Here is a 56,657-nt window from a genome sequence, read left to right on the forward strand (position 1 = left end):
CGCCAAAGCGCTCGACAAAGAGCGCGCCTTCGACTGTGCGCCTCACCAGCACGTTTCGCTTGTCCAGCTCGTCGCGGTGGCGCGACACCAGTTTCAGCGCCCCCATCGTATCGAGCGCACGGGTGATCACCGGCTTGGTGACGTTGAGGCGGGCAGCGAGCCCGCGCACCGTGTGTGGCGGCGGATCGAGATAGATGGTGAACAGGATCGCCGTCTGGCGCATGGTAAGGTCGGGCGCGTCGTCGCGCACCTCCGACAGCACCACCTGCTGCCACAGTCGCAAGGCCTGGCTTGGACGCATGATAATCGACATCCGGCCAGCATGACGGAAAATTGTTTCGGTTCCGTTTCAGTCAATACTTTCGTCGGCTATGCCCGAGACATCAGCCGAAGCGGTTCGAAATGACCCGCTCCAGCGCCCTGATGCCTTGCGCCTCGCCACCGGCAAGGCCGTGCGGGCGATCGGACGGGTTCCAGGCGAAGATGTCGAAATGCGCCCAGCCGGCGGTCTTTTCCACGAAGCGCTTCAGGAAAAGCGCCGCGGTGATCGAGCCGGCGAAACCGTCCGATGTGACGTTGTTGATGTCGGCCACCTTCGACGCCAGCTTGGCGTCATAGGGCTTCCACAACGGCATGCGCCACAGCGGATCCTCGACCGCAACGGAGGCGTCCGCCAGCTCGGATGCAAGCGCCTCGTCACCGGTATAGAACGGCGGCAAGTCGGGACCGAGCGCAACACGGGCAGCGCCTGTCAGCGTTGCCATATCGACCAGCATCTGCGGCTCCTCGTCATCGGCCAAGGCCAAGGCATCGGCGAGCACCAGCCGTCCTTCGGCGTCGGTGTTGCCGATTTCGACGGTGATGCCCTTGCGGCTCACCAGCACGTCGCCTGGCCGGAAGGCGTTGCCGGCTATCGAATTCTCGACAGCGGGAATGAGCACGCGCAGGCGGACTTTCAGCCCGGCGGCCATAATCATGGAAGCGAGGCCCAGCACGTTGGCAGCGCCGCCCATGTCCTTCTTCATCAAAAGCATGCCCGAGGACGGCTTGATGTCGAGGCCGCCTGTATCGAAGCAGACGCCCTTGCCCACCAGCGTTATCTTGGGGGCATTGTTCGGCCCCCAAATCATGTCGATCAGGCGAGGCGCGTCGGCAGAAGCCCGACCGACGGCGTGGATCATCGGAAAGTTGGCGGTAAGAAGATCGTCGCCCTTGGTCACCGATATTTCGGCCTTGTGCGTCGCGGCCAAGGTCCGGGCGGCTTTCTCCAACTGCCCGGGACCCATATCGCTGGTCGGCGTGTTAACCAGATCGCGCGCCAGGAAAATGCCATCGGCGAGGCGGCGGATGCGGGCGACGTCGGTGCCAGCCGGCAGCGCGAGGCGCAGCGTCTTGCCTGGCCTCTTGCCGTAGCGGGTGAAGACATAGCCGCCGAGCGCCACGGCGAGTGCCGTAAGCTCCGGCTTGGCGGGTGCCGACGCAAAATGCCAGTCGCCTTCGGGCAAGGCTCTCGCAAGTGCGCCGATGGCCAGTGCGCCCTCGCCATCACCGGTGCCGAACAGGGCTCCGGCAATCGCGCCGTTGTCGCCAGGCACGATCACCGTCCTGCCGGCCTCGCCGGAAAAGCCGTTGGCCTTGGCCCAGGCGACCGAGGATGGCGCAAGGCCCGCCGCCGCCAGAGCATCCTTCGCTACCAGATGAACCGGCAGCGCATTGCTCAATTCTTTCTCGACGAGTTCGACAGGCATTCGCTGGTCTCCGGGCTTCCGAGTCGGCGTTTCTTAACTCTCCGTTAGGGTTAACAGAATATTTCTGCGGGAGGGAAGATGGCCACGCAAATGGTCACGCGATGAACGGAGCCCTGGTGCCGATGCCGACCAACCGCAGGATGAACGCCAGCGCAAATAGGCTGATCACCACGGCGTTGATGATGGTGCTTGCTGCAGGCGTCGCCGGCTGCGGAACCAGCAAATTGACGACTGGCTCGATTTCTCGTCCAAGCGGCAAGCCGCTGGAAACAATGTCGGCGGGCGAACTGCACAACGCTACGATGGCGCTCGGCCAGTCCTATTCGAAAAACCCCACCGACAAGCGGATCGCGACAAACTATGCCGCGGCGCTGCAGATGGACGGCGACGCAGACCAGTCGCTTGCGGTGATGCGCAAGCTGGCGATCGCCTTGCCGAAGGATCGCGACGTGCTCGCCGCCTATGGCAAGGCGCTTGCCGCCAACGGACAGTTCGAGCCGGCTCTCGATGCCGTGCGCCGCGCGCAGACCCCCGAATATCCTGATTGGAAACTGGTATCGGCGGAAGCTGCCATTCTCGACCAGCTCGGCCAAAAGGATGAGGCGCGCCAAGGCTATCGCAAGGCGCTGGACCTCAGGCCGAACGAACCGACGATCCTTTCCAATCTCGGCATGTCGTACGTGCTGGAAGGCGATTTGCGCACGGCCGAAACCTATATGCGCTCGGCCGCCCAGCAGCCGAATGCCGACAGCCGTGTCCGCCAGAACCTGGCGCTGGTCGTCGGTCTGCAAGGCCGTTTCGACGAGGCCGAGAAGATCGCCTCGCAAGAGCTGTCGCCGGATCAGGCGCAGGCGAACGTCGCTTACCTTCGCCAGATGCTGGCACAGCAGAATGCCTGGAGCCAGCTCAAGGAGCAGGACAAGGCAAAGCCCGCCACCAACTGACTGGCTCGAGCGCCGAACCGGCGCGCGAAATTCCGCAACATGTCAAACGCAAAGAGCCGCGCTGCACCGGCAGCGCGGCTCTGAATCATATCAGCTTTGTGGCGACGCGGCTGGCGCTACTCGCTGCTGGATTTCGGCTGGTCGCCAAAGATGCCGCGCTGGCTCACCTGGATGCCGGCGGGACCCAGAATGATGGCGAACAGTACCGGCAGGAAGAACAGGATCATCGGCACGGTGAGCTTCGGCGGCAGCGCGGCCGCCTTCTTCTCGGCGGCATTCATGCGCATGTCGCGGCTCTCACTGGCAAGCACGCGCAACGCATGCGCCACGGGCGTACCGTAGCGCTCAGCCTGAACCAACGCCTGGGACACCGACCTGACGGATTCCAGGCCGGTTCGGCTTGCAAGGTTCTCGTAGGCCTGCTTGCGCTCCTGGAGATAGGAAAGTTCGGCGTTGGTCAGGATGAATTCTTCCGCCAATGCCACCGATTGCGCGCCGATCTCATCGGCGACCTTGCGAAGCGCTGCTTCCACCGACATGCCGGACTCGACGCATATCAGCAACAGGTCGAGCGCGTCCGGCCACGCCATCTGGATCGACTGCTTGCGCTTGGTAGCGCGGTTGTTGACGTAGAGCACCGGTGCGTAGAACCCCGCATAGGCAACCACGATGCACACGAACAGCTTCACGAAAATCGGCTGCTCCGGCAATCCTCCGAGCACGAACAGATACATCGCCGCCAATGCAAAGCCTATGAAGGGCAGGACGAGACGGAAGAAAAGGAAGCGCGTCAGCGGATTTTGCCCGCGAAAACCCGCCACTTTCAATTTCTGCAAGGTACCTTCATCCGCCAGCGCACGCCTGAGATCCAGGCGATCGACAATATTGCGCATGCCGACCGACTGTTCTTCGCGCAGGCCCTTGCGGCGGCGGTCGGCTTCGACTGCCAGTCGCGCGCGCTGCTTGGCGCGCAGCTCATCGCGCTCCAGCGCTACGGATTTCATGCGCGCCTTGAGCTGGTTCCCGCCAAAGGCGGGCAGCAGCGTGAAGACGGTCGCAAACACCGCGATGCCGACCAGCAGTGCGATCAGCAGGGACGGGTCGGTGAGAGTTCTGATGACGTGATCGGTCATACGCGAGTCCTAGACTTCGAAGTTCATCATCTTGCGCATTACCAGGACGCCCATCGACATCCAGATGCCGGAACAACCGAGGATCAGATGGCCGGTGCTGGTGACGAAGAGGGGCATGATGTAGTTCGGGCTCGTCAAATAGACGAGAAAGGCGACGACGAAAGGCAACGCGCCGATGATCACGGCGGATGCCTTGGCTTCCATGGACAACGCCTGGACCTTGGCTTTCATTTTCTTGCGGTCGCGAAGTACACGCGAAAGATTGCCCAGCGCTTCGGAAAGATTGCCGCCGGCCTGAGACTGGATCTGGATGACGATGCCGAAGAAGCTCGCCTCGGTGCACGGCATCGTTTCGGGCATGCGCATGGCCGCGTCGGGGATCGACAAACCCATTTGCTGCGAATCGACTATGCGGCGGAACTCGGTCTTGACCGGTTCGGGGGATTCGTTGGCGATCAGGCGCACGGCATCGTTCAGCGGCAGGCCGGATTTTACCGCACGCACGATGATATCGAGCGCGTTCGGAAATTCGTTGAGGAACGCCTTGACGCGGTGCGCGCGGCGAAACGAGACGAACCAGCGGGGGAGACCCAAAACGCCGACCAGCAGCGCAGCCGGCAAGACCAGCAACGGTGCGCCGATGAAATAGACAAGAGCCGTCAAGACGATGCCGCAGACCGCCGAGTAGACATAGAAGCGCTCAAGCGAGATCTTCATGCCGGCCTGACGGATTTGGATCTTCAGCGGTGGTTTCTTGACCAGGCTCTGATTGGACTTTTGCTTTTGATCGAGATCCTTCAGCGAATCCTGGACGGACTTGCGACGCTTGGCCGCTTCCGCCACGCGATCGCGCGAAGCCTTGACGACGGAACGATCCGTCTCGGCGGTCTTGATCGATTCAAGCCGCTTGCCGACCTGCTTCTCGGTGCTGATCCGGTTGAACAGGAAAGCATAGGCCACAGCGCCGGCGCTGAAGCCGGCGAGCACGACGAATGCCAATGCGGTGCCGTCAATTCCGAACATCGACCCTGGCCCCCAGGCTTCCAGACGGATCAGTCAGCGCGTTTCTCCATTGCCTCTAGCGCAACGGCGAGGCGCTGCTCCTCGCCGTAATAGCGGGCGCGCTCCCAGAAATGCGGACGGCCGATGCCAGTCGACACGTGCTCGCCCAGCAGCCTGCCGTTCGCGTCCTCGCCCTTGATGTTATAGAGAACGATGTCCTGGGTGATGATGACGTCACCCTCCATGCCGATCACCTCGGTGATGTGGGTGATGCGCCGCGATCCGTCGCGCAGGCGTGCAGCCTGTATGATCACGTCGACGGAGCCGACGACGATTTCGCGCACGGTTTTTTGCGGCAGCGTGTAGCCGCCCATGGCGATCATCGACTCTATACGGTTGAGGCATTCGCGCGGGCTGTTCGAGTGGATCGTTCCCATCGAGCCGTCATGGCCGGTGTTCATCGCCTGCAGCAGGTCGAACACTTCGGGTCCGCGCACTTCGCCGACGATAATACGTTCGGGGCGCATGCGCAGACAGTTCTTGACCAGGTCGCGCATGGTCACTTCGCCCTCGCCTTCGAGGTTGGGCGGACGGGTTTCGAGACGCACCACATGTGGCTGCTGCAATTGCAGCTCAGCTGAGTCCTCGCAGGTGATGACGCGTTCCTCGCGGTCGATATAGTTGGTCAGACAATTGAGCAGCGTCGTCTTGCCTGAGCCGGTACCGCCCGAGATGACAATGTTGCAGCGGACACGGCCGATGATCTTGAGAATCTCGGCCCCTTGCGGCGAAATCGAGCCGAACTTGACCAGCTGGTCGAGCGTCAGCTTGTCCTTCTTGAACTTGCGGATGGTAAGTGCGGTGCCGTCGATAGCCAGGGGCGGTGCGATGACGTTGACACGGGAGCCATCAGGAAGACGCGCATCGCAGATCGGGCTTGATTCATCGACGCGGCGGCCGACTTGGCTGACGATACGCTGGCAGATGTTGAGGAGCTGCTGGTTGTCGCGGAAACGGATGCCGGTCTGCTCGACCTTGCCGTTGACTTCGATGTAGACGTTCTTGGAGCCATTGACCATGATGTCGGCAATATCGTCGCGAGCAAGCAGTGGCTCCAGCGGCCCGTAGCCCAAAACGTCGTTGCAGATATCCTCGAGAAGCTCTTCCTGCTCAGCGATGGACATCGCGAAATTCTTGATCGCGATGATGTCGTTGACAATGTCGCGGATTTCCTCGCGCGCGCTTTCGGGATCGAGCTTGGCGAGCTGCGACAGATCGATCGTATCGATGAGTGCGGCGAAGACCTGGCTTTTGGTGTCGTAGTAGGTTTCGCTCTTTTGGCGCTGGATAGTTTTCGGCTCCGGGGCCAATGGCGGCGGCTCGACCGCACGGCGAACCGCCGGCGCGGCAGGCGCGCCGGATGGCGGCAGCGCCGCCGGCCTGGCAGTGACAGCAGCTTCCACAGGGTTCGCGGCCGCCGGCGCAGCAGGTGCGGGTGCTGGCTGACGGAATTCCGGAATGGTCCGGTTGCCGTCGTCGCTGCCTCTTTTACCAAACATGATCGCTTACCAATTCCACCGCTGAGGCATCACTTCTTGTTGCGCGAAAGCTTGCCGATCAGGTTGCCGAGCCCAGCCTTTTTCTTCACCTTGATTTCGCTGCGCCCTGTCAGCACATGGGCGATCTCGTTGATCATGGCGACGACCGGACTCTTGGCATCCATTTCACCGAGCATACGTCCATTGTTGGCAGCATTTCCGAACAAAAGCGGCTCGAACGGGATGATCGACATCGGCGAAAGGCCGAGCGATTCGGAGAAGTCGGACGGCGTAATCTCGGGACGTTTCGGCACACCGGCCTGGTTGATTACAAGCTTTGGCGCAGGATCGTTCGGACGAAGCCGCTTCAGCATGTCGACCAGGTTCTTTGTGTTTCGCAGATTGGCCAGTTCGGGCGTCGCCGTGATGACGATCTCGTCGGCCTTGACCAGCGTGTTCTTGGTCCAGCCGGCCCACACGTGGGGAACATCGAGCACGAGGAGCGGCGCGCTACGCTGGGCTATGTCGATAAGCTGGGTGAAGGCGTCAGGATCGAAATCGTAGACCCGCTCCAGGGTCGAAGGTGCCGCAAGCAGCGACAGGTGCTCGGCGCATTGGGCGAGCAGCCGGTCGAGATAGACCTCGTCGACGCGTTCCGGCGAGAAGACCGCCTCGGCAATGCCTTGCGCCGGATCCTGGTCGAAATTGATATTGGCCGTTCCGAAAGCGAGGTCGAGATCGGCGACAACCACTTCGGATTTGAAAAGGGACGACATGGCCCAGGCCACATTATGGGCAATGGTCGAGGAGCCGACGCCGCCCTTGGCGCCGATGAAGGCAATCGAGCGGCCGATCGGCTCAGCTTCCGGATCGACGAAGATCGAAGACACCACGCTGACGATGTCGGCCATCGATACGGGCGCGATGACATATTCGGAAATGCCCGAACGGATGAGTTCGCGGTACAGGCCGACATCGTTGTAGTGGCCGACAACCACCACCTTGGAGGTCGGATCACAATGCTCGGAAAGCTGGGCGAGTTGTTCCAGCAACAGCTTCGGCTCGCTGCGCGATTCAAGCAGGATCAGGTTCGGTGTCGGCGCAGACTGATAGAATTCGATGGCGGTGGGGATGCCCCCCATATGCACCTTCAAATGTGCCTTGGCCATGCGGCGATCCTCGCCGGCGCGCTCGACCGGATTGGCTACGCCTTCGGTCTCGCAAAATGCCTGGATCGAAATGCGCGGGATCGGCCGCAACGCCTGCATCGCGGCAATATCCTGCTCCGAGGTTTCGCCGCCCGGTACCTCTGTGTCATAGGCAAGATTGCTCATTGTCATCACTTTCCGTGACTTGCGCGGCTTAGGGTTTGTTGAGCCTCAACACTCGTTAATATTCGACTTCCGAATTGCCGAGGAATTCGTCCGAAATACCTCTGTCACGATAGACGTCGATCACCGCGCCGCGATTTTCCGCGTCGATCGGCGTCGGCTTGCGTGGCCCGATCAGATCGGCCGGATTGGCCATCTGGGCAGCCAGGTTGTTCTGATACGAACAGCCGAAATCGGCATAGTGCTTGTTTTCCGAAGTCTGCAGCAGGTCTTCGGGCCAGCGCCCGCATCTATCCGTCTGAGCCTTAACCGAGACGTAGGCAACACGGACCGGTGCGGACGCTTCGGCCGAAACAGACTGATAGGATCGCATGGCGATCCGCTTCCGGCTGATGCCGCTCGCTATGGCTAGCCTGGCGAAATCGCGGCCGGCCGCGGCCGCTGCGATTTCGTTGGCCGAGCCACTCGGAATCTCGATCGTCAGTACCGGAGCTGCGCTCCTGTCGTACCCGTCCAGAAAGCCCAGGAGCGTGTCGCGCTGGGACCTGGTCATGCCGCGGTCGCCGGCGCCGACCGGAAGGTCGATCTTCTGGATCTTCTCGGCGATGACGATCGGATGGGTGGTGCGATAATCGTCAGGTATGGCACCCACCGTGACGCTGTCGCGATTGGCGCAGCCGGCCAGCAATGCCGCCACCGCGATCGCCATGATGGGAACGGCCGGCCGCCAGATTCGCGAATGGACGGACTGTATCGCGGTGACCGCCCTTGCCTTCGATACTGACTGAGACATGTCCACTTCCCCGCTTACTTGTAGATGAAGCCGACAACGCCGTGATAGCGGCCGTTGGGCTTGTCGGTCTGCATGGTGCCGTAGACACGGTTGACGCGGCCAAGGAAAATGCCGGCGCCATCGCTGGCGGCGTTGAAATTGTCATCCGGCTTGGCAAGATCGTTGCGCGCCACCGGCTTCACCAGATAGGGCGTAATGATGATGACGAGCTCGGTCTCGTTGCGGACGAAATCCCTGCTGCGGAACAGCGCGCCAAGCACTGGAATCTTTGTCAGACCAGGCAAGCCGTTGACGGCTTGCCTGAGATCGTCGCGGACAAGGCCGGCAATCATCATCGAGCCGCCCGAAGGCAGTTCCACTGTTGTGTCGGCCAAGCGCTTGCGGAGCGACAGGGCATTCATGCCCGGGCTTGTTACGCCTTCGGACAAAGACACAGACCCCTCCGTTGTCGGCTCGGAGACCGAGGTTCTGACTTTCAGGCTGATGCGGCCGGGAGACAGCACCACCGGCTGGAATTCCAGGCCAATGCCGTATTCGATCTTCTCGACCGAATACGTCTTCAGACCGGTCTGGTTATCGTTGGATACGGCTTGGGAAACGCTGGTCACCATGTTGTATTCGCCGCCAACCTTGAAGGTCGCCTTCTCGCCAGATACGGCCGTCAATGTTGGTTCGGCGAGGGTTTTCATGACGCCGGACTGTTCCATGGCATTGATGTAGGCCTGCAGCGTCGAGCTGCCGATAGAGAGGCCCGAGTTCGACAGCGACTTGCCCAAACCAGTGAAATTGTCGCTTACCGCGCCCCAACTAATGCCGTTGCTGCTGCCGTTGCCGACCATGTTGACGCCGAGCTGCTTCATCACCGAGCGGCTGACTTCCGCGACCGTCACCTTCAGCGTCACCTGGTCGTCGCCGATAATCTGCAGCAGGTTGACGATCTTGCTGACGCGGCGCTCGGCATCCGGGTTATCGATCGCGACGCCGGCTTCAGCCGAACCGCCGGCAGCGGTCTGCGAATATTGACCCGTGGTCGCCTCGCCGCCGGACACGAAAATGGTTGCCAGATCGGCCGCGCGCTTGGCGTCCAGAGGAGTGTCCACGGTTCCGGTCAGAACGACGTTGTCGTTCAGCAACTCGACCTTGACCTCCGATGACGGGATGAAGCGCTTGATATAATCCTCCAGCCCGGCGACATCACGTTCGACCGCCAGGTCGAGGCTGACGATCTGCTCGCCATTCGGGCCAAAGACGAAGATGTTGGTCTCGCCGACCGCCTTTCCGAACAGATAGATACGCCGGGCGGTGCGGGTCACCGCGTCGGCTACAGCGGGGTTGGCGACGAGAATATCATAGGCATCGCTCGGCAGGTCGATGACCACCGATTTGTTGAGCCCGAGCTTGACCCGCTGGGTGGCAGTCGAAGCCGTGACCCTGGCATTGTTCGCCGCACTGGCATCGAGGATGCCATATGCATTCGTTCCAAGGAGAAACAGGCCGATCGCCGCAGCCAGCGTGAGCGGCAGTTTGGTTTTTAGACTCATTTCCTTGCCCCCACTTCGGAAACTTCGCCCGACTTGATCAACCGCACCGTTCCGCGCCGGCCATTGCCGGAAACCAGGTAGTCGGCTTCGCCCACATTCTTGTCCTGACTGTCCTTGATCGAGCGCAGCGCCAGAGTCAGGCGATCCGCCATCTGCTGTGCGACGGTGATGATCTCGGACTGCTGCGGCGTCAGTTCCAGGGTGGCGGTCTGGCCAACCCTGGTCTTCTTGCCTTCCTCGTCCTCCTGAATGGTCTGGTCGATCGCCAGGACGCGAATGTTCTTCAGGATAGTTTCGGTCGTGAAGCCCGGACCACCGCCATTGGCGGGATCGGCTCTGCGGGTCATGATGACGTCGACGAAATCGTTGGGAAGAATAAAGCCGCCGGCCGAGGTGTCCGCCGAGATGCTTGTGGCGACGGCCCGCATGCCGGAGGGCAGGATCGACGACATGAAGCTTTGCCCTTCACCGATCAGCTTCGAGCGCCGCAGCGGCTCGCCGGCGTACAGCGCCACGCGGGCGACGGCGCCCTTCAGCTTGTCCAGCGCTTCAGGCTCGGCGGCGCGGGTGATGAAATTTGCGTTGATGCCGGCGGACGGCCATGACTCCCAGGAAATGTTGTTTTCAAGCGGACTGCCCATCGGAACGTCGCCGGAAAGGACCAGCACATCCTGCAGCGCGATCGCCGGCGCCTGAGGACCGGAATCGACAACCGGAGGCGGCGGAGCCACGACCATGTTCTTCGCGACATAGCCTGCACCACCGGCCGCGGCTATCGCCACGCTCAGAATAATCAATCGGGATGCTGGCATCTGTCCGAACCTCGCCTTGGCAAACCACGTAGCCAAGCCGGACTTTGCAGCGGCAATCGTCAAAACAAGGTTAATGTTATACTTACGATCGTGATTAATTTAACGTTTACATAAATTAGAGCGACAGGCCCGGCCCGAAGGAAAACGTGGCCCAACTCGCCTGCTCGGCGCCAACGGCATAAAGCGAAATTCAGCCCGCCAGCCTGGTAAGTGCCCAGGCCATCAACGGCGAGTCGGAATAGGTGAGCAGACCGCCAATGCCAAGCGCGATGCCGTACGGAACGCCGGTCGCCTCATCGGCGAAATGGCGCAGGAACGGATTGTGGCTTGTGACGGCGGCAAGCGGCGATTTTCGATAGGCGAGGATGGCTAGCGTCAGCAGGCCGCCGATGAATGTCGAGGCGACGAGGTACTCGATGAGATGGATGTTCAGTCCCATCCACATGGCAGTGGCGGCCAGAAGCTTGGCGTCGCCGCCGCCCATGCCGCCCAGCGCGAACAGGCCGAACGTCACCGCGAGAACCAGGCCGGCGGCGGCGAAATGCCAGCCATAGGTGGCCCAGTCCATGCCGGTCAAAGGTGCAACCAAGGCGAAGACAACCACAAGCAACACCGGCACGCGATTGGCGATCGTCATCGAAAGCATGTCCGAGATCGCGGCAAAAAGCATGCAGAACGGAAACACGACGAAGATCACGGCTTCAAGCATCAGCGCGCCTATGACCAAATTGCATCTGGCCCCCAGCCTAGTCCTATTCGATTAATGATTGACGAGGCCTAAATTTCAAATCACGCCGGGACTAAATAAGGGCCGCCAGTGCGGCGGCCCTTATTGCGGCCCTTATTTGAGAACAACCGAACCTGTTACGGTCAGCTACCGTTCACCTTAGTGGAGATGGCGGTGAACTTGGCGTTCAGCGAGTTGCCGAGCTGGCCGGCGCCGACCATGATGGCGAGTGCGATAAGAGCGGCGATCAGACCGTATTCGATAGCGGTCGCGCCGGATTCGTCCTTCACAAAACGTGCGATGAGGTTAGACATTCGAGCTCCTACTCCAATTGTTACAGCACTTCCGTCAACTTCTCTTGGTGGTTGATCGGATGCTGCAAATCTAAGGAGAAGCTGTTTCAATCGGCTTAATAAACAGGCTTACCGATTCCTTTCCCGCTTCGACGACATTGCGTGGTTAACCCAGAACTAAAATACCCGCCGCTGGGCCCACGGGCTGACAAAAGGGCGCAAAAGGCGCAATTCGGCAAAGACGTTCCAGCCGTGCCGGCTGAGCCCAAATACCGGTTCCGGCTTAATCCTGAACTCCAGCCGCTTAACGGTTGGTTCACCAATCTCGTTCATGTTCTGTTGAACAGTTTGCCAGGGGAGCGCCTCAATGGCCGGGCCGAGATCATCATTTCCAGTTGCCGTGCTTTTTGCCGCAGCGGCTTTCGCCGTTCCAGCCAAGGCCGGCGCCGGCATCGAGGTGACGATGAACCAGGCAAAGATTATCAAATTGTCGCGCGCCGCCGATACGATTGTCGTCGGCAATCCGGCGATCGCCGACGCCTCCGTGCAGGACGCATCGACGATCGTACTGACCGGCAAGGGATTTGGTGTCACCAATCTCGTCGTCCTCGACCAGGAGGGCAACCCGATCGTCGATGAGCAAATAACCGTCGTGCGCCAGGCAGCGTCGTCGGTGCGCATCTATCGGCGTTCCGAAGTACAGACCATGTCCTGCGCGCCATATTGCGAAAGCTCGTATAAGAGCGATGCCGAGAAGGCCTCTGAAGCCGAAATGAGCGCCGGGCATTAGCTAGCCGACGTCTCCGCCTTTGGCGGGAACGTGCTTCGGTTATCGCCGGGTTAAGGCCTTCCCGTTGAATTTAACGGTCATTCCAACCGGACTTCAATCGGTTCCGACTAAGGGTGGGACCGATACAGAAGCGGCATCGGCGTGTAGAGAACATGAGCAAGGCAGGACGAGCAGGTTTTCCCGGACGGTTTTTGGGCGACCGACGCGGAAGCACGGCGATCGAATTCGCCATGCTTGCAATTCCTTTCGCGCTTCTTGTCTTCGCCATCCTGGAGAGCTGCATTTCTTTTGCCGCACAGGAAGTGATGGCAAACGCCACAGACGACATCGCGCGCCAACTGCGTACCGGCCAACTAAGACCGGCCGATGTGTCCGGGACCAAGCTGCGGGACATGATCTGCACAAAATTGGAGATCATGGTTGCCAGCACCTGTCCCGGATTGCTGGTGGATTTGCGCGAATATCCGACCTTCGCCGATGCGGCGCTGGCCGGTTTCAAGATCCAGGATGGCGATGTCGTGCTGACCAAGGGCACGAGCACACAGACCTTCACCGTCGCACCTGGCCTGGCGGAGTCGAGAAACATGCTGCGGGTTTTTTACAAATGGCCGGTGATGACCGACTTCATGGCCAAATCGATGGCCAACCTGAAGGACGGCAAAACGCTGCATTTTGCTTCGATCACTTGGCAGAACGAGCCGTTCGACAACTGAACCACGTAGTCGCTTGAAAAGGGCAAAGCCATGATTCGTGCGGGGGCACAGCTGGGCATCGCAGGGATTTGTACAAGAGTAGTCCGGCTTTGCTCGGACCGCCGCGGTATTGCGGCTGTCGAGTTTGCCCTCATCGTGCCTGTCCTGTTGATCATGTACTTTATGACAATGGAGGCCTCGCAAGCCATCGAGACCAGCAAGAAGGTCAGCCGCATCGGCAGCATGGTAGCGGACCTCGTCACGCAGCAGCAGACCATCAAGGCGGCCGATGTCGATGCCATCATGGCGATCGGCAGTTCCACGCTTCAGCCCTACAACCGCTCGAAACCGAAGATCATTATCACGGCGATACAGGTGACGAACGAGACGACGCCGAAAGTCCTGGTCGTGTGGTCGCGCAAAGTGGTCGATGCTGTCTCTAGCGTCGACGCCGTCAAGGATTCCACCACAACGGTCCCGAGCGCGCTCAAGATCAAAGGCACTTTCCTCATTCGGGTCGAAAGCGATCTCGCCTACAAGCCAATCATCACCTGGTCGGCGGACGGCCAAAGCCGGTTCGGGTTGAGTTCGGTCTTCAATTCGATATCGATGGCGGAAACTTATTATCTGCGGCCGCGCCGGAGCCCGACCATTCCGTGTAGCGATTGCTGACGCCTGAAGCCCGCCAACCGGGCTGTTGCTAATGCTTGCGACCGCGGGCCGAGACTAGGCGCACGATGGCCGCAGCCAGCACATAGTCCCTCGGACCGGCAACGGCGAACCCGCCGGAGTGTCTCTGCTCCAGAAGATCGTAAATGTCCGGCGCGGTTGATCTGAGATTGGTGAGAAACACGGTGAGCCGGCGCTTGGCTTCGGGGTCCAGATCGCTGCGGACGGCATGCGGTCCATATCTCAGCAGGCCTGACGTCCAGACGACCTGAAGCGCCGATTTCGAGAACCCTGCGGCCTCGAGCCTCGCCACCGTGCCGCCAGGAGGATTTGGCAGTCCGTCGGCCACAGCCGGCATCCAGCCGAATATCGCATCGGCCACGCCGTCGACCAGCATCGCTTCAGCTGCGGCAGCCGAATTGGCGTGGGTCAAAAACGGTGCATCTTCCGCCACCTTGACCCCGTCCGCAGCCAGCCCGGCAAGCGGCAGCAGAGCACCGACGCTGTCGGAAGGCGCCATGACGACCCGATGGGCTGCCATGGCCGTAAGATCGGGAACCCTCCCGTCGCGCGCCAGCAGAACGGAACGGATGCCGCTGGCGCCGTCGGAATCGAGCGGCGCCGCGAGAGGCTCGACACATCCGCACCGTTCGGAGACCGTGGCGTAGGCGGATGCCGAATAGATGGCATATTCGATCCGCGCATTGGCCTGCGCCTCGATCAACGCCGCATAGTCGCGGGCAACGACAAACTCCACCTTCATTCCGAGTGCTTTGGTATAGGCGTCGGTCAGCAGCGCGAGACCTGGAACAGTGTTGCCGGCGCCGGGCTCGGCAACGATACCGATACGGAACGTTCCGATAACATCGCGCCAATCGGCGCGCGCCAGGTTTGCGCAAGATGCATCCAGCAGCAAAGCCAGTACGGCAGCGAATGCTTTCAGGGCAGGCCTCATGCGAGCTCCACGCCGCGCATTTCCATCGGCAGATCGACCATGCCGCGATTCGTCTCTCCCGGACCAGCACGCCAAGCCGTGCTGTTTGGGTTTCCGAATTGCCAATGGCGGCGCGGAACCCTATGTCTGAGCCAACACACAGGCAATGATGAACCTTTCGATGGCACGCGCCTTCCTTTTTGTCCTTGACTCTTTCGGCATCGGCGGCGCGGCCGATGCCGAACGCTATGGCGACACCGGCTCCAACACGTTCGCACACATCGTGCGGGCCTGCGCGGAAGGCCGCGCCGATCGCGAAGGCTTGCGTGACGGACCCCTTCTCGTACCAAACATGCTCGCGCTCGGCCTCGGCCAGGCCGCGGCAACGGCGACGGATTTCAGGTTCGAGAATGGCGGCAGTGCCCCGCTTGCCGCCGCCTTTCACGGCGCGGCCCAAGAGGTTTCGAGCGGCAAGGACACGCCATCGGGGCATTGGGAAATAGCCGGCCTGCCGGTCCGTTTCGACTGGGGTTACTTCCCCGACACGATTCCCGCTTTTCCGGCCGAGTTGACCGAAGCAATGGTGCGTGAAGGGAAGGTGCCCGGCATCCTCGGCGATTGCCATGCTCCGGGCACCGAGATCATCGAACGGTTCGGTGAAGACCATATTCGCACCGGCAAACCGATCTGTTACACCTCGATCGACTCCGTCCTGCAGATCGCCGCGCATGAGGTCCATTTCGGCCTGGAACGGCTTTACGAGTTCTGCAAAGTGGTGCGCAGGCTCGTCGATCCGCTGAATATCGGCCGCGTCATCGCACGGCCGTTTATCGGTGAAACCGCCGCCACGTTCGAGCGAACGCATAATCGTCGCGACTATGCCGTACCGCCGCCGGAACCGACGCTGCTCGACCGGCTGACGGCGCGCGGCAGCCGGGTTATCGCGGTCGGCAAGATCGGCGACATTTTCGCCCATCGGGGGATCTCGGAAGTTCGCAAGGCTGCCGGCAACATGGCGATGTTCGACAAAGCGCTTGGTGCCATGGAAGACGCCCGCGACGGCGACCTCGTCTTCGCGAATTTTGTCGACTTCGACACCGAGTTCGGGCATCGGCGCGACGTTGCGGGGTATGCCGCCGCACTCGAAGCTTTCGACCGGCGCCTGCCCGAGGCATTCGCAGGGCTGAGGCCAGGCGATCTGCTCATTTTGACCGCCGATCACGGCAACGATCCGACGTGGCGCGGCACCGACCACACGCGCGAGCGTATTCCGGTTATCGGGACACGGCCGGGTTTCAAAGGCGCAGACATCGGACTGAGGACAACTTTTGCCGACATCGGCGAAACCGTGGCCGAACATCTCGGGCTGGCGCGCGGCCGTCACGGCACCTCCTTCCATGCCACGATAGGTGGCCATGCCTGAGCTGCCGGAGGTCGAGACAGTCAGGCGCGGTCTGCAGCCGGCCCTTGAAGGTGCCCGCATTGTCGGTGTCGAGGCACGCCGGCCGGATTTGCGGTTTCCGTTCCCCGAGAGATTTTCGGAGCGGCTGACCGGCAAGACGATTGCGGCGCTCGGCCGCCGTGCCAAATATCTGACGATGCACGTGGACAACGGCCCGGTTCTGATCTGCCATCTCGGCATGTCGGGGTCGTTTCGCATCGAAACGGCCGACGAGAGCGCAACGCCCGGCGCGTTCCACTACGAACGTTCGAAAAACACCGCTCACGATCACGTCGTCTTCGATATCGTATCACCTGCCGGCGTCCGCTCTCGCGTGATCTTCAACGACCCGCGCCGCTTCGGCTTTATGCTGTTTTCGGAAGGCGAGCCCGACATGCATCCGATGCTGGCGGGATTAGGCGTCGAGCCTACGGGCAATGCCCTGGATGGCGCGCTGCTCGCTTCGTTGCTGAAAGGCCGCAAGTCACCGCTGAAAGCGGCACTTCTGGACCAACGGCTGATCGCCGGGCTAGGCAATATCTACGTCTCGGAAGCGCTTTGGCGGGCAGGCCTGTCGCCGCTGCGCGAAGCGGGCACCCTCGCGAGAGCCGGCAAGAAAGCCAAAGAGCAGAGCGAAAGCCTGGCCGAAGCAATCCGCTCGGTCGTCGCCGATGCGATCGCCGCCGGCGGCTCGTCGTTGCGCGATTTTATGCAGACAGATGGATCGTTGGGCTACTTCCAGCATTCTTTCGCGGTGTACGACCGCGAGGGCGAAGCCTGTTCCAAGCCTGGTTGTCGCGGCCACATCGAGCGTATCGTGCAAAGCGGTCGCTCGACTTTCCACTGCCGAACCTGTCAGGCTTGAACCAGAAGCGAGGAGGAGCAAAGCATGGGCTACGAAACCATCGTCGTCGAAACCCGCGGCAAGGTCGGGCTGATTACGCTGAACCGGCCGCAGGCGCTCAATGCGCTGAATTCACAAGTGCTGGCGGAACTGGTCGCGTCGGTGAACAGCATGGGCGCAAATGCCGACATCGGCGCCATGGTCATCACTGGTTCGGACAAGGCTTTCGCGGCAGGTGCAGATATCAAGGAAATGCAGTCGATCTCCTATGTGGATGCCTATCTGCAGGATTTCTTCGTCGGCTGGGAAGAATTTACGCGGGCACGAAAGCCGATCATCGCGGCGGTGGCGGGCTATGCGCTGGGCGGCGGCTGCGAACTGGCGATGATGTGCGATTTCATCATCGCCGCCGACACCGCCAAGTTTGGCCAACCCGAGATTACGCTGGGCGTCATGCCTGGCATGGGCGGATCGCAGCGCCTGACCCGCTTCGTCGGCAAGTCGAAGGCGATGGATATGTGCCTGACGGGGCGGATGATGGACGCAGCCGAGGCCGAGCGTTCCGGCCTGGTCTCGCGCGTGGTGCCAGCCGGCGAGTTGATCGAGGAAGCGCTTAAGGCAGCGGCCAAGATTGCTAGTTTTTCCTTGCCGTCGGTGATGATGGCAAAGGAGGCCATCAACCGCGCCTATGAGACGACGCTCACCGAGGGTCTGCGGTTCGAGCGCCGGCTGTTTCATTCGCTGTTTGCGCTGGATGACCAGAAGGAAGGCATGGCGGCCTTCACCGGCAAGCGGAAGCCGAATTTCACGAACCGATGAGATGACGAAGGCGCCGGTCAAAAAGAAAGCGCTGCAGCGTTGACGCGCCGGAAAAGCTGAACTATAAGCCGCACCAACCGAGGCGGCCCTGTGGCTGCCCGTTTGTTTTTTGCGCCCTGCGGTATCCCGCAAGCGCCCACCAGATCAGAAGAGAGGCACCATGGCCAATACCTCCTCGGCCAAAAAGGCAACGCGCAAGATCGCCCGTCGCGCAGCGATCAACAAGAACCGCCGCTCCCGCGTCCGGACCTACATCCGCCAGGTCGAAGAGGCGCTCGCGGCTGGCGACAAGGCGGCCGCACAGGCTGCCTTCAAGGTGGCCGAGCCGGAATTGATGCGCGCCGCGACCAAGGGCGTGGTGCACAAGAACACGGCATCGCGCAAGGTGTCGCGGCTGGCCCAACGGGTCAAGGTGCTGTCAGCCTAATATATCCATTCCTGAACTGCGCTTCTTCAAACCCGGCCAATCGGCCGGGTTTTTTCGTTTGCCGGCAAGTACTTAAAAGAAAGCCCGCAAAACGGCGCTCCGCGAGCATTTCAAAGTTCGAAATGCTTTGCCGGCATATACATGCCCGCTCATATTCGGAGCCTCCGAAACCGCCAATACGAAAATTTCCGAGCGTCACAGATTACCGTTTCTTTTCAGAAGCTTACCGATGGTGATCCACAGCTTGTTCACATCAGCTGCAGCCGATAGGCGACAATTGGCTGTCAAGTGAATTATTTCAGAAAATTTCGCGTTGTGTGGCCTTTTTCATATTCGCCGGAAAAGGGTTTGAATCACAATGGCTTTGTCAAAATCAACTGTTGCAGCATGGCGTTCGAAACGTCCCTTGCTAGTCAGATTCCTTAAAAATCCGTTAGGGGTGGCCTTGCCCTATCCACAGCGATTTCGGTAATGTCTGTCCATCGAAGGGACGGGCCCTTGGCCCTTGACCAGCCTGAAACCGGCCAGCTCGAATTGGCAGAGTTTACAGCGCGGATTCAACTCCGCGGACGGGGTTGGTTTGTCTTTTCGATACGGTAGGGGACTGGCGTAATTGTACATGGCAGGTCGACGGTGCGCCGGCGGTTTTTCGCCGGACGGCATTTTGTTGCCCTGACATGACCAAAGCGGATCGGCTCTTCGGCGCCGGACCGACAAGGAGGCGATTCATCAGCCGGCGGCGGCGATGGTGTCGCAGCGAAGACACGGTCGCCGGAAACATGGATGCAGGAGGCGCATCCCCGGCGGAAAACAGGTACAAGAGACAAGGAACTCGATCATGCAGAGCGGCGGCATCGAAAGGGAGCTTACAGGCGACCTCCCATTTCCTGGAACGTTAATCGGAAGGAACGACATGGCGGCTTCCAATGAAGCTGAACAGAAGTTCGATCGGGTCAAGGCCCAGCTAAAGGCGCGTCTGGGAACCGAGGTCTATTCGAGCTGGTTCGGGCGCATGAAGGTCGCTGAATCCTCCAAGGGCATTGTTCGCATCTCGGTGCCAACCGCATTCCTGCGTTCATGGATCAACGGCCACTATCTCGATCTCATCACCGAGTTGTGGAAGCACGAGGATCCGGAGATCCTCAAGATCGAGATCGTCGTTCGTACCGCCACACGCCAGGGCCGCAACAGCGTCGAGCCAGAAGTGGCCCCGGCGCGCAAGATGACCAGGCAGACGCAAACCGCGCTCTCTGCCGGCACGGCGAGCCCCAGCAGGGTCGAACGGGTCCCGGCACCCCGCCCGGGGATGCCGGCAGAGACCGAGTTCCGGCACAATGTGCTCGGTTCGCCGCTCGATCCACGCTACACTTTCACCTCCTTCATCGAAGGACCATCGAACCGAGTGGCTTTTGCCGCCGCCAAGGCGGTCGCGGAATCGCAGTCGAGCGCGGTGCGTTTCAATCCGCTCTTTCTTCACGCGACGGTCGGGCTGGGCAAAACGCATCTGTTGCAGGCCATCGCCGCAGAATCGCTGAAGCAGAATCCGAAATCGCGGGTCGTCTATCTGACGGCTGAGTATTTCATGTGGCGGTTCGCCACCGCGATCCGTGACAACAACGCACTGACGCTGAAAGAACAGCTGCGCGACATCGACCTCCTCATCATCGACGACATGCAGTTCCTGCAGGGCAAGTCGATCCAGCACGAATTCTGCCATTTGATCAACATGCTGCTCGACAGCGCCAAGCAAGTGGTGGTCGCTGCCGACCGGCCGCCGTCGGAATTGGAGTCGCTGGAGCCACGCGTCCGCTCGCGCCTCAATGGCGGCGTCGCGTTGGAAATGTCAGCCCCGGATTTCGCCATGCGCATCGGTATGCTCAAGCTCAGGCTGGCCACCGCCAAGCTCGACGATGCGTCGCTCGATATTTCCGAAGAGATCCTCAACCACGTCGCCCGCACGGTGACCGGCAGCGGGCGCGAGCTCGAAGGTGCCTTCAACCAGCTTTTGTTTCGCCAATCCTTCGAACCGCAGATCACCATCGACCGCATCGACGAGATCCTCGGCCACATCTATCGTTCGGGCGAGCCCAAGCGGGTGCGTATCGAGGACATCCAGCGCATCGTCGCGCGCCACTACAACGTGTCGAAGACCGAACTTCTGTCCAACCGGCGCACACGCACCATTGTCAAGCCACGGCAAGTCGCCATGTATCTGTCGAAGGTGATGACGCCGCGCTCGCTGCCGGAGATCGGGCGGCGGTTCGGCGGCCGTGACCATACGACCGTGCTGCATGCGGTGCGCAAGATCGAGGATCTTTCCGGTGCCGACAACACACTGGCGCAGGAACTCGAATTGCTGAGAAGGCTGATCAACGACCAGGCCTGACGGCCCGAAAAACCCCGGCTCGCGGACTTCGGCCTTTTTATCCCCAGAAAGCCCGCGCAGCCGGCCCGAACCGGTGGCGCGGGCTTGCGTTTGCCGGGTTTTTCCTGTCAGTTTACGCAGATTCTGAGCCTGTTCAGACCTTTCGCGGGGCGCCGCTTGCCGGAGACCCGTTCATTCATTCAAGCGAGCCTGTTTCGTCATGCGTGTTATCCTGGAACGGTCAAATCTCCTGAAGTCGCTCAACCATGTTCACCGCGTGGTCGAGCGGCGCAACACCATTCCGATCCTGTCGAACGTGCTGCTCAGCGCCGAGGGGGCCAGCCTTGAAATGAAGGCGACCGACCTCGACCTGGAGGTGACCGAAGCAACGCCGGCAAAGGTCGAACGTGGCGGGGCGACGACGGTCCCGGCGCATCTGCTCTACGACATCGTGCGCAAGCTTGCCGACGGCGCGGAGGTGGCGCTGAAGACCGACGAAGACGGCAACGCCATGACGGTGACGTCGGGGCGCTCGAGCTTCCGCCTGCAATGCCTGCCGCAGTCCGACTTTCCCGAGCTTTCAGCCGGGTCGTTCTCGCATATTTTCCGGCTCGATTCCGTTGGACTAAAGGGCCTCATCGAAAAGACCCAGTTCGCCATCTCGACCGAGGAGACGCGCTATTATCTGAACGGCATCTATCTGCACACGCACGAGGCCGGCGGCAAGCTGAAGCTGCGCTCGGTCGCGACCGACGGCCACCGGCTAGCGCGCGCCGAGATCGATGCGCCGGCAGGCTCTGAGGGCATGCCTGGCGTCATCATCCCGCGAAAGACGGTCAGTGAGCTGCAAAAGCTGGTCGACGATCCCGATGTTGCAGTGACCACCGAGCTGTCGGACACCAAGATCCGTTTCACCATCGGCAGCGTCATCTTGACCTCCAAGCTGATCGACGGCACTTTCCCGGACTACCAGCGCGTCATTCCGACCGGCAACGACAAGAAGCTGATTATCGATCGTCAGAGTTTCGCGGCTGCCGTCGATCGCGTTTCGACCATTTCGTCCGAACGCGGCCGGGCGGTGAAACTTTCGATCGCCGAAGGGCAGGTCACGCTTGCGGACAACAACCCGGATTCGGGCAGTGCCACCGAGGAACTGGCGGCCGACTATTCGTCCGATCCGATCGAAATCGGCTTCAACGCCAAATACCTGCTCGACGTTGCCGCGCAACTGACCGGCACGGAGGCGAAGTTCATGCTGGCGGATGCCGGTTCCCCGACGCTGATCCACGACATGGCCGACGAGACCGCGCTCTACGTGCTGATGCCGATGCGGGTGTAGGGCCCGAACGGGGCCATCTTGCTGTCGTGACCAGATCTGCAAAACCGCAGCAGACCTACATAAGTAAGCTCACACTTACGAATTTCCGCAACTATGCGGCGTTGGCAATCGACCTTGATCCCGGCGCTGTGGTTTTCTCCGGCGACAATGGCGCCGGCAAGACCAATCTGCTTGAAGCGATCTCGCTGCTCACGCCAGGCCGCGGCCTGCGCCGCGCACCCTATGCCGAGGTGGCGCGCGAAGGCGGCGACGGTGGCTTTGCGCTGCATGCTCGGCTTGACGGGCCGGAAGGCCAGGTCGAGATCGGTACCGGGATACCGGGCAGCGACGGCGAAGGCGGCAGGCGGGTGCGGATCAACGGCGCGGCGGCACGCTCAGCCGAAGACATGCTGGAATGGCTGCGCGTGGTCTGGCTGACACCGGCCATGGACGGCCTGTTCCCCGGGCCGGCGGCCGATCGTCGGCGCTTCCTCGACCGGCTGGTACTGGCGATCGATCCCAGCCACGGCCAGCGCGCGCTTGACTACGAAAAGGCAATGCGCGGCCGCAACAGACTGCTCGCCGACGGTTCGCGCGACGGTGCCTGGTTCGATGCGATCGAGATGCAAATGGCCGAGACTGGCGTGGCAATTGCCGCGGCGCGTGCCGAACTGGTGCGCCTGCTCGCCGCCATGATCGACCGGCTGCCCGGCGACGGACCGTTTCCGCAAGCCGATATCGGCATCTCGGGCGAACTGGAAGGCGAAATCGGTATTTTGCCGGCCGTCGACGTAGAGGAACGGTTCCGTCGCGCGCTTGCCCAGGGGCGCGACCGCGACCGCACCGCCGGACGCACGCTCGACGGCCCGCACCGTTCCGACCTCGTGGTGCGCCACCGGCCCAAGGCGATGCCGGCCGAGCTCTGTTCGACCGGCGAGCAGAAGGCGCTGCTGGTCGGCATTGTCTTGTCACATGCGCGGCTAACCGGCGAAATATCGGGCATGACGCCGATCCTGCTGCTCGACGAGATTGCCGCCCATCTCGACGGCGGTCGACGGGCGGCCTTGTTCTCGATCCTGGAGGAACTGAACTGCCAGGCCTTCATGACCGGGACCGATGCCGCGTTGTTTGACAGCCTCAAGGGACGCGCGCAATTCCTGACCGTCGATCACGGCACAGTCAGGCCGACCATTTGAACTTGGTTCATGGCGCACTTCTGAGCGGCATGCATGGCGCTGACAAGCTTTCTCCTCCGCTATATGGTCCGGCGATGATCACAGCCGCCCTCACCGATGAAGAGCTCGAACGCTACGCCCGCCATATCGTGCTGCCCGAAATCGGCGGCGCCGGCCAGCAGCGGCTGAAGCGGGCGCGGGTGCTGGTCATCGGCGCCGGCGGATTGGGAGCGCCGGTGCTCGAATATCTCGCCGCCGCAGGGATTGGCACTCTGGGTATCGTCGACGACGACATCGTTTCGCTTTCCAACCTGCAACGACAAGTGATCCACGCCACGGGCGATGTCGGCATAGCGAAAACCGACAGCGCCAGAGCGGCGATCATCCGCATCAATCCAAACGTCGTCGTGGAAGAGCACAATTTCAGGCTGACCGTGGACAACGCCCCTGCTCTCATCGCCCGTTATGACATCGTCGTTGACGGCTCCGACAATTTCGAGACACGCTACGCGGTGGCCGACGCCTGCGCCGCCGAGAGCCGGCCGCTCGTGCATGCCGCCGTTGGCCGCTTCGACGGCTCGGTCACCGTGCTGAAGCCGTTCGAAACCGGCCCGGACGGCACGTTGAACCCAAGCTACCGCGATCTCTTTCCCGAGGCGCCGCCGCCGGGACTGGTGCCGTCCTGCGCGGTGGCCGGCATTGTCGGCGCGCTGACCGGGGTCATCGGCACGCTGCAAGCAATGGAAGCGATCAAGCTGATCACCGGGATTGGCGAGCCGCTGGTCGGACGACTGCTGCTCTACGATGCGCTGGCGGCACGCTTCGACACGATCCGCTACAAGCGAACCAACCGGTGAGCCTGCCTGCCGACGTTTCCATCGTGCAGCTTGCGGCCGATTTCGACCGTTGGGACGAGGTCTTGGCACTTGTCCTGCGCGCCTTCGCCTTCATGGACGGGGTTATTGACCCGCCGTCCTCGGCGCATCGGCTCACCGTCGAAAATATCAGGGCTAAAGCGATCGAGGAGACAGCATTCCTGGCGCTGAAGCAAAGCGAGATCGTCGGTTGCGTCTTCGTCCTGAAGCGCGCAGACGACCTCTATATTGGAAAGCTCGCGGTCGAGCCGGCTCTTCAGGGACAAGGCGTTGGAAAACGGCTGATGCAGGCCGTCGAAGATCTTGCCCGTAGCCACAACAGGACCGCCATCGAGCTCCAGACCCGGATCGAGCTGATAGGAAATCACGCAGCCTTTGCCCGCCTCGGTTTTCGTGAAACCGAACAGACAGCGCACAAGGGCTACGACCGGCCGACCTCAATCACTATGCGCAAGGTGCTTTCGTAAGCCAACATTATCCAAAGACGAACGCGTGGTTGCCGCGGCAAGACCATGCCGGCATGATGGCAGGTCACGCCCGCAGCGGCAGCACGCGGTCGGGCGGGCGATGACCGTCGAAGAAGGCGCGGATGTTGATGATCACCTTCTCGCCCATGTCGATACGGCCTTCGAGCGTCGCCGAACCCATATGCGGCAACAGCACGACCTTGCCTTTGTGGGCGAGCTTCAGCAGCTTGCTGTTCAGCGCCGGCTCGTGCTCGTAGACGTCGAGGCCGGCGCCGGCGATCTTGCCGTCATGGATGAGCTTGACTAGCGATTCCTCATCGATGATATCACCGCGCGCGGTGTTGACTATGTAAGCTGACGGTTGCAGAAGCGCCAGCCGCCGTGCCGACAGCAGATGAAAAGTTGCCGGTGTCGATGGGCAATTGACCGAGATAATGTCCATGCGGGCGAGCATCTGGTCGAGGCTTTCCCAATACGTCGCTTCCAACTCGTCTTCGATTGCCGGCAGCACCCGGTGGCGGTTGTGGTAGTGGATCGAGAGGCCAAAGGCCTTGGCGCGCCTGGCGACGGCAGTGCCGATGCGACCCATGCCGACAATGCCGAGCCGTTTGCCCCAGATGCGCCGGCCGAGCATCCAGGTCGGCGACCAGCCCGCCCATTTCTTGTCGCCGGTCAGCACGTTGGCGCCTTCGGCCAGCCGCCGCGGCACCGCCAGCATCAGCGCCATGGTCATGTCGGCCGTATCTTCGGTCAACACGTTCGGCGTGTTGGTGACGGTGATCCCTTTCTTGGCCGCTGCCGCAACGTCGATCTTGTCGACGCCATTGCCGAAATTGGCGATCAGCTTGAGGTTGTCGCCGGCCTGGGCAATCAGCGCCGCGTCGATATTGTCGGTCACGGTCGGCACCAGCACGTCGGCCTCCTTGACCGCCGCCACCAGTTCCGGCTGCGTCATCGGCCTGTCCTCGACATTCAAGCGGGCGTCGAACAACTCGCGCATGCGGGTCTCGACTGGGTCGGGCAACTTGCGCGTGATGACGACGAGGGGCTTCTTCTTGCCTACCATTGTTTCCTCGAACCCGATCTCGTTGAGACCTCTTTAACCAAGAACGGCGAAACTGAGAGCCGATCGCGGTACTGGTCATCCATGTAACAAGCGGTTCCGCCGAAGACAAAGAAAAAGGGGCGAAGGCCGATGGGCCGGCGCCGAAAGGAACGAAAGTGTCTGGTTTCGCGTCGCTCCGCCTGACCCTCAGTGCAGCATTCCTCGGCGCTCTCATCCATAGCCCACTGGTGATGGCGCAAAGTGCCGCCGCACCCGCCCAGAGCGTCACGCTCGGACCAAGCGGCTTGCCGCTGCCGCGCTTCGTCAGTCTGAAATCCGGCCGCGTCAACTCGCGCGTCGGGCCGGGCGTCAATTATTCCGTCGACTGGATGTATATGAAGCCAGGCCTGCCGATGGAGATCATCCAGGAGTTCGATACGTGGCGCCGCGTGCGCGATGCGGACGGCTCGGAAGGCTGGATCAATCAGTCGCTGCTGTCGGGCCGCCGCACGGCGATCGTCGCGCCCTGGCAGCGCGGCAAGGACGCCCGCGTCAACCTCCTCGACGACCCGGCAAAAGATGCAGGCGTCATCGCGATCCTCGAACCGGGGGTGATGGGCACAATCAAGTCCTGCGATGGCCAATGGTGCGAAATGACCTTCGACGGCCATACCGGCTGGCTCGCCCAGTCGCTCGTCTGGGGTGCCTATCCCGGCGAAAAGGTCAAGAACTGACGTTTCCGAACCGGAGGTCGGGCCAGCGCTGTAAGCACCGGATCCGGCATTTTGTTTCGCTGATCTTCGGTTCGGGGATGGTTTAGCGGCCGATGCGGCCGAGATGGGTATCCTGGAAACTGCTCGACAGCTTCAAGCCATAGCCCAGAGCGCGGTCGATGGCGATGTGGGCGATCCAGATCAGCGCAACAGCTGTCGCCATTGCATTGTCAAAGACGTTGCCGACAAGCGCCAGCAGAACGGGCAAAATCAGTATGTGCATGGCGTTGTAGGCGACGGCCCCGACGCGCGGCCCGGCCATGTAACCCAGCATCGACAGGTCGGGCGCCAGAATGAGCACTGCAAATAGCCACCAGGAAACACCGGCGATTGCATAGAAGGCAAGAGCCGCCACCGCGACGGCAACCCATTCGAGCCGGAGCGTCAAATCCAGGAATTTCATAAGGCGCCGGTCAGTCGCAGCGTTTCGGACGCAGTCTCACCACGATATCGACATTGGCGATCTCCATGCCTTCCGGCGGTTCCGGCAGGTTGGAAACCATCACCGGGCCGCTGTCGATATCGAAGATCCTGTTTTCGCCCTCGATATAGAAATGATGGTGATCGGAGGTGTTGGTGTCGAAATAAGTCTTCGATCCCTCGACGGCAAGGATGCGCAGAAGACCGGCCTGGGTAAACTGGTGCAGAGCATTGTAGACGGTGGCCAGAGACACCGGCACGCCGGCGGCAAGCGCCTCCTCGTGCAGTTCCTCGGCCGAAAGATGGCGGTCGCCCTTGGCGAAAAGCAGATCGGCCAGCGCGATGCGCTGGCGTGTCGGCCTCAGACCGGCCTCGCGAACCCGCTTGTCCACAGCGACATTATCCTTTCGGCAACCCAGATCCATCTATCCGTCGCGCTCACAGTTCCGCCTCAGACACGTCCAAAATGGCAGAAATTGAGCATCTGCCGAAACTGGACGTGTCCTGACATATATTCTGTCGACCGAATGCGATCAATAGCGCGCATTGACCCGGGCAGACGGGCAGGTTAAGCGCAAACGCCGGTTTCCGGCCTGAAACAGATTGTGTTAGGAAACCACCGACAAGGGCGCCTATCGCCCGGGACGATCACGGGGACGAGATTGATGGCGGGTTCGAAATCCAGCTACGGTTACGAGGAATTGCTTGCCTGCGCCCGCGGCGAGCTGTTCGGACCGGGAAATGCGCAGCTGCCCTATCCGCCGATGCTGATGTTCGACCGCATCACCGAGATCAGCGAAACTGGCGGTGCGTTCGACAAGGGTTTCATCCGCGCGGAATTCGATATCAGGCCGGATTTGTGGTTTTTCGCCTGCCATTTCATCGGCAATCCGATCATGCCGGGATGCCTGGGCCTGGACGCCATGTGGCAGTTGACGGGGTTCTATCTCGGATGGCTCGGTGAACCCGGCAAGGGGATGGCGCTGTCGACCGGTGAGGTGAGGTTCAAAGGCATGGTCACGCCTTCGGTCAAGAAGGTGGAGTATGGCGTCGACTTCAAGCGAGTGATGCGCGGTCGGCTTGTGCTTGGCATCGCCGATGGCTGGCTGAAGGCAGATGGCGAGCCCATATACGCGGCAACGGATCTGAAGGTCGGTCTGTCCAAGCAACCGGCCGCCGTCTGAACGAAGACCCTACAGTACGACGTCTTGGACGTCTGATGGACGCTGTAGCACTTTAATTTTGCGCATGGTTCCGTTCCGGAAATTGATTTCAGGTTCGGAGTCCGCGCTGGAAGGAGTTGCGAATGAGACGGGTCGTAGTCACAGGTCTCGGTATCGTGTCGTCGATCGGTAACAATGCCAACGAGGTGCAGACCTCGCTGCACGATGCAAGGTCCGGCATCAGTTTCTCCGACTCTTTCGCCGAACATGGCTTCCGTTGCCGGGTGTGGGGCGCGCCGACGCTGGATCCATCGGGCATGATCGACCGTCGCGCCATGCGCTTCCTGTCGCAGGGTGCTGCCTGGAACCATGTCGCAATGGACCAGGCGATCGCAGACGCCGGCCTCGACGAGACCGACATCACCAACGAGCGCACCGGCATCGTGATGGGCTCCGGCGGACCGTCGACCCGTGCAATCGTCGAGGCGGCCGAGACGACGATCAAAAACGGCAGCCCCAAGCGGATCGGGCCATTCGCGGTGCCAAAAGCGATGTCGTCGACCGCTTCGGCGACGCTTGCCACCTGGTTCAAGATCCACGGCGTCAACTACTCCATATCATCGGCCTGCTCGACGTCTGCGCATTGCATCGGCAATGGCTACGAGTTGATCCAGTGGGGCAAGCAGGACATCGTCTTCGCCGGCGGCCATGAGGATCTCGACTGGACGATGTCGGACCTCTTCGACGCCATGGGCGCCATGTCGTCCAAGTTCAACGACAGGGCATCGGTCGCCTCCCGCGCCTACGACGTCGATCGCGACGGTTTCGTCATTGCCGGCGGCGCCGGCGTGCTGATTCTTGAAGAGCTCGAGCATGCCAAGGCACGCGGCGCCAAGATCTATGCCGAGATCGTCGGCTATGGCGCGACCTCGGACGGCTATGACATGGTGGCGCCGTCGGGCGAAGGCGCGGCGCGCTGCATGAAGCAGGCGCTCGCGTCGGTGTCCTCGCCGGTCGACTATATCAATACGCACGGTACCTCGACGCCGGTCGGCGACTCCAAGGAAATGGGCGCCATCCGCGAGGTGTTCGGCGAGAAGATGCCTTTCATCACGTCGACCAAATCGCTGACCGGCCATTCGCTGGGTGCGGCCGGCGTGCAGGAATCGATCTACTCGATCCTGATGATGCAAGGCGGCTTCATCGGCGAGAGCGCCCATATTGACAACCTCGATCCGGAATTCGAAGGCATGCCGATCGTGCGCAAGCGCATCGACGAAGCCAGGATCGACACCGTTTTGTCCAATTCGTTCGGTTTCGGTGGCACCAACGCTACGCTGATTTTCCAGCGCTATTCCGCATAAGGATTTGCCGACCATGGACGGATTGATGAAGGGCAAGCGCGGGCTTGTCATGGGTGTCGCCAACGATCATTCGATCGCCTGGGGTATCGCCCGCAAACTGTCCGAACATGGCGCGGAACTCGCCTTCACCTATCAGGGTGAGGCCTTCGGGCGCCGGGTCAAGCCGCTCGCCGAGAGACTGGGCGCATCCCTGGTGGTGCCTTGCGACGTAGAGGACAGCGCATCGGTCGCTGCCACCTTCGAGACCCTTGGCAAGGCGTGGGGCGGGCTGGACTTCGTCGTCCATGCCATCGGCTTTTCCGACAAGAACGAGCTGAAAGGCCTCTACGCCGACACCAGCCGCGACAACTTCATCCGCACCATGGTGATCTCCTGCTACTCCTTCACCGAGGTCGCCCGTCACGCCGCCACGTTGATGAAGGATAGCGGTTCGATGATCACGCTGACCTATGCCGGTTCGGTCCGCGTCATGCCGAATTACAACGTTATGGGCGTCGCCAAGGCCGGGCTGGAGGCCAGCGTCCGCTATCTAGCCAACGACTACGGCCCGCGCGGCATCAGGGTGAACGGCATATCGGCTGGACCGGTGCGGACGCTTGCGGGCGCCGGGATTTCCGACGCACGCCACATGTTCTCCTATCAGCAGCGCAACTCGCCGCTGCGCCGCACAGTGACCATCGACGAAGTCGGCGGTTCCGCGCTCTATTTGCTGTCCGATCTGTCCTCCGGCGTCACCGGCGAAATCCACTATGTCGATTCCGGCTATCACATCGTGTCCATGCCGACGCTTGACGAGTTGAAGCAGACCGACGGCGGGCGGGAATAGCGCGAGCGACGTGTCGCCGGCTTGCCCCGCAGCGTTTCAGCGCCGCGCCGCGAAGACCTTGAACATGCCGTCGCGGGCGAGCTCCGTATGGCTGGAGAAGGCGGCCGCCAGCACCGGTTCGTAGGGAAGCTGACGGTTCGCCACCATGAACAGCCGGCCGCCCGGCTTCAGCGCCTTGCCTGCCGCGCGGATCATGCCGGCACCGATCTCCGGCTCAGTCGCTCGGCTGCGGTGAAAGGGCGGGTTCATGACGACCGCGTCATAGCGGCGCTCGACCGGCTCGCTCAAAAGATCTATCCAGAAGAAATGTGGCTCCACGCCTGTGTTGCCGACATTGGCCTTCGCCGCCTCCAGCGCCTCGAAATCCGCTTCGTAAAGGTCAAGCGCCGATATGCCGGGTGAGCGGGCGGCGACTTCGGCGGCGACATAGCCCCAACCGGCACAGAAATCCGCAACGCTGCCACGCAGATCGTTGGGCAGATTTTCGACCAGCAGCTTCGATCCCGCATCGATCTTGTCGAACGAAAACATGCCTGGGGCCGTGCGGAAGCGGTCCTCGACGACCAAGTCCGGATTGGCGGCGCGAAGCGTTGCGGCGGCAACGGTATCGGCCGGCCGGCGAAACCAGAAGGCAATGCCGTGATGCTTCGGCAGGTGGCCTTCGAGCGGCACAAGGGCGCCGACATACTTGCGCAGGCTGGCGATACCATCGTCCTTGCCGCCGGCGACGACGATCAACCCGCTTGGTGCTGCGCGTTTGACCGCTTCGGCAACGCGCAACTCGTTTTGGCCGCGATGGCGGCCAGCGAGCACAAATGCCGCGTCGAAAGCGTCGCCTTCGACCTGCGGCGTGACCGCGAAGCCGGACGCCTGCAAGGCGCGAAAGTGCGGCCTGAAGCCTTGGACGAGATGAAGCTTGGCATCAAACCCTTCGGGCAAGCGAAAGCCGGGCTCGGCACCGAGAAAGAGTATGCGTTCATCCTTTCGTGGCAGGGAAACAGCACCGGCCTCGAACGGATGGAAAAGCGTTTTCAGCGGCTCGGCGGACATTCACCACTCTTGAACTGCAAGGCTGTTGTTGAAACGCAAACGGGCGCGACCTTCCGGCGCGCCCGCTTCGATTGCTCTATGCGTTCGACGGAACGCAACCCCGCTTAGGCGGCGTTCTCTTCGCCTTCGCTCTTCTTGTCGCGGACGATTTCCTTGCCGGTAGCCTGGTCGACGACCTTCATCGACAGGCGGACCTTGCCGCGCTCGTCGAAGCCCATCAGCTTGACCCAGACCTTGTCGCCTTCCTTGACCACATCGGAAGTCTTGGCGACGCGGTCATTGGCGAGCTGCGAGATGTGGACGAGGCCGTCGCGCGGACCGAAGAAGTTGACGAAAGCGCCGAAGTCGGCGGTCTTGACGACCGTGCCTTCGTAGATTTCGCCGACTTCCGGCTCGGCGACGATGGTGTGTATCCACTTCTTCGCCGCCTCGATCTCCTTGGCATTGGCCGAAGCGATCTTGACCGTGCCGTCGTCCTCGATGTTGATCTTGGCGCCGGTCTTTTCGACGATCTCGCGGATGACCTTGCCGCCCGAGCCGATCACGTCGCGGATCTTGTCGGTCGGGATGTGCATGACCTCGATGCGCGGCGCGAACTCGCCGAGCTCGGCACGTGCGCCGGACAGCGCATGGGCCATTTCGCCGAGAATGTGCTGACGGCCATCCTTGGCCTGGTCGAGGGCGATCTTCATGATCTCCTCGGTGATGCCCTCGATCTTGATGTCCATCTGCAGCGAGGTGATGCCATAGGCGGTGCCGGCAACCTTGAAGTCCATGTCACCGAGGTGGTCCTCGTCGCCAAGGATGTCGGAGAGCACGGCGAAGCGCTCGCCTTCCTTGATCAGGCCCATCGCAATGCCGGCGACCGGCTTGGCCAGCGGCACGCCTGCGTCCATCAGAGCCAGCGAGGTGCCGCAGACGGTAGCCATCGAGGACGAGCCGTTGGACTCGGTGATCTCCGAAACGACGCGCAACGTATAGGGGAACTGGTCGGCGGTCGGCAGCATCGGCCGGATGGCGCGCCAGGCGAGCTTGCCATGGCCGATTTCGCGGCGGCCCGGCGAACCCATGCGGCCGGTTTCACCGACCGAATAGGGAGGGAAGTTGTAGTGCAGGAGGAACTTCTCCTTGTACATGCCGGTCAGCGAATCGACATACTGCTCGTCCTCGCCGGTGCCGAGCGTGGCGACGACCAGCGCCTGGGTCTCGCCACGGGTGAACAGCGCCGAGCCGTGCGTGCGCGGCAGGACGCCGACTTCCGAGACGATCTTGCGGACCGTCTTCAGGTCGCGGCCATCGATGCGCGAGCCGGTGTCGAGGATGTTCCAGCGCACGACCTTGGCCTGGAGCTCCTTGAACACGGTGCCGATCTGTTCGGACGTGTATTTGGCCTCTTCGCCTTCTGCCGGCGCGAACGCGGCCTTGACCTTCGCCTTGACAGCGTCGACGGCGGCATAGCGCTTCTGCTTGTCGGTGATCTTGTAGGCGTCGCGAAGCTCGCCTTCGACGATCTTGAGCATCTCGGCTTCAAGTGCGGAATAGTCCGGCGCGGTGAAGTCGCGCGGATCCTTGGCGGCGACTTCGGCCAGCTTGATGATCGCGTCGATCACCGGCTGGAAGCCCCTGTGGCCGAACATGACGGCGCCGAGCATCAGATCCTCGCCGAGTTCCTTGGCTTCGGACTCGACCATCAGCACGGCGTCGGCGGTGCCGGCAACGACTAGGTCGAGCTTCGATTCCTGCATCTCGTCGACATGCGGGTTGAGCACGTATTCGCCGTTGATGTAGCCGACGCGTGCGCCGCCAACCGGGCCCATGAACGGCACGCCGGACAAGGTAAGGGCGGCGGAGGTGGCGACGATCGACAGGATGTCCGGGTCATTTTCGAGATCGTGCTGGACGACGGTGACGACGATCTGGGTGTCGTTCTTGTAGCCTTCGGCGAAGAGCGGGCGGATCGGGCGGTCGATCAGGCGGGAAACGAGCGTTTCCTTCTCGCTCGGACGGCCTTCACGCTTGAAATAGCCACCCGGGATTTTGCCGGCGGCGTAAGTCTTTTCCTGGTAGTTGACCGTCAGCGGAAAGAAATCGAGGCCGGGCTTCGGCTCTTTCATCGAGACGACGGTGGCGAGAACCTTGGTTTCGCCATAGGTGGCCAGCACCGCGCCGTCAGCCTGACGTGCGATCTTGCCGGTTTCGAGAATGAGCGGACGGCCGCCCCATTCGATTTCCACTTTGTGGTAATTGAACATGTCTTGTCCTTCGTATGCGGAAAGGGCCGCGCCGTTTCAGCGTGCGCGGATGCCCCTTTCCCTTGGCTTCCTTTCTCGGGCAGCCACGGGCAAGACAACGGGAAGCTCGGCTATTCGGCGCATTTGCCGCACGAGCGTCCTGCAATCCTGCCCCATGACCGTCCATGGGCGGTTTCGAGTGGCCCTCTGCTGTTTCGAAACCGGGTTGGCCAATCGATCCGACTGGCCTTGCGCGTGAACCCGAAAACCAGGTTTTCGGAAAGTATCCTGCGCAAATCTAAAACTTCAGAGCGTCCTTTGCGCATCCAAACCGGTGCGCGGCGCTCTGCTTTCTTCATTGGAGCCTTGGATGATCCGATGCTCCAATGCGCGACCGGCGGGCTCTCGAAAGAACCCGCCGGTCAATTCGTCAACGGCGCAGACCGAGCTTCTCGATCAGCGTCTGATAGCGCGCGTCGTCCTTGCGCTTGAGATAATCAAGCAGGCTGCGGCGCTGGGAAACGAGAGCGAGCAGACCACGGCGGGAATGGTTATCCTTCTTGTGGTCCTTGAAATGGTCGGTCAGGTTCTTGATGCGCTCGGAAAGGATGGCCACCTGGACTTCCGGAGACCCGGTATCGCCCTTGGCGGTTGCGAATTCGCCCATCAATTCCTTCTTGCGTTCGGCAGTAATCGACATCGTGTTTTTCCTTGTCTGTTTGAGGAAACGGGACGCCCTCAGCCGGGATGTCGTCCAGCAGGGGCCGGTGCAAGCAACGCGTCAAAGCGCGAAGCTGCGGCGCATATAGTGCAATTCCGACAAAAAGGCCAGCCCAATTCACAAGCCGGCTTTTTGCTGCATAAACGGGCACTTCCGCCTAGTCAGAGCCATTTCTTCCATTTGAAGTATGCGTAGAGCCCGACCGCAACAATCGCCATGAAGACGAGCGACAGGGGATAGCCGTAATAGGCTTTCAGCTCCGGCATATTCCACGGCGAGGTGTCGGGGTCGAAATTCATGCCCCATACGCCGACGAGAAAGGTGAGCGGCATGAAGATCACCGAGACGATGGTCAAATAGCTGATGACGTCGTTGGTGCGCGCCTGGCTGAGCGACAGGTGCATCTCGATCAGGCCGGTCAGCATATCGCGCTGGGTTTCGACCAGTTCGATCAATCGCAGCGAATGATCCAGCGTGTCGTTCAGGAATAATTTGGTTTCGGCCTTCACATAAGAGACGTCGTTGCGGATCATGGTCGCCAGCGCGTCGCGCATCGGCCAAAGCACGCCCTTCAGCACATTGGCGTCGCGCCGCAATTCGTGAAGTTGCCGCATCTGGTGCTTGTGCGCCTGGTTCAGCATCTGGTCCTCGATGCTGTCGACCAATTCGCCAGCAGCCTCGATCGGCGGGAAATAGCTGTCGACGATAGCGTCGATCAGAGCATAGGCGAGATAGTCGGCGCCGCGCGAGCGCAAGCGGTTGGGCACCGAGCTTGCGATCCGCTTGCGCACGGGATCGAACGGGTCGCCTTCGCGCTCCTGGAAGGTGACGACGAAGTTCTTGCCGAAGAAGACGGCGATCTGTTCGTAACGGTGCGCGGTGACGTCGTCGATCATCCTGACGACGACAAAGGCATGGTCCTCGAAGAAATCCACCTTGGGCCGCTGACCGGTGTTGACGACATCTTCCAGCGCCAGCGGATGCAGGTTGAAGATCCGGCCGATCTCCTCGATCAGCTGGATGTTGGCGAGGCCTGTGCAGTCGAGCCAGATGATCGGCCAATTGTGGCAATGGGTGTTGACGTCGTCGATGCTGGCATTGTCGATCGTCTTGAACTTTTCAGGCGAGATCAAAGTCAGCCTGAGCTCGGAGCGGCGCGCCGCCGGGTCGGCGATCAGCGTGCCCGGCGAAGCCCCGACCGGCGGCCGCCGTGTTTTGAGCGCCGCTCGCTTGTTGACCGTGTCAGCCTTTGCCATGTGCCCCCTCGAGTGCAGCATCGAACGGCACTACAGCACAGCGCATCCTTTCGGACGGCAAACGGCGCCGTAGCCCTGTTGATTTAGCGCATGATCCTTTCCCAAAATAGAATCCGGTTTGGAGATCATGCGCCGGGCGACAGCTGTTACCCGACAAAGACCCGCTTTGGCTTGAACATGCCTTGCTCGATGGCGCCGATGGCGACCAGCTTGCCGCGCGCGGTGGCGCAGGCCTCCTCAGCTTCTACCGGCGCGTCACGGCCGCGAATGATGACCGGATTGCCAAGGCGGATTTTGGTTGCCGCATCGTCGCTGATCGCAACCTGCGGCAAGCATTCGAGCGCCGCCGCGGTGTCGACCAGAAGTGCATCGATGGCACCGAAGTCGATCGGCGCGTCCGCTGCTTGCGAACCTTCCTCGCTCCGTTCGCCGAAGCGGGCGGCTTCCAACTCGGCCAGGGTGACGAAATCTTCCTGCGTAAACGGCTCGACCTCGACCCGCCGCAGCTCGGCGATGTGACCAAAACAGCCAAGGTCGCGGCCCATGTCGCGGGCCAGCGAGCGGACATAGGTGCCCTTGCCGCATTCGACCTCGAAGATGGTGCGATCGGCCATATGCTCGACCAGGTCGAGCCGGCCGATCTCGACCTCGCGTGCTGGAATGTCGACCGTCTCGCCATCGCGGGCAAGTTCGTAGGCGCGCTCGCCCGCGATCTTGATGGCCGAGAATTGCGGCGGTGTCTGCATGATCACGCCGGTATATTTCGAAAGCAGCGCCAGCACTTCGGATTCCGCCGGACGGCGGTCCGAGCTTTTGGTCGCCGGGCCTTCGAGGTCGTCGGTCGAACGCTCCTCGCCCCAGGCAACCGTGAAGCGGTAGACCTTGGCGCCGTCCTGGACGTAAGGCACGGTCTTGGTCGCTTCGCCAAGCGCGATCGGCAGCATGCCCGACGCAAGCGGGTCGAGCGTGCCGGCATGGCCGGCCTTTTCCGCCTGGAACAGCCATTTGATCTTGGAGACGGCTTCGGTCGAGCCCATGCCGACCGGCTTGTCCAGTACCAGCCAGCCCGAGATCGGCCGGCCCTTCTTCTTGCCGCGGCGCGCCACTATTCGCCGTCCTTCTTGTCGTCTTTGTCTTTGTCGTCGGCGCTGAGATCGCGCGCCACTTCGGGCGAGTGCAGCAATTCGTTGATCTTTTGGAAATTGTCGTAGCTGGTATCGAGCCGGAAGCGGAATTCCGGCATGTACTTCATCTGCCGCAGCGCGCCGGAGACGCGGCCGCGGACGAACTTCGCATGCTTGTTGAGCGCTTCGACCACCGCACCGGCATCCTTGGCGCCGAGCGGCGAGACGAAGGCGGTGGCGATCTTCAGATCGGGCGACATGCGCACCTCGGAGACCGAGACCACTGTGTTCTCGATCAGCGGGTCGAGGATCTCGCCGCGCTGCAAGGTTTCGGACAGCGCATGGCGCACCTGCTCGCCGACGCGCAGCATGCGCTGGGATGGGCCTGACGGGGTCGAACGGGGCATTTTCCTCGGTCCTGAAATCGTGAAGCGCGGGATGGAACCGCGCCGCATGTCTCATATGGTTTGGGCGGCGGCCTTTCGACCACCGCCCGGTCTCAATATGTGGTCGAACTCAAGGTGCTCGAATTCAGAGCGTCCTGGTCACCATCTCGACGCGGAAGCACTCGATGACGTCACCGACGCGCATATCCTCGTAGTTCTGGAAGGCCATGCCGCATTCCTGGCCGCCCGGAACTTCCGAAACCTCATCCTTGAAGCGCTTCAGGGTCTTCAGCGTGCCTTCGTGGATGACGACGTTGTCGCGGATCAGGCGGACGCCCGCACCACGCTCGACCTTGCCTTCGGTGACACGGCAGCCGGCGATCTTGCCGACCTTGGTGATGTCGAAGATTTCGAGGATCTCGGCATTGCCGATGAAGGTCTCGCGACGCTCCGGCGAGAGCAGGCCGGAGAGCGCCGCTTTCACATCGTCGACCAGATTGTAGATGATCGAATAGTAGCGGATCTCGATGCCTGCCGCAGCTGCGGCCGCGCGGGCCTGCGCATTGGCGCGAACGTTGAAGCCGATGATCGCAGCCCCGGAGGTTTCCGCCAGCGACACGTCGCTTTCGGTGATACCGCCAGCCCCCGCATGGACGATGCGGGCGCGTACCTCGTCGGTGCCGAGATTGTCGAGCGCCGCGTTGATCGCCTCGATCGAGCCCTGCACGTCGCCCTTGATGACCAGCGGGAATTCCTTCAATCCGCTGGTCTGCAATTGCGACATCATCTGTTCAAGCGAGCCGCGCTGGCCGGCATGCCTGGCCACCGCCTTCTCGCGCGCCAGGCGCTGGCGATATTCAGTGATCTCGCGGGCGCGGGCCTCGTTGTTGACAACGGCGAAGCGGTCGCCGGCCAGCGGCGTACCTTGCAGACCGAGGACTTCCACCGGCATTGCCGGTGGCGCTTCCTTGACCTGCTCGCCGCGATCGTTGACCAGCGCGCGTACCCGGCCCCACTCGTTGCCGGCGACGAGAATGTCGCCCGGCATCAACGTGCCGGTCTGCACCAGCACGGTTGCGACTGGGCCGCGGCCCTTGTCGAGTTGGGCTTCGATGACAACGCCTTCGGCGGTGCGGTCCGGATTGGCCTTCAGGTCGAGGATTTCGGCCTGCAGCAGGATCGCTTCGAGCAACTTGTCGAGATTGATGCCCTTAGTCGCCGACACCTCGACATCCAGCACCTCGCCGCCCATGGATTCGACGAACACCTCATGGCGCAGCAGTTCCGAGCGCACCTTCTGCGGGTCGGCGTCGTGCTTATCGATCTTGTTGATCGCCACGATGATCGGAACGCCGGCCGCCTTGGCGTGATTGATCGATTCGATCGTCTGCGGCATCACGCTGTCGTCGGCCGCCACCACGAGAATGGCAATATCGGTCGCCTGGGCGCCGCGGGCACGCATCGCCGTGAAGGCGGCGTGGCCGGGCGTGTCGATGAAGGTAATTTTGTTACCGTTCTTCTCGACCTGATAGGCGCCGATATGCTGGGTAATGCCACCGGCTTCGCCGGACACCACGTTGGCATTTCGGATTGCATCGAGCAACGAGGTCTTGCCGTGATCGACATGGCCCATGATCGTTACCACCGGCGGACGCGGCTGCAGGTCCTCGGGACGATCGGCGATGTTGAACAAGCCCTCTTCGATGTCGGACTCGGCGACGCGACGGACCGTGTGGCCAAATTCGGTCGCGACCAGTTCGGCCGTGTCGGCGTCGATGACGTCGCCAGGCTTCAGGATCTGGCCCTGCTTCATGAAGAACTTGACCACGTCGACAGCGCGCTCGGACATGCGCTGCGCCAGCTCCTGGATGGTGATGGTTTCGGGCAGGATCACTTCACGCATGACTTTCTCGCGTGGCTCGTTATGCAACGCGCGCTTGAATTTCTCCTGACGGCGGCGCATCGACGACAGCGAGCGGGCGCGCGCATCCTCGTCGGAGAGCGCCGAATTCAGCGTCAGCTTGCCGCGGCGGCGGTCTTCCTCGCCCTTGGTCGGCTTGGCTGGACGCGCCACTTCGGGCGTGACCAGACGGCGCACTGGTGCACCGGCACCCGTCCGCTTCGGCTTGACCTCTTCCTCGTCATCGACTGTCGCCAGTTCGGCGGCCAGGGGCGCACGGCGGCGTGCCTCTTCCTCGGCACGGCGGCGGGATTCGGCCTCGGCTTGCAGCCGCGCCTCTTCCTCGGCCTGACGGCGGGCCGATTCCTCGCGCTCGCGGCGGCGGCGCTCTTCGTCCTCGCTGCGGCGCTTGGCCTCCTCGATGGCGCGTTGGCGATCCTCGACGTCGCGCACCTTCGAGCCTTCGAGAGCCCGGCGGCGTGCTTCCATTTCCTGGCGCGATAATTCGTTCAGCACCATGCCGCTGCGTTCGACTGGCGGCGGAGGCGGCGCCGCCTTGGGAGCTTCCTGCACGGCAGGCGCTGCCGCGACCGGCTTCGGCGTGAAGACGGACACAGGCGCTGCCGCCGGCTCCGGCTTGTCGCCGGGCAGCGAGAACTTGCGCTTCTTGGTCTCGACAACCACCGACTTGGTGCGGCCGTGCGAGAAGTTCTGGCGCACAGTGCCCTGTTCCATACCGGGGCGCTTCAGCGTCAAGGTCTTCTTCGGCGTAACACTCAGCGTCTTGTCGTCGCCCGATTTCGTATCGCTCATTCCATATCCTCTGCGGCATCATCTTCGTCAGCAACGGCCGCAAGCATTGCCAGATCGTCCGGGGAACCGCCCCGATATCGGTCGAGCGCAACCATACGCTTCTGGACCGCCCTGCCCGCGTCTCCCGCGAGAACGGCAGCATGTATCACATTTGTACCCCCCAATGCCAAGCTCAACTCGGCCTCGGAGAAAAGTTTGTAAGCGCGGATCGCAGGCCCGCCGAGGTGGACGGTTGCCCGTCGCGCCTGGCTTATCTTGCGGACGCCATCGTCGGAAGCCTCGGTCGCGTGGAGCACGAAAAGTGCAAGTCCGCCGCGCACGGCGCTCTCGACCTTGGTCGCTCCGAGCGCTATGGCGCCCGCCTTGCGGGCCAGGCCAAGCATGCCCAGAGCGGACCTGGAAAGCAGCGCGTCGACCATGCCGCCAAGATCGGCTGGCACGGTCACCTGCGCCTTAAAAGCACGGGCAAACAGGTTCTTCGCCGCTGCCTTGTCTATATGTAGGCGGTCGGCGGTCACCCAGCAACCGCGGCCGGGCAGGTTTCTCTTGATGTCCGGAACGACGGCCGAATCCGGGCCGACGACGAAACGGATCAGCTCATCCGGTTCGGCTTGCCTGCGGGTGACGATGCAGGTGCGATCGTTCATCTCGTCCAAGGGCGGGTTCGGTGCGATGCGGTTTCACCTCACGCACCGACGGTTTCGTCAGCCGGCACGCCCTCGGCAGCAAGCTCGTCTTCGGTGATCCAGCCAGCCTTTAGGCGGGCGGCCAAGACCATCTGCTCGGCATCGGCGCGCGACACACCATGATTGGCGAGCACACCCGGGAATACCTTCGTCTCGCCGTCCTTGCGTTCCTTCCAGCCGGTCAGGTCGTCGGCGGCGTAGCCGGCGAAATCCTCGATCGTCTTCACGCCGTCCTCGCCGAGCGTCACCATCATGGCGGTGGTGATGCCGGGAATCTCGCGCAGCTCGTCCTTGACGCCGAGCGCCTTGCGCTTCTCGTCATGCTCGGCTTCGATCTTTTCCAGATATTCGCGGGCGCGGGTCTGGATTTCCGAAGCCGTGTCCTCGTCGAAGCCGTCGATCGACGCGATTTCGCCGGAGTCGACATACGCGACCTCCTCGACGCTGGTGAAGCCTTCGGAAGCGAGCACCTGGCCGACCATCTCGTCGACGTCGAGGGCTTCCATGAACAGCGACGACCGTTCGACGAATTCCTTCTGGCGCCGTTCGCTCTCTTCCTGCTCGGTCAGAATGTCAATGTCCCAGCCGGTGAGCTGCGACGCAAGACGGACGTTTTGGCCACGGCGGCCGATGGCCAGCGACAGCTGATCGTCGGGAACGACGACCTCGATGCGCTCGGCATCCTCGTCGAGCACGACCTTGGCGACTTCCGCCGGCTGCAACGCATTGACGATGAAGGACGCGGCCGAAGGCGACCACGGAATGATGTCGATTTTCTCGCCCTGCAATTCGCCGACGACCGCCTGGACGCGGCTGCCGCGCATGCCGACGCAGGCGCCGACCGGATCGATGGAGCTGTCGCGCGAGATGACAGCGATCTTGGCGCGCGAACCCGGATCGCGGGCGACCGACTTGATCTCGATGATGCCGTCGTAGATTTCCGGCACTTCCATAGTGAACAGCTTCGCCATGAACTGCGGATGGGTGCGCGACAGGAAGATCTGCGGGCCGCGCTGTTCGCGGCGCACGTCATAGACATAGGCGCGGACGCGATCGCCATACTTGTAGTTTTCGCGCGGGATCAGCTCGTCGCGGCGGATGATCGCCTCGCCGCGGCCGAGATCGACGATGACGTTGCCGTATTCGACGCGCTTGACGGTGCCGTTGACGATCTCGCCGATACGGTCCTTGTATTCGTCATATTGCCGGTCGCGCTCGGCCTCGCGCACCTTCTGCACGATAACCTGCTTGGCCGACTGGGCGGCGATGCGACCGAAATCCATCGGCGGCAGCTGTTCGGCGATGAAATCGCCGAGCTGGGCGTCCGGATTGCGCTCGCGCGCCGAGGAAATGGCAATCTGCGTCGCGTAATCGTCGACCTTCTCGACCACTTCCATCAGCCGTTGCAGCTTCATCTCGCCGGTGTTGGCGTTGATGTCGGCGCGGATGTTGGTTTCCTGGCCGTAACGCGAGCGCGCGGCCTTCTGGATCGCATCGGCCATGGCGGCGATGACGATCGACTTGTCGATCGACTTTTCACGCGCGACCGCATCGGCGATCTGCAGCAGTTCAAGCCTGTTGGCGCTTACAACCATCTTCTTTCTCCCGAGCTTGTTGCCAACCTTTACGGCCGGCAGCCCAATCACATTTCCTGTTCGGTTTCGTCTTCCGCACCCTCTGGTGCATCTTCGGGTTCGCCGCGGCGTTTCCTGGCTTCCTTGCGCGCCCGATTGTCCTTCGACAGCGCATCGCGGATAAGGTCGTCGGTCAGAATCAGCCGCGCTTCGGCAATCGCATCGTAGGGGACACGCACCGTAGGCTCCTCGCCGTAAGCGGCCTTGTCGCGCTCGATCAGCACACCGTCCGCGTCGCTTTCGGCGATCTTGCCCTTGAAGCGCTTGCGGTCGGCGACGAGAACCGACGTTTCCATCTTCACCAGATGGCCGGTCCAGGCTGCAAAGTCCGATTTGCGGACCAGCGGCCGGTCGATGCCCGGCGACGATACTTCGAGATGATAAGCCTTCTCGATCGGATCATCGACATCGAGCGCCGGCGACACCGCCCGGCTGACCTCTTCACAATCCTCGACCGTCATGGTGCCGTCCTCGCCCTCGGCCATGATCTGCAGCGTCAGCCCGTTCTGGCCCGACAGGTGCACACGCACCAAGCGGAAGCCGATGGCGCGCAGTACCGGCTGAACGATCAGCGCGATGCGCGCATCGATGCCGCTTTCGCGGATGATGCGGTCGTCGCCTTCGCTTGCCGTCACTGTCATTCGGTCCCTGTCGCTCGATTCCTGTTTGGCCGGCAGGTAATAAAAAAGAGCGGGACCGGGTGGACCCACTCTTCGTCATACCGACCAAGAATTTGAAGCTGATATAGACGATCATGGTGCTCGTTTCAAGCCCGTCGTGCATAACAGCAAGGTTCGAGTCCGCAGCGCTGCGCCAAATGCATGGCGCCCATGCAGTGATCCCCCTTTGAGCACCGGCGACGCACGACTATCTATGTTGCATTGCACAATTGGAGCGCTCACTGCGCTCGAAAGGGTACCACCATGAACAATCGTGGATTTTTTTCAGCCATAGGCGATGTCTTTAGCGTGTTCGGCAGCGCCGTAGCAGCGTCGCGGGCTGTGGAAAGCGGTCGCAAGCCGCATGCGCATGATTTGCGCAATCTAGGCATGGAGCCGGCCGCCTTCGACAAGATCCGTCGCTTCTGAGCCATGTGAGCGACGAGAGCCTTCGGCCCGCTCGCCTTTTGCTCAGCTCGGATTTCCTGCTTATTTCCGCACGAAGGTGAGATAGGCGGGCCGTCGGCCTTCGCGAATGGCCTTGGCCTCATAGCGCGTCCCCGGCCAGCCATCATAGGGCCGGTGCCAGTCGGTTGCTTCGCTTGCCTGCCACATGAAGGCGCCGTGCGCCCGGCAATGCAGCAGTGTCCAGTTCACATAGCTGTCGATGTCGGACGCAAAGTGGAACTTTCCGCCTTGCTTCAGGACGCGCGCGAAGCGGTCGAGATTGATCGGGCTGACGAAGCGCCGCTTCCAGTGTTTCTTCTTCGGCCACGGATCCGGGTAGAGAAGATCGATGCCGTCAAGCGAAGCCTGCGGCAGCCAGTCCAGCAGGCGTGTGGCGTCGTCGTCATAGACGCGCAGATTGGCAAGCGGCCGCTCCCGGACCGCCATCATCATCTTGGCCATGCCGTTGACGAAGGGCTCGACGCCGATAAAGCCGGTCGCCTGGCTGGCCGTGGCACGGTGCAGAAGATGTTCGCCGCCGCCAAAACCGATTTCGAGCTGGACAGCCGAAACTTCGGCTTCGAAAAGGCTGCGCAGATCGGCTGGCGGTTCGACCGTCAGATCGAGCCTGTAAACGGCGAAGCCGCTCTCCAGCGCCGCCGCCTGTCGCGGTCGAATGGTCTTGCCGCGCCGGCGACCGAAAAATGCCTCGGTCGCACGGCTTGGCCGGTCCTTCGGGTCCATAGGCGCCGCGGTTAGGCGGCGACTGCTTCGGCGACTGGTTCGGCGAGAGCGTCCTTGAGCGCCTTGGCGAGATCGGTCTTCTCCCAGGAGAAGGATCCGTCGCGGCCGGCCTTGCGGCCAAAATGGCCGTAGGACGACGTCTTGGCATAGATCGGCTTGTTGAGATCGAGGTGGCGGCGGATGCCGGACGGCGACAGGTCCATCACGGTGCGCAGCGCACGCTCGAGCTTTGCCTCGTCGACCTTGCCGGTGCCGTGCAGGTCGACGTAGATCGACAGCGGCTGGGCGACACCGATCGCATAGGAAAGCTGGATAGTGCAACGATCGGCAAGCTTCGCGGCAACCACGTTCTTGGCGAGATAGCGCGCCGCATAGGCCGCCGAGCGGTCGACCTTGGTGGTGTCCTTGCCAGAAAAAGCGCCGCCGCCATGAGGCGCAGCCCCACCATAGGTGTCGACGATGATCTTGCGGCCGGTCAGGCCGGCGTCGCCGTCAGGCCCGCCGATGACGAACTTGCCGGTCGGGTTGATGTACCAGTTGCAATTATCGGCGATCTTCAGGTCGCCCAGTGCTTCGCGAATATAGGGCTCGACGACGTTGCGCACCTTCTTCGAATCCCACGTCTCATCGAGATGCTGGGTCGACAGCACGATCTGCGTCACTTCCGCCGCTTTGCCGTCGACATAGCGGACTGTAACCTGGCTCTTGGCATCCGGCCCGAGCCTGCCTGCATCACCGCTGCCTTCATGGCGCGCAGCGGCCAGCAGTTCGAGGATCTTGTGGCTGTAGTAGATCGGCGCCGGCATCAGGTCCGGCGTCTCGCGGCAGGCATAGCCGAACATAATGCCCTGGTCGCCGGCTCCTTCCTCGCCTTGCCGGTCGGAGGCGTTGTCGACGCCTTGGCCGATATCCGGCGACTGGCCGTGCAGCAGGACCTCGATCTTGGCCGTCTTCCAGTGGAAGCCTGCCTGCTCGTAGCCGATTTCGCGGATTGCCTTGCGGGCGACCGACTTGAACTTGGCCGGGTTGACAAGCGGATGACCGGCCGCATCCTTCAGGATGTTGCCCTCCTTGTCCTTCTTGAGCAGCGTCTCGGGGACGCGCACCTCACCGGCGATGACAACGCGATTGGTCGTCGCAAGCGTCTCGCAGGCAACGCGGACCTTCCACGGGTCCATGCCGGTCTTTCTGGCTTCGCGATAGACGAGATCTACAATCTCGTCGGAGATACGGTCGCAGACCTTGTCGGGATGGCCCTCGGCAACGGATTCCGAGGTGAAGAAGTAATTGTGCCGCGTCACGGGTGTCCCCTCTTGAAAAAATATCGGCAGGCTGCCGATTTTGGCGCGCCAGTTGTTAACGGTGCCGGGCGCCGCTCGTCAAGCCGTGCAGCCGTTCTGGCATGAATTTTGACGTTATTATCTTTGCATCCCGAGATGGCGGCAGGGCGCACTGCCATCAGCCCTTGCACCAACAGACTGAGGAAAATGGCTTCGAGGAAGCGTGTCGGGCAAAATCGATCCGCGCTTTAGCGCATCTGCGGAATGCACATCCCTCGATGCGCGCAGCCGCGAGAAATTACATCCCAGCTACGACGACCTCTTCCTCTTTGAACTCTTCACGGGCCAGTCAATCGACCTCGTCGGCGGAGAGCGACTTCACAAGCTCAATGATCTTGCGGCGCACTTTCACGTCGGCGATCTTGACGAAGGCGCGGTTCAGCTGGAGGCCTTCCGGGCTGCCGCAGAACGCGACGGCGGAGGTCATCGACGCATCCTCGGCAAATCCACGGTTGCCCACGGGCTCCTGACCGGGCGCATCCTCGAAAAAGAAGGCGACGGGCACGCCGAGTATGGAGGCGATTGCCTGCAAACGGCTGGCGCCGACGCGATTGGTGCCCTTTTCGTACTTTTGGATCTGCTGGAACGTTATGCCGAGGTTTTCGCCCAGTTTTTCCTGGCTCATTCCCAGCATATTGCGGCGAAGCCGGATACGGCTTCCGACGTGGATGTCGATCGGATTCGGCTTTTTCTTGTTTTCTTCTGTCATTTTTTCCTCGCCGAATTTTTCCGGCTTTTTCTATTTTGCTGCCCAAACGAAGACGGCGGCCCGTGCCCCAACAGAACGACCTATCGACTTCGATAATTTTTCAGGCGCTTACAGTATGAGTTTCTAATGTGTCGGCTGTCAATTCGCCCGTAGCCTTTGCCTTACGTTCAAAATGCATGCCGCAACGGCAAGCAAAAACATGATCAGCATTCCGTTAATGCGTCGTTGGCCGGAGGAAACGATGGCTTGGTTGGAGATCGGCACACGCACATCGATGGCGCCGCGTGCATCGATTGCCAGCGCGTCGACGATGCGACCGCGCGGGTCGACAACGGCCGAAATGCCGTTATTAGCCGCGCGCAACAGGGGCACCCCATTCTCCACCGCCCGGATCTGCGCCTGCCTGAAGTGCTGGTACGGCCCCGGCGTGTCGCCGAACCAGGCGTCATTGGTGACGTTCACAATAAGCTCGGCTGACGTAGCGTCAACTGCGATCAGATCGGGAAAGATGACCTCATAGCAAATAAACGGCAGCGCCAGGATGCCGCCGGGCAGCGCGATCGGGTGCCGCTCATTGCCGGCCGCGAAGGTCATCGGGCCGGCAACAAGCTGCTCAAGCCCGAAGCGGCCGAGCAGATCGGCGAAAGGTAGATATTCGCCAAAGGGTACCAGATGGACCTTGTCCACGGCATCGACGATTTCGCCCCTTTCGTCGATCGCCACTACCGAGTTGTAGTAACGGCTGCCGGTCGCCGAGCCGCCTTCCTCGCGAACGACGCCGGCAACCAGCATCTGGCCATCGCCAAGCATCTCTCCGATGGCAGGCAGGGCATCCGGACGTTCGGTGAACAGAAACGGCACGGAGGTCTCCGGCCACAGGATCAATTGCGGCCTGTCATGGCCGGGTTCCGGCGCCTTGGCCGAAAGGCCCATCATGGTGGCGAAGATGCGGTCACGCACCGAGGCATCCCATTTTTCCGTGAGGTCGACGGCAGGCTGCACGATACGGACGTCGAGGCTGCGGGCCGCCGGCTTTTCGGGGGCGGCGAGCCTGATATAACCGAAGCCGGCATCGGCGGCGACGAGAACGACAAGCAATGCCGCGCCGAGGCGAAGCTGCTGGCGCGCCGCAAGCAGGGCCGGGAGCGCGAAGACGAAGACCGCAAGGGCGTTCATGCCGACCATGCCGGTCACCGATACGCTCTGCATCAGCAAAGGCACCGGCATCGCCGCATAGCCGACGGCATTCCACGGAAAGCCGGTGAACAGGAAGCCGCGCAGCCATTCCGCCAGCGCAAAACCGAAGGCGAGCGCGGCGATGCGGCCAATGTCGTTGCTCCACAACAGCCGGGCAACCACGGCAGCGAAACCGTAAAAGAAGGCCAGCGCGAGGGGGATGCCGACCACCGCGAACGGCAAGGCCCAGGCAAAGCTGTCGGCCTCGACCAGCAGCGCCGAGCCGACCCACCAGAGACCGGCAAGAAAGTAACCGAAACCGAACCACCAGCCGGTGGCGAAAGCCGGCCGCAAGCGCCGCAGAAAACCGTCCGAGGCTTCGCCGGTCGCGCCGTCGAGGAGCCACACCAGCAGCGGGAACGAAACGAAACAGACGGCGAAGAAATCGTAAGGCGCCTGGGCAAGAACCGCCAGCGCCCCGGCAAGAAACGCCACCAGCGCGCGCCGCCAGCCCCAAAGCAGAATTATCCGGCCGGCCTGGCGCTCCATCTATGCTTCCGAGTCGTGCGAATCAGGAAGCAAGATTTATCAGGCCGGAGCCCCGGTTCCAAATGAACCCTAAGCCTGCTCGGTGCGGACGGCGCGGCGCCGCCGCTCGCCCTTCAAGGTCTCGACGATGCGCACGCGCTTGACGCGGCGCGGATCGGCGTCGAGCACATGGAACTCGAAGCCGGGTATGGCCTGCACCACTTCGCCGCGCGCCGGCACCCGACCAAGCGTGTTGAAGATCATGCCGCCGATCGTGTCGACATATTCGCCGTGCTCGCCGGCGGCGAAATCCTCGCCGATCATCTTGGCGACGTCATCGATCTCGGCCTTGCCGTCGACGATGAAGACGCCTTCGCCGGCCTGGGTAATCATCGGCTCGTCCTCGTCGTGCTCGTCCTCGATGTCGCCGACCACCATCTCGACGATATCCTCGAGCGAGACGAGACCGTCGGTGCCGCCATATTCGTCGATGACCAGCGCCATCTGGGTGCGCGTCGTCTGCATTCGCCCCATCAGGTCGGAGGCGAGCATCGACGGCGGCACGAACAGCACCGGTCGGATCAGGTTGAGATCGCCGATGGTGCGCGCCAGATCGACCTGGGCGAGATCGAGAACCGTCGCGACCGGGGTTTTCCTGGTCGTCCTGCCCTTTCTGACGCGGGCGACCTTGGTGATGTGCGCCAGCACGTCGCGGATATGAACCATGCCGCGCGGGTCGTCGAGCGTCTCGGAATAGACCGGCATGCGGGAATGGCCGGACTGCTCGAACAGCCCCAGAAGATCACCCAGCTTCGTGGTGATCTCGACCGCCTCGATGTCGGCGCGCGGCACCATGACGTCCTCGACCCGCACTTCGCGCAGGCGCAGGATGTTGTTGAGCATGGCGCGTTCGCCGGGCGAGAAGGATTCTGCATCGCTCGCCGTTTCGGCGAGCGCACCGGCAATCTCCTCGCGCAGGCTGGTGCCGTTGCGGTGCCTGAAAAGCCCGAGCACGCGATCGAACAGGGAAGGACCGGCAGGCGATGCCTCGCTGGCGAAGCTGCCGGTCGTGGTACTCGGACTCGAGCCCTCTTCCGTCGTTTCGGAAGGCTTGATCGCACTGCCGGCGTCGGAGCGGGCGGCAGTCTCTGGTTTGTCGTTCATCATCGTCCGGTCAATTGGTCTTTTGTAATTACGTGTAGGGATCGGGAATGGCAAGCCTCGCAAGTGCTGCGCGCTCTGTCGCTTCCATCAGTTCCGCTTCGGCATCGGTTTCGTGATCATAGCCGAGCAAATGCAGCAGGCCATGGATGACGAGATGGGAGATATGGTCCTCGACGGGCTTGTCTTCCAGTGCCGCCTCGCGCACGACAGTCTCGGCGGCCAGCACGATGTCGCCGAGCATCGGCGGCAGAGGCCCGCCCCTGGCAAACGGAAAAGCCGGGAAAGACAGGACGTTAGTCGGCTTGTCCTTGCCGCGCCAGGCGGCATTGAGCGTACGGATATGGGCATCGTCGGAAAAGACGATGCTGAGCTCGGAACGGCCGTCTGCACCGGTTTCGGCAAAGGCGGCCGAGACGGCGCGGTCGACAAGCCGCATCAGCACCGCCTCGTCGGGCCAGTCGCCCGCCTCGATCGCCACATCGATTTCGACGGGAAGCGGCCCCCCCGCCTTTTGCTCCTCAGCCATGCGGCCGCATAATCATATCAACTTTCGACACCCAAGCCCCTGGCCAGCTTGCCGTCACGGTCGTAGGCCTTGACGATCTCGGCGACCAGCGGATGCCTGACGACGTCGCCTTCATTGAAGCGTACGGTCACCATGCCGGTGACGCCGTCGAGGATTCTCAGCGCCTCGACCAGGCCGGACTTGGTGTTTGGCGGCAGATCGATCTGGGTCGGATCGCCGGTGACGATCATGCGCGAGTTCTCGCCGAGCCGGGTCAGGAACATCTTCATCTGCATCGGCGTGGTGTTCTGCGCCTCGTCGAGGATGACGGCAGCGTGCGCCAGCGTACGGCCGCGCATGAATGCCAGCGGCGCAATCTCGATGACCTCGGCGGCAATCGCCCGCTCGACCTTGTCGGCCGGCATCATGTCGTAGAGCGCATCATAGAGCGGCCGCAGATAGGGATCGACCTTCTCCTTCATGTCACCCGGCAGAAAGCCAAGCCGCTCACCGGCCTCGACCGCGGGGCGCGACAGCACGATGCGTTCGACCATGCCGCGTTCGAGCAGCATTGCCGCATGCGCCACCGCCAGATAGGTCTTTCCGGTGCCGGCCGGGCCGATGCCGAAGACGAGTTCCGACCGCTCCAGCGCGCGCATGTAGGCGTCCTGGTTGAGCGAGCGGGCATAGATGGTCTTCTTGCGCGTCGATATCTGGGCGGCGGACACCTTGCCCTTGCGCTCCAGCGTCGGCAGCGTCAGCTGGTCGTCGGTGGCGATCGCCATGCGCACGGCGCCGTCGACATCGGACTGGCCGATATCGGTGCCTTTCTGCAGAATGCCGTAAAGATTGTCCAAGGCGCGGCGTGCCTGCTCGGCGGCCGAGGAAGAGCCCTTGATGGTCAATTGATTGCCGCGCGAGCGGATGTCGACGCCGAGCTTCTGCTCGAGCCTGGCCAGATTCTCGTCGAACTGGCCGTAAAGGGCGCTGGCAAGCTTGTTATTGTCGAAAGTCAGTACGATGTGCGCCATATCCGAGGCCCCGGAGGGTAGATTCTGGGGCAGATTCTTGACTTCAGCAGCGCTCAACCGTCTCTCCTCATCTGCCGAGGCCTTCAGGCCAATTCGGCGAACAGGCTGTTGTAGCCCGTCTTCGTGATTCGTACCTGGATAATGTCACCGATTTCGCCGGCCTTTTCATCAACAATAACCGGCTGCAGCCAGGGCGAGCGGCCAACCTTCTGGCCGGCCTGGCGGCCCGGCTTTTCGATCAGCGTGTCGATAGTCCTGCCGACCAGGCTTGCGCCGAAATCCTGCTGCTGTTTCAGAAGCAGCGCCTGCAGCCGCTGCAGGCGCTCGTCCTTGACGGCCTCCGGCACGTGATCGCTCATCTCCGCGCCCGGCGTGCCGGGGCGCGGAGAATATTTGAACGAGAAGGCCGAGGCATAGTTGACGTCTTCCACCAACTGCATGGTCGCCTCGAAATCCGCTTCCGTCTCACCGGGAAAGCCGACGATAAAATCGCCGGACAGTGCGATGTCGTTCCGTGCGGCACGGATGCGGTCGATCAACGTCAGATAGTCCTTGGCCATATGCCTGCGGTTCATCGCCTTGAGTATGCGGTCGGAGCCGGATTGCACCGGTAAATGTAGATAGGGCATCAGCGCAGGCAAATCACGATGGGCGGCGATCAATTCATCGTCCATATCGCGCGGATGGCTGGTCGTGTAGCGCAGCCGCGCCAGACCCGGAATCTCGGCCAGCCTGAACAGCAGCCGGCCAAGGCCCCATTCCTCGCCGTTTTCGCCTCTTCCGTGCCAGGCATTGACGTTCTGGCCGAGCAGCGTCACCTCGCGCACGCCGGCATCCGCCAGGCGCTCGGCCTCGGCGACGATCTGTGCCACCGGCCGCGAGACTTCCGAGCCGCGCGTATAGGGCACGACACAGAAGGTGCAGAACTTGTCGCAGCCTTCCTGAACGGTCAAGAACGCCGTCACGCCGCGCCTGATCAGTTCGGCGCGCTTTGGCTGCGGAAGATGCTCGAACTTGTCCTCGACGGCATAGTCGGTCTCGACGATCTTTTCGCCGCCACGCGCCCTCGCCAGCACACCGGGCAGCCGGTGGTAGGTCTGCGGACCGATGACCAGATCGACGGCCGGCGAGCGACGGATGATCTCGGCACCCTCGGCCTGCGCCACGCAGCCGGCGACGCCGACCAGCATTTCGCGCCCGGCCTTGGCACGTTCCGCCTTCAACTCACGGATGCGACCAAGTTCGGAATAGACTTTTTCCGCCGCTTTTTCGCGGATGTGGCAGGTGTTGAGCAGCACCAGATCGGCCTCGCCGATGGCGTCTGTCGCGGCATAGCCGTCGGCCGCCAGAGCATCGGTCATGCGCTGCGAATCGTAGACGTTCATCTGGCAGCCATAGGTCTTGACGAAGACCTTCCTGGTCGCGGCAGCCGGAACGACCAGGTCTTCGGCGGCAGCGCCGATGTCGTCGCGTTCTATCGTGTTCAATTCCATTTCGCGGCTTCTAGCGCCTTTCCCTGACAAAAAACAGACGAATCTGGCCGGAACCCGCGCAGCTTACCGGCTTGGGCGCGGTTCGGCGAGCGCCGCCTGCACCATCTCGCGCACCTGGCGTTCCATCTGCTTTGCCGTCTCCTTGCGGCTGGAGCCCTTGGAGAAAGCAATCGCCTCGCCAAAATGCACCTCGACGTCGAGGGCGCCCTCGGCCATCAGCACCTTGAGGTGCGGCATCAGCTCCTCATCGCCAATCCAGGCGGCAACCGGCCGATGCCGGCGGCCGAGCGGCACGCCATGCAGACGCGTATAGACGATGGCCACCGGCTGGATGAAGACCTGTTCGGCCGCCCCTTCAGCAATCGCCATTGTAGCGGCGCCGAACAGCGTGCTCTTGAACGGCAGGATCATGTTGCCGTCGCCGGTCGAGCCTTCGGCGAACAGTACCATGGCGTCGCCCTTGGCCATGCGGCCGGCGATCTCGCTCGCCTGGTCGCCCGACGAACGCTTACGCTCACGTTCGATGAAGACGGTGCGCTGCAGCTTCGACAGCATGCCGATCAGCGGCCAGCCGGCCATGTCGGCCCTGGCGATGAACGTCACGTCGACCATCGACCCCAGCACCATGATGTCGGTCCAGGAGATGTGGTTGGCAGCAATCAGCAATGGGCGCTGGCCGGACAGCGCTCCCTTGACATGGATGCGCAGCCCCAGCGCCCTGACGATCATCCTGTGCCAGATCTTCAGGATGAAGGTCTCGCGCCAGAGTCCGGTCCTCATCGACAGGATCTGCAGCGGCACAAGCACCAATGAGCCGACGACAACCAGCCCCAGCGCCAGGAAAATCCTGATTTTTCCGATCATCCGCACCACCCCGGCGTTTGGCTAGCGAAGATCGCGGCGCATGACAAGCGCGCCGGTCGGGCCGTGCTCCGGCGACTTGTAATAGTTGGCGCGCTTGCCGACCTCGCGGAAGCCGAGCCGCCGGTAGAGCGCGATCGCGGCGACATTGGTCTCGTCTACCTCGAGGAAAAGTGCCTCGGCGCGCTGTGCGTGCAGTTCACGCAGCACCGCGTCCATCAATTGCCAGCCGAGCCCCCGGCGCCGATGCGAACGTGCCACCGCGACCGTCAGGATCTCCCCCTCGCCGGCCGCCAGCCGCGCGAGCACGAAGCCGACCGGCGGCTTGGCACCCTGTCCGGTCTCGCGCGCGGCATAGCCGAACACCGTATCCTGCTCGAGCAGTGCGGCGAATTCGTCGTCGGTCCACGGCCGCGCGAAATCCTCGCGATGCAGCACCGACATGGCCGCGCTGTCGGCAATCGTCAGCGGCTCGAGCGCATAGTCCCTGCGGCGCGGCTGGAGGAACGGAATGCGCATCAGTTTTTTTGCCTCGATAAAACAAAGCCGGCCTGCGGCTTGGCGTCGGCGCCGCGCAGATAGAGCGGCTTCGGCTTTTCGCCCTCGCCCTTTTTACCGGCACCTTGGGCCGCGGCCAGCCGGGCATAGACGGCGATGTCGGCGGTGGCCCCGATCGGGCCTGTATCAAAAGCGCGCCCGACCGAGGCGGCAATTTGCGATGTCGCGGTGCCGGCAAGAACCGCGGAGCAGTCAACCGCGATGGCGGCGGCTTGCGAAAGCGTGGTCACCGAGGGACCGTAAGTCAAAACGGATGCTTCATCGTAAAGTGCCGCATGGATTTCCTCGCGCCCTGCATCGAGCGCGGCGAGAACGGCGCGGCCGGGAAACGTTACTCTCGCTTGCGCCGCCAGTGCTTCCAGAGTCGTCACGCCGATCGCCGGGATTTTCAGTGCCAGAGCAAGGCCGCGCGCCGCCGAGACGCCGACGCGCAGACCGGTGAAGGAGCCCGGACCGGTGGAAACGGCAATGGCGCCGAGGCCGCTAAAGTCCGTTCCGGCCGCCTTCAACGCCCCTTCGATGACACCCATCAGATGCTCGGCATGACCCTTGCCGAGATCGAGCACCGAACGGCCGAGCTCTTTCCCGTCCGCCGCGTCGTAGACGCAGGCGGCGCAGAGATTGGCGGCACAGTCGATGGCAAGCAATTTCATGAAGCGGCCGGTTGAGACAGTTTCGAAAACAGCTTCCCTCTGCCCGCCAGGGCTGATCCCCGCAAGGGAATAATGGATAAATCGTCAGGCGACTTTGCTTCGGCGCGGGTCCACGAATGTAAGTTTCAACGCACGCAATCGCCACAATAAGTATCGGGACTAGCCGACCTGCTCGATACGCAGCACGTGATTGTCCCAGACATAGTCCGGCTCGGAACGGATCGAGCCACCGGCCTCGACGATTTCGCCGGCGCCGGTCGTCGCCATGAAGCTCTCCCCATCGGGTGCAACGCCGCAGACCTCGACCAGCGCCTTGGTGGCGACGATGCGGCCGCTGGCCGCGTCGATCACGGCAAGCGAATTGCCCTCAGGCGAAGACACGGCGATAGTGCCGGCGGCAGGGTTGGCGGCGACCGAGCCGATATAGTTCCTGAAGCCGGAGAGCACATCCTGCGACATGTCGAGCAATTGCAAGTCCTTGCCACGCGCCGCGCGGCCGACCAGCGGGGGGCGATCGGTGCCCGGCCCCCTATACTGACAGCCGAACCAGACGGTGCCGGAGCGGTCGGCATCCATATGGCGGATCGATAGCTGGTGCAGGGCCGGCGGCAATTCGTGCTTTTCGGTGAGATCGCCGGTAAGGCGGTCGACCAGAACATAGGACGGCTTCATCGTTGCGATATTGAGCTCGGCGCGGCCATAATCCGGATGCGTCTCGATGCCGCCATTGGCCACAGCAATCGTCCTGCCGTCGGAAAGCAGCAAAAGCTCGTGCGGGCCTGTGCCATAGGTCGGGAACTCGCCGATGCGCTTGAATTTCGCATGCGCGTCATAGATGCCGACGACGCCGGCGGCATTGTCGAAATCGTTCTCGGTGGCGTAGAGCAGCGCACCGTCGGCCGAGAACACGCCATGGCCGAAGAAGTGCCGGCCGGCAACGCTGGCAATGGTGTGCGGTTCACCGCGGCCGGTATGGTCGAAGACGACAGCAAAGGTGCCCGGCTGCCTGGCAAACACCACCGAACGCTTGGACACCGGGTCGAAGGTAACGTCGTGGCCCCGATCGGGCAGATCGATCGTGTGCAACAACTTGCCGGCCTCGGACAGGATGGCCGCGCCATAGCCGCCGTCGCGCTTGACGAAAGCGGTGGCGAAGACCGCGTCGGCGTCGAGTGTCTTTGCCCAGGCTGACGGCGCCATCGCCGCGACGAAACCAGCGCCTGCGGCCCTCAGGAAATCGCGCCGATCGATCAGCGGCGTCCTCATGATCAGTCGCCATCCAGTGACGAGAAGCCGGCGGTCAGGCCGAATTCGGCGGTCAGCCTGGTGCCGATCAGGCTCGTCAGGCTGGATGTCACCAGCGAGAAATAGTCGAGCTTCTGGCGCAGCGCCGGATCGGCAAGTGCCTTGTCGATCGGACCCCTGAATGCCTTGGCCGCCTCGATCCCGTTGGTGAGCTGGATGTGGACCGATTCCGCCATCCAGCGCGCATCGGGCGACAGCGCTTCGCCAAGCTGCGAGGCCTGGAATAGCGCGTCCATTCCCGCCAGATTCCCGGTCAGCGAGCGGGCGGTGTTTTGCGAGCGCCAATAGATCGCCTGTTTCGGTTTGTCGGCCTCCGGCTTGGCGCCCAGGAAGCTTTTCAGGCGCACGTCGCGCACCATTTCCAGCTCGTTGATGAAGACGCCGACCAGTTCGGTCACCGCTTCGGCGCCGTCGTGATAGAGCGCGTTCTGCGGACCCGCATTGGCCCAGAGCGCGGCAAAGCCGTCGGGCTTGGTCCAGGCATTGCCGACCTCGCCGGCGATTGCCTCGATATTGCCGGCAATGGCCGCGCCATAGGCGCAGCGATAGGCGTCGTCCCTGCCGGCCAATTGATCGGCGCCGTCGCCATGGAGCACGAATTCCAGTGCGCCGAGCCCTTGCATGGCGACGCTCTTTGTCGCCAGCTGGGCCGGATCGGCGGCTGTCGGATCCTTGCCGGCAAGTGCTGCCTGCACCTGCTTCAGGCCGATGCTCTTGCGGTCCGGCCAAAACAGCATGCGCTCAAGCCGGTTGTTTTCCGCGATCGGCCCGAAACGGATGATTTCCACCACCGACCAGGCATCCACGACACCCGAGAATTCGGCGCGCGCCGCATCGAGATTGTCTTGCGAGGGCGTCTGGCAAAGCGTGTGCATGGCCTCGGTCAAGCTGTCCGCATGGTCATGCAGCCTGGCATAGGCCGGGCGGACGAAGCCGTCGATCGCCCGCTGGATCACATCCGAAGCCTTCACCACCGCGGATGCCGGCAGCGCACCGGCGAGGACCAGCATCAGAACGAGTGCAGACGCAAGACGCTTCGGCATCAGAGCGACTCCAGAAACTTGATCAGCGCGGCGCGGTCGGCCGCATCGGCAGCGGCAAAGCGGTCACGCGCCTTCTGGCCCTCGCCGCCATGCCACAGGATCGCCTCGGCCAGGCTGCGCGCGCGCCCGTCATGCAGGAAGAAGGTGTTGCCGCTGACGGTCTGGGTGAGCCCGATGCCCCACAGCGGCGGCGTGCGCCATTCGCTTCCCGTGGCCTCGCCCACCGCCTGGCCGTCGGCAAGGCCCGGTCCCATGTCATGCAGCAGGAAATCGGAATACGGCCAGATCAGCTGGAAGGCCTGCGCCTTGTTCGGGGTGCCGCGGCGGGTGACGAATTTCGGCGTATGGCAGGAGATGCAGCCCATATCGTA

The 56,657-nt window shown here is 62.2% G+C and carries 56 protein-coding genes (2 of these 56 cut by a window edge); 17 read left to right on the forward strand and 39 right to left on the reverse strand.

Annotated elements, in window-relative coordinates; all coding sequences use genetic code 11:
• Both NKI95_RS08245 and NKI95_RS08250 read right to left on the reverse strand, forming a co-directional pair.
• On the reverse strand, positions 1-313 hold the 5' portion of the coding sequence (locus NKI95_RS08245) for a MarR family winged helix-turn-helix transcriptional regulator (RefSeq protein ID WP_023676939.1). Its footprint begins 38 nt before the window's first position; 313 of the gene's 351 nt are visible here — the first part of the coding sequence; its start codon is at positions 311-313; its stop codon lies beyond the left edge, outside the window.
• A gap of 70 nt (positions 314-383) precedes the next feature.
• The gene (locus tag NKI95_RS08250) at positions 384-1,748 is read right to left on the reverse strand and encodes a leucyl aminopeptidase family protein (RefSeq protein WP_352715746.1); all 1,365 of its coding nucleotides are present in this window, start codon (positions 1,746-1,748) and stop codon (positions 384-386) included.
• 122 nt (positions 1,749-1,870) lie between these two features.
• On the opposite strand from NKI95_RS08250, the gene NKI95_RS08255 reads away from it, so the two are divergent.
• The gene (locus NKI95_RS08255; RefSeq protein WP_352715853.1) at positions 1,871-2,692 is read left to right on the forward strand and encodes a tetratricopeptide repeat protein; all 822 of its coding nucleotides are present in this window, start codon (positions 1,871-1,873) and stop codon (positions 2,690-2,692) included.
• A gap of 116 nt (positions 2,693-2,808) precedes the next feature.
• Here NKI95_RS08255 and NKI95_RS08260 read toward each other — a convergent pair whose 3' ends face one another.
• The 9 genes from NKI95_RS08260 to NKI95_RS08300 form a co-directional block, all read right to left on the reverse strand.
• The gene (locus NKI95_RS08260) at positions 2,809-3,825 is read right to left on the reverse strand and encodes a type II secretion system F family protein (RefSeq protein ID WP_352715749.1); all 1,017 of its coding nucleotides are present in this window, start codon (positions 3,823-3,825) and stop codon (positions 2,809-2,811) included.
• Positions 3,826-3,834: 9 nt separating this feature from the next.
• Entirely contained in the window at positions 3,835-4,848 is a 1,014-nt protein-coding gene (locus NKI95_RS08265) for a type II secretion system F family protein (RefSeq protein WP_352715752.1), read from the reverse strand.
• A 29-nt stretch (positions 4,849-4,877) separates the two neighbouring features.
• Positions 4,878-6,386 (reverse strand): TadA family conjugal transfer-associated ATPase, encoded by a 1,509-nt coding sequence (locus NKI95_RS08270; RefSeq protein ID WP_352715754.1) that lies wholly within the window; start codon positions 6,384-6,386, stop codon positions 4,878-4,880.
• 29 nt (positions 6,387-6,415) lie between these two features.
• Positions 6,416-7,699, reverse strand: a complete 1,284-nt coding sequence (locus NKI95_RS08275) for a CpaE/TadZ family protein (protein WP_352464866.1) — start codon at positions 7,697-7,699, stop codon at positions 6,416-6,418.
• 55 nt (positions 7,700-7,754) lie between these two features.
• Positions 7,755-8,489: a CpaD family pilus assembly protein gene (locus tag NKI95_RS08280; protein ID WP_352715757.1), complete on the reverse strand. Its 735-nt coding sequence runs from the start codon at positions 8,487-8,489 to the stop codon at positions 7,755-7,757.
• Positions 8,490-8,503: 14 nt separating this feature from the next.
• Entirely contained in the window at positions 8,504-10,030 is a 1,527-nt protein-coding gene (locus NKI95_RS08285; RefSeq protein WP_352715760.1) for a type II and III secretion system protein family protein, read from the reverse strand.
• Positions 10,027-10,842: a Flp pilus assembly protein CpaB gene (gene cpaB, locus NKI95_RS08290; RefSeq protein WP_023676931.1), complete on the reverse strand. Its 816-nt coding sequence runs from the start codon at positions 10,840-10,842 to the stop codon at positions 10,027-10,029. The genes NKI95_RS08285 and cpaB overlap by 4 nt, the downstream gene beginning before the upstream one ends.
• Before the next feature lie 190 nt (positions 10,843-11,032).
• Positions 11,033-11,551 carry an A24 family peptidase gene (locus NKI95_RS08295; protein ID WP_023676930.1) on the reverse strand — a complete coding sequence of 173 codons (519 nt, stop codon included), beginning with the start codon at positions 11,549-11,551 and terminating at the stop codon, positions 11,033-11,035.
• A gap of 161 nt (positions 11,552-11,712) precedes the next feature.
• Entirely contained in the window at positions 11,713-11,883 is a 171-nt protein-coding gene (locus tag NKI95_RS08300; protein ID WP_023676929.1) for a Flp family type IVb pilin, read from the reverse strand.
• A 346-nt stretch (positions 11,884-12,229) separates the two neighbouring features.
• Between NKI95_RS08300 and NKI95_RS08305 the strand changes: the two genes are divergently transcribed.
• The 3 genes from NKI95_RS08305 to NKI95_RS08315 all read left to right on the forward strand — a co-directional run bounded on the left by NKI95_RS08305 (position 12,230) and on the right by NKI95_RS08315 (position 14,016).
• Positions 12,230-12,652, forward strand: a complete 423-nt coding sequence (locus tag NKI95_RS08305) for a pilus assembly protein N-terminal domain-containing protein (protein WP_352715763.1) — start codon at positions 12,230-12,232, stop codon at positions 12,650-12,652.
• A gap of 152 nt (positions 12,653-12,804) precedes the next feature.
• Entirely contained in the window at positions 12,805-13,365 is a 561-nt protein-coding gene (locus tag NKI95_RS08310; RefSeq protein ID WP_352464859.1) for a TadE/TadG family type IV pilus assembly protein, read from the forward strand.
• Between the two features lie 30 nt (positions 13,366-13,395).
• Positions 13,396-14,016: a TadE/TadG family type IV pilus assembly protein gene (locus NKI95_RS08315; RefSeq protein WP_352715766.1), complete on the forward strand. Its 621-nt coding sequence runs from the start codon at positions 13,396-13,398 to the stop codon at positions 14,014-14,016.
• 28 nt (positions 14,017-14,044) lie between these two features.
• Here the strand turns inward: NKI95_RS08315 and NKI95_RS08320 are convergent, their stop codons facing one another.
• Positions 14,045-14,968, reverse strand: coding sequence for a phosphate/phosphite/phosphonate ABC transporter substrate-binding protein (locus NKI95_RS08320; protein WP_352715768.1), 924 nt, complete (start codon positions 14,966-14,968; stop codon positions 14,045-14,047).
• 160 nt (positions 14,969-15,128) lie between these two features.
• On the opposite strand from NKI95_RS08320, the gene NKI95_RS08325 reads away from it, so the two are divergent.
• The 9 genes from NKI95_RS08325 (at position 15,129) to NKI95_RS08365 (ending at position 24,678) form a co-directional block, all read left to right on the forward strand.
• Positions 15,129-16,370 (forward strand): phosphopentomutase, encoded by a 1,242-nt coding sequence (locus NKI95_RS08325; RefSeq protein ID WP_352715769.1) that lies wholly within the window; start codon positions 15,129-15,131, stop codon positions 16,368-16,370.
• A complete protein-coding gene (mutM, locus tag NKI95_RS08330) occupies positions 16,363-17,253 on the forward strand; it encodes a bifunctional DNA-formamidopyrimidine glycosylase/DNA-(apurinic or apyrimidinic site) lyase (protein WP_352715772.1) in 891 nt (296 codons plus the stop codon). The genes NKI95_RS08325 and mutM overlap by 8 nt, the downstream gene beginning before the upstream one ends.
• Before the next feature lie 24 nt (positions 17,254-17,277).
• On the forward strand, positions 17,278-18,051 hold the full coding sequence (locus tag NKI95_RS08335) for an enoyl-CoA hydratase (RefSeq protein WP_352715774.1): 774 nt from the start codon (positions 17,278-17,280) through the stop codon (positions 18,049-18,051).
• A 160-nt stretch (positions 18,052-18,211) separates the two neighbouring features.
• Entirely contained in the window at positions 18,212-18,478 is a 267-nt protein-coding gene (gene rpsT, locus NKI95_RS08340) for a 30S ribosomal protein S20 (protein WP_023676922.1), read from the forward strand.
• A gap of 838 nt (positions 18,479-19,316) precedes the next feature.
• Positions 19,317-20,864, forward strand: a complete 1,548-nt coding sequence (dnaA, locus tag NKI95_RS08345; protein ID WP_376702025.1) for a chromosomal replication initiator protein DnaA — start codon at positions 19,317-19,319, stop codon at positions 20,862-20,864.
• Between the two features lie 199 nt (positions 20,865-21,063).
• Positions 21,064-22,182 carry a DNA polymerase III subunit beta gene (gene dnaN, locus NKI95_RS08350; protein WP_352715776.1) on the forward strand — a complete coding sequence of 373 codons (1,119 nt, stop codon included), beginning with the start codon at positions 21,064-21,066 and terminating at the stop codon, positions 22,180-22,182.
• Between the two features lie 26 nt (positions 22,183-22,208).
• Positions 22,209-23,357 (forward strand): DNA replication/repair protein RecF, encoded by a 1,149-nt coding sequence (gene recF / locus NKI95_RS08355; protein WP_352715778.1) that lies wholly within the window; start codon positions 22,209-22,211, stop codon positions 23,355-23,357.
• A 74-nt stretch (positions 23,358-23,431) separates the two neighbouring features.
• Positions 23,432-24,193 (forward strand): molybdopterin-synthase adenylyltransferase MoeB, encoded by a 762-nt coding sequence (locus NKI95_RS08360; RefSeq protein WP_352715781.1) that lies wholly within the window; start codon positions 23,432-23,434, stop codon positions 24,191-24,193.
• A complete protein-coding gene (locus NKI95_RS08365) occupies positions 24,190-24,678 on the forward strand; it encodes a GNAT family N-acetyltransferase (RefSeq protein WP_352715782.1) in 489 nt (162 codons plus the stop codon). The genes NKI95_RS08360 and NKI95_RS08365 overlap by 4 nt, the downstream gene beginning before the upstream one ends.
• Positions 24,679-24,742: 64 nt before the next feature.
• On the opposite strand, the gene NKI95_RS08370 is transcribed toward NKI95_RS08365, so the two are convergent.
• Positions 24,743-25,744: a 2-hydroxyacid dehydrogenase gene (locus tag NKI95_RS08370; protein WP_292654007.1), complete on the reverse strand. Its 1,002-nt coding sequence runs from the start codon at positions 25,742-25,744 to the stop codon at positions 24,743-24,745.
• A 155-nt stretch (positions 25,745-25,899) separates the two neighbouring features.
• Between NKI95_RS08370 and NKI95_RS08375 the strand changes: the two genes are divergently transcribed.
• Positions 25,900-26,457, forward strand: coding sequence for an SH3 domain-containing protein (locus NKI95_RS08375; RefSeq protein ID WP_023676915.1), 558 nt, complete (start codon positions 25,900-25,902; stop codon positions 26,455-26,457).
• Between the two features lie 82 nt (positions 26,458-26,539).
• Here NKI95_RS08375 and NKI95_RS08380 read toward each other — a convergent pair whose 3' ends face one another.
• Together NKI95_RS08380 and irrA are read right to left on the reverse strand one after the other, a co-directional pair.
• Positions 26,540-26,899: a DUF4260 domain-containing protein gene (locus tag NKI95_RS08380; RefSeq protein WP_352715784.1), complete on the reverse strand. Its 360-nt coding sequence runs from the start codon at positions 26,897-26,899 to the stop codon at positions 26,540-26,542.
• A 10-nt stretch (positions 26,900-26,909) separates the two neighbouring features.
• On the reverse strand, positions 26,910-27,341 hold the full coding sequence (gene irrA, locus NKI95_RS08385) for an iron response transcriptional regulator IrrA (RefSeq protein WP_352715786.1): 432 nt from the start codon (positions 27,339-27,341) through the stop codon (positions 26,910-26,912).
• A 240-nt stretch (positions 27,342-27,581) separates the two neighbouring features.
• On the opposite strand from irrA, the gene fabA reads away from it, so the two are divergent.
• The 3 genes from fabA to fabI all read left to right on the forward strand — a co-directional run bounded on the left by fabA (position 27,582) and on the right by fabI (position 30,269).
• Complete coding sequence (fabA, locus tag NKI95_RS08390) at positions 27,582-28,100, forward strand: 3-hydroxyacyl-[acyl-carrier-protein] dehydratase FabA (protein ID WP_352715788.1); 519 nt, start codon at positions 27,582-27,584, stop codon at positions 28,098-28,100.
• 122 nt (positions 28,101-28,222) lie between these two features.
• Positions 28,223-29,443 (forward strand): beta-ketoacyl-ACP synthase I, encoded by a 1,221-nt coding sequence (fabB, locus tag NKI95_RS08395; RefSeq protein WP_352715790.1) that lies wholly within the window; start codon positions 28,223-28,225, stop codon positions 29,441-29,443.
• Between the two features lie 13 nt (positions 29,444-29,456).
• Positions 29,457-30,269, forward strand: coding sequence for an enoyl-ACP reductase FabI (gene fabI / locus NKI95_RS08400; RefSeq protein ID WP_352715792.1), 813 nt, complete (start codon positions 29,457-29,459; stop codon positions 30,267-30,269).
• Positions 30,270-30,305: 36 nt separating this feature from the next.
• Here fabI and NKI95_RS08405 read toward each other — a convergent pair whose 3' ends face one another.
• The 24 genes from NKI95_RS08405 to NKI95_RS08520 form a co-directional block, all read right to left on the reverse strand.
• On the reverse strand, positions 30,306-31,319 hold the full coding sequence (locus NKI95_RS08405; RefSeq protein ID WP_352715794.1) for a class I SAM-dependent methyltransferase: 1,014 nt from the start codon (positions 31,317-31,319) through the stop codon (positions 30,306-30,308).
• A gap of 104 nt (positions 31,320-31,423) precedes the next feature.
• Positions 31,424-33,571, reverse strand: a complete 2,148-nt coding sequence (pnp, locus tag NKI95_RS08410; RefSeq protein ID WP_292654001.1) for a polyribonucleotide nucleotidyltransferase — start codon at positions 33,569-33,571, stop codon at positions 31,424-31,426.
• 409 nt (positions 33,572-33,980) lie between these two features.
• A complete protein-coding gene (gene rpsO / locus NKI95_RS08415) occupies positions 33,981-34,292 on the reverse strand; it encodes a 30S ribosomal protein S15 (protein WP_280940423.1) in 312 nt (103 codons plus the stop codon).
• Between the two features lie 140 nt (positions 34,293-34,432).
• Positions 34,433-35,527 (reverse strand): magnesium/cobalt transporter CorA, encoded by a 1,095-nt coding sequence (corA, locus tag NKI95_RS08420; RefSeq protein ID WP_352715797.1) that lies wholly within the window; start codon positions 35,525-35,527, stop codon positions 34,433-34,435.
• 146 nt (positions 35,528-35,673) lie between these two features.
• The gene (gene truB, locus NKI95_RS08425; protein WP_352715799.1) at positions 35,674-36,633 is read right to left on the reverse strand and encodes a tRNA pseudouridine(55) synthase TruB; all 960 of its coding nucleotides are present in this window, start codon (positions 36,631-36,633) and stop codon (positions 35,674-35,676) included.
• On the reverse strand, positions 36,633-37,058 hold the full coding sequence (gene rbfA / locus NKI95_RS08430) for a 30S ribosome-binding factor RbfA (RefSeq protein WP_352715802.1): 426 nt from the start codon (positions 37,056-37,058) through the stop codon (positions 36,633-36,635). The genes truB and rbfA overlap by 1 nt, the downstream gene beginning before the upstream one ends.
• A 124-nt stretch (positions 37,059-37,182) precedes the next feature.
• Positions 37,183-39,750, reverse strand: coding sequence for a translation initiation factor IF-2 (gene infB, locus NKI95_RS08435; protein ID WP_352715804.1), 2,568 nt, complete (start codon positions 39,748-39,750; stop codon positions 37,183-37,185).
• The gene (locus NKI95_RS08440; RefSeq protein ID WP_023719562.1) at positions 39,747-40,397 is read right to left on the reverse strand and encodes an RNA-binding protein; all 651 of its coding nucleotides are present in this window, start codon (positions 40,395-40,397) and stop codon (positions 39,747-39,749) included. The genes infB and NKI95_RS08440 overlap by 4 nt, the downstream gene beginning before the upstream one ends.
• Positions 40,398-40,435: 38 nt before the next feature.
• Positions 40,436-42,031 (reverse strand): transcription termination factor NusA, encoded by a 1,596-nt coding sequence (gene nusA / locus NKI95_RS08445; RefSeq protein WP_023676901.1) that lies wholly within the window; start codon positions 42,029-42,031, stop codon positions 40,436-40,438.
• A gap of 47 nt (positions 42,032-42,078) precedes the next feature.
• On the reverse strand, positions 42,079-42,711 hold the full coding sequence (rimP, locus tag NKI95_RS08450) for a ribosome maturation factor RimP (protein WP_352715805.1): 633 nt from the start codon (positions 42,709-42,711) through the stop codon (positions 42,079-42,081).
• A 507-nt stretch (positions 42,712-43,218) separates the two neighbouring features.
• Positions 43,219-43,920: a tRNA (guanine(46)-N(7))-methyltransferase TrmB gene (trmB, locus tag NKI95_RS08455; RefSeq protein WP_352715807.1), complete on the reverse strand. Its 702-nt coding sequence runs from the start codon at positions 43,918-43,920 to the stop codon at positions 43,219-43,221.
• 11 nt (positions 43,921-43,931) lie between these two features.
• Positions 43,932-45,221, reverse strand: coding sequence for a methionine adenosyltransferase (gene metK / locus NKI95_RS08460; protein ID WP_352715809.1), 1,290 nt, complete (start codon positions 45,219-45,221; stop codon positions 43,932-43,934).
• A 328-nt stretch (positions 45,222-45,549) separates the two neighbouring features.
• Positions 45,550-45,969 (reverse strand): helix-turn-helix domain-containing protein, encoded by a 420-nt coding sequence (locus NKI95_RS08465; protein ID WP_352715811.1) that lies wholly within the window; start codon positions 45,967-45,969, stop codon positions 45,550-45,552.
• A gap of 138 nt (positions 45,970-46,107) precedes the next feature.
• Positions 46,108-47,694: an apolipoprotein N-acyltransferase gene (gene lnt / locus NKI95_RS08470; protein WP_352715814.1), complete on the reverse strand. Its 1,587-nt coding sequence runs from the start codon at positions 47,692-47,694 to the stop codon at positions 46,108-46,110.
• A gap of 69 nt (positions 47,695-47,763) precedes the next feature.
• On the reverse strand, positions 47,764-48,837 hold the full coding sequence (locus NKI95_RS08475; protein ID WP_254816261.1) for a hemolysin family protein: 1,074 nt from the start codon (positions 48,835-48,837) through the stop codon (positions 47,764-47,766).
• Between the two features lie 28 nt (positions 48,838-48,865).
• Complete coding sequence (ybeY, locus tag NKI95_RS08480; RefSeq protein ID WP_352715815.1) at positions 48,866-49,363, reverse strand: rRNA maturation RNase YbeY; 498 nt, start codon at positions 49,361-49,363, stop codon at positions 48,866-48,868.
• A 17-nt stretch (positions 49,364-49,380) separates the two neighbouring features.
• Positions 49,381-50,373 (reverse strand): PhoH family protein, encoded by a 993-nt coding sequence (locus NKI95_RS08485; protein WP_352464821.1) that lies wholly within the window; start codon positions 50,371-50,373, stop codon positions 49,381-49,383.
• A gap of 83 nt (positions 50,374-50,456) precedes the next feature.
• Positions 50,457-51,866 (reverse strand): tRNA (N6-isopentenyl adenosine(37)-C2)-methylthiotransferase MiaB, encoded by a 1,410-nt coding sequence (gene miaB, locus NKI95_RS08490; RefSeq protein ID WP_352715818.1) that lies wholly within the window; start codon positions 51,864-51,866, stop codon positions 50,457-50,459.
• Positions 51,867-51,929: 63 nt separating this feature from the next.
• Positions 51,930-52,730, reverse strand: coding sequence for a lyso-ornithine lipid O-acyltransferase (gene olsA, locus NKI95_RS08495; protein ID WP_352715819.1), 801 nt, complete (start codon positions 52,728-52,730; stop codon positions 51,930-51,932).
• 21 nt (positions 52,731-52,751) lie between these two features.
• Positions 52,752-53,246 carry a ribosomal protein S18-alanine N-acetyltransferase gene (gene rimI / locus NKI95_RS08500; protein ID WP_352715821.1) on the reverse strand — a complete coding sequence of 165 codons (495 nt, stop codon included), beginning with the start codon at positions 53,244-53,246 and terminating at the stop codon, positions 52,752-52,754.
• Positions 53,246-53,938, reverse strand: a complete 693-nt coding sequence (gene tsaB / locus NKI95_RS08505) for a tRNA (adenosine(37)-N6)-threonylcarbamoyltransferase complex dimerization subunit type 1 TsaB (RefSeq protein WP_352715823.1) — start codon at positions 53,936-53,938, stop codon at positions 53,246-53,248. The genes rimI and tsaB overlap by 1 nt, the downstream gene beginning before the upstream one ends.
• A gap of 159 nt (positions 53,939-54,097) precedes the next feature.
• The gene (locus NKI95_RS08510) at positions 54,098-55,204 is read right to left on the reverse strand and encodes a DUF1513 domain-containing protein (protein WP_352715825.1); all 1,107 of its coding nucleotides are present in this window, start codon (positions 55,202-55,204) and stop codon (positions 54,098-54,100) included.
• A gap of 2 nt (positions 55,205-55,206) precedes the next feature.
• On the reverse strand, positions 55,207-56,286 hold the full coding sequence (locus NKI95_RS08515; protein WP_352715826.1) for an imelysin family protein: 1,080 nt from the start codon (positions 56,284-56,286) through the stop codon (positions 55,207-55,209).
• Positions 56,286-56,657, reverse strand: the 3' portion of a protein-coding gene (locus tag NKI95_RS08520; protein WP_352715828.1) for a di-heme oxidoreductase family protein. Its footprint extends 1,236 nt past the window's final position; only the last 372 of its 1,608 coding nucleotides appear in the window; the start codon falls outside the window, past its right edge — the gene reads right to left on this strand; its stop codon occupies positions 56,286-56,288. Before NKI95_RS08520 ends, NKI95_RS08515 begins: the two co-directional genes overlap by 1 nt.

The sequence above is a fragment of the Mesorhizobium sp. M0306 genome (genome assembly GCF_040321655.1).
Lineage (GTDB): Bacteria > Pseudomonadota > Alphaproteobacteria > Rhizobiales > Rhizobiaceae > Mesorhizobium.

Bases quoted from the DNA above. Each gene is read 5' to 3' on its own strand.
- NKI95_RS08310 (WP_352464859.1), top strand. From the start codon at position 12,805: ATGAGCAAGGCAGGACGAGCAGGTTTTCCCGGACGGTTTTTGGGCGAC.
- NKI95_RS08325 (WP_352715769.1), top strand. From the start codon at position 15,129: ATGGCACGCGCCTTCCTTTTTGTCCTTGACTCTTTCGGCATCGGCGGC.
- dnaA (WP_376702025.1), top strand. From the start codon at position 19,317: ATGCAGAGCGGCGGCATCGAAAGGGAGCTTACAGGCGACCTCCCATTT.
- ybeY (WP_352715815.1), bottom strand. From the start codon at position 49,363: ATGGCTGAGGAGCAAAAGGCGGGGGGGCCGCTTCCCGTCGAAATCGAT.
- NKI95_RS08320 (WP_352715768.1), bottom strand. From the start codon at position 14,968: ATGAGGCCTGCCCTGAAAGCATTCGCTGCCGTACTGGCTTTGCTGCTG.
- rimI (WP_352715821.1), bottom strand. From the start codon at position 53,246: ATGCGCATTCCGTTCCTCCAGCCGCGCCGCAGGGACTATGCGCTCGAG.
- infB (WP_352715804.1), bottom strand. From the start codon at position 39,750: ATGAGCGATACGAAATCGGGCGACGACAAGACGCTGAGTGTTACGCCG.
- miaB (WP_352715818.1), bottom strand. From the start codon at position 51,866: ATGGAATTGAACACGATAGAACGCGACGACATCGGCGCTGCCGCCGAA.
- NKI95_RS08305 (WP_352715763.1), top strand. From the start codon at position 12,230: ATGGCCGGGCCGAGATCATCATTTCCAGTTGCCGTGCTTTTTGCCGCA.
- NKI95_RS08475 (WP_254816261.1), bottom strand. From the start codon at position 48,837: ATGAACGACAAACCAGAGACTGCCGCCCGCTCCGACGCCGGCAGTGCG.
- rimP (WP_352715805.1), bottom strand. From the start codon at position 42,711: ATGACAGTGACGGCAAGCGAAGGCGACGACCGCATCATCCGCGAAAGC.
- NKI95_RS08285 (WP_352715760.1), bottom strand. From the start codon at position 10,030: ATGAGTCTAAAAACCAAACTGCCGCTCACGCTGGCTGCGGCGATCGGC.
- NKI95_RS08360 (WP_352715781.1), top strand. From the start codon at position 23,432: ATGATCACAGCCGCCCTCACCGATGAAGAGCTCGAACGCTACGCCCGC.
- fabA (WP_352715788.1), top strand. From the start codon at position 27,582: ATGGCGGGTTCGAAATCCAGCTACGGTTACGAGGAATTGCTTGCCTGC.
- NKI95_RS08260 (WP_352715749.1), bottom strand. From the start codon at position 3,825: ATGACCGATCACGTCATCAGAACTCTCACCGACCCGTCCCTGCTGATC.
- NKI95_RS08265 (WP_352715752.1), bottom strand. From the start codon at position 4,848: ATGTTCGGAATTGACGGCACCGCATTGGCATTCGTCGTGCTCGCCGGC.
- NKI95_RS08295 (WP_023676930.1), bottom strand. From the start codon at position 11,551: ATGCTTGAAGCCGTGATCTTCGTCGTGTTTCCGTTCTGCATGCTTTTT.
- NKI95_RS08280 (WP_352715757.1), bottom strand. From the start codon at position 8,489: ATGTCTCAGTCAGTATCGAAGGCAAGGGCGGTCACCGCGATACAGTCC.
- rpsT (WP_023676922.1), top strand. From the start codon at position 18,212: ATGGCCAATACCTCCTCGGCCAAAAAGGCAACGCGCAAGATCGCCCGT.
- fabI (WP_352715792.1), top strand. From the start codon at position 29,457: ATGGACGGATTGATGAAGGGCAAGCGCGGGCTTGTCATGGGTGTCGCC.
- NKI95_RS08380 (WP_352715784.1), bottom strand. From the start codon at position 26,899: ATGAAATTCCTGGATTTGACGCTCCGGCTCGAATGGGTTGCCGTCGCG.
- NKI95_RS08275 (WP_352464866.1), bottom strand. From the start codon at position 7,699: ATGAGCAATCTTGCCTATGACACAGAGGTACCGGGCGGCGAAACCTCG.
- tsaB (WP_352715823.1), bottom strand. From the start codon at position 53,938: ATGAAATTGCTTGCCATCGACTGTGCCGCCAATCTCTGCGCCGCCTGC.
- NKI95_RS08510 (WP_352715825.1), bottom strand. From the start codon at position 55,204: ATGAGGACGCCGCTGATCGATCGGCGCGATTTCCTGAGGGCCGCAGGC.
- lnt (WP_352715814.1), bottom strand. From the start codon at position 47,694: ATGGAGCGCCAGGCCGGCCGGATAATTCTGCTTTGGGGCTGGCGGCGC.
- trmB (WP_352715807.1), bottom strand. From the start codon at position 43,920: ATGGACCCGAAGGACCGGCCAAGCCGTGCGACCGAGGCATTTTTCGGT.
- fabB (WP_352715790.1), top strand. From the start codon at position 28,223: ATGAGACGGGTCGTAGTCACAGGTCTCGGTATCGTGTCGTCGATCGGT.
- NKI95_RS08250 (WP_352715746.1), bottom strand. From the start codon at position 1,748: ATGCCTGTCGAACTCGTCGAGAAAGAATTGAGCAATGCGCTGCCGGTT.
- irrA (WP_352715786.1), bottom strand. From the start codon at position 27,341: ATGGATCTGGGTTGCCGAAAGGATAATGTCGCTGTGGACAAGCGGGTT.
- NKI95_RS08335 (WP_352715774.1), top strand. From the start codon at position 17,278: ATGGGCTACGAAACCATCGTCGTCGAAACCCGCGGCAAGGTCGGGCTG.
- nusA (WP_023676901.1), bottom strand. From the start codon at position 42,031: ATGGTTGTAAGCGCCAACAGGCTTGAACTGCTGCAGATCGCCGATGCG.
- NKI95_RS08255 (WP_352715853.1), top strand. From the start codon at position 1,871: ATGCCGACCAACCGCAGGATGAACGCCAGCGCAAATAGGCTGATCACC.
- NKI95_RS08485 (WP_352464821.1), bottom strand. From the start codon at position 50,373: ATGGCGCACATCGTACTGACTTTCGACAATAACAAGCTTGCCAGCGCC.
- NKI95_RS08405 (WP_352715794.1), bottom strand. From the start codon at position 31,319: ATGTCCGCCGAGCCGCTGAAAACGCTTTTCCATCCGTTCGAGGCCGGT.
- cpaB (WP_023676931.1), bottom strand. From the start codon at position 10,842: ATGCCAGCATCCCGATTGATTATTCTGAGCGTGGCGATAGCCGCGGCC.
- NKI95_RS08300 (WP_023676929.1), bottom strand. From the start codon at position 11,883: ATGTCTAACCTCATCGCACGTTTTGTGAAGGACGAATCCGGCGCGACC.
- NKI95_RS08465 (WP_352715811.1), bottom strand. From the start codon at position 45,969: ATGACAGAAGAAAACAAGAAAAAGCCGAATCCGATCGACATCCACGTC.
- dnaN (WP_352715776.1), top strand. From the start codon at position 21,064: ATGCGTGTTATCCTGGAACGGTCAAATCTCCTGAAGTCGCTCAACCAT.
- NKI95_RS08315 (WP_352715766.1), top strand. From the start codon at position 13,396: ATGATTCGTGCGGGGGCACAGCTGGGCATCGCAGGGATTTGTACAAGA.
- NKI95_RS08440 (WP_023719562.1), bottom strand. From the start codon at position 40,397: ATGAACGATCGCACCTGCATCGTCACCCGCAGGCAAGCCGAACCGGAT.
- NKI95_RS08270 (WP_352715754.1), bottom strand. From the start codon at position 6,386: ATGTTTGGTAAAAGAGGCAGCGACGACGGCAACCGGACCATTCCGGAA.
- olsA (WP_352715819.1), bottom strand. From the start codon at position 52,730: ATGATCGGAAAAATCAGGATTTTCCTGGCGCTGGGGCTGGTTGTCGTC.
- pnp (WP_292654001.1), bottom strand. From the start codon at position 33,571: ATGTTCAATTACCACAAAGTGGAAATCGAATGGGGCGGCCGTCCGCTC.
- NKI95_RS08370 (WP_292654007.1), bottom strand. From the start codon at position 25,744: ATGGTAGGCAAGAAGAAGCCCCTCGTCGTCATCACGCGCAAGTTGCCC.
- corA (WP_352715797.1), bottom strand. From the start codon at position 35,527: ATGGCAAAGGCTGACACGGTCAACAAGCGAGCGGCGCTCAAAACACGG.
- rbfA (WP_352715802.1), bottom strand. From the start codon at position 37,058: ATGCCCCGTTCGACCCCGTCAGGCCCATCCCAGCGCATGCTGCGCGTC.
- NKI95_RS08515 (WP_352715826.1), bottom strand. From the start codon at position 56,286: ATGCCGAAGCGTCTTGCGTCTGCACTCGTTCTGATGCTGGTCCTCGCC.
- mutM (WP_352715772.1), top strand. From the start codon at position 16,363: ATGCCTGAGCTGCCGGAGGTCGAGACAGTCAGGCGCGGTCTGCAGCCG.